Here is a 47,891-nt window from a genome sequence, read left to right as displayed (position 1 = left end):
CCGGGACGGGCGCCGCGGCGCCCGACGCCGCGCAAACGTCCGGAGCCGCCGGAGCGGTGAGGCTGATCCCGAACCGGAAGTCCGAGGCGTATTTCTACGGGGCGCAGACGGGGCGCGTGCCGGCGGGCTGGTCGTGCCGGCGTCATCTGCATCACATGATGTTCGAGCTCAACCTGGTGCTCGAAGGCACGCAGCTGGCCGAGGTCGGCGGCGTCTCCTACCGCCAGGGCAAGGACGAGCTCATCCTGGTGCCGCCGATGACGCTGCACGCGTACCGGGCGGCGGAGCCGTTCGCCTTCTTCGTCATGCACGTGCAGGTCGACGATCCGGCGTTCCTGAACCTGCTGAACCGCGCCAAGCTGCCGCTGCTGAAGCCGGAGCACGAGCTGAGCCGGCTGCTGCTTCCGGAAGCGAAGCGGATTTTGCGGCTGGTCACGGAGGACGGCGAGGCGCCGAAGACGAAGCTGTTCCGCGCCGTCTACACGATCATGGACCTGCTCGAGACGCACATCGCCGGGCTGGAGGGCCCGGGGGCGCGCGCCGACGTGCTGCCGATCCGCATCGCGAAGGCGATCGAGTCGCTCGTCGCCGACCGCCATGCCGAGGAGGCGATCGCGGCGGGATGGATGGAGGCGCTGGCCGAACGGCTCGGCTTCAGCCGCCGCCACTGCTATCGCGTCTTTCGCGAAGCGTACAGCCTGTCGCCGCGGGAATACCTCGCCGTGCTGCGCCGGCAGGAGGCGATGCACCTGCTGACCGGCGGCGGGCACGCCGTCGAGGAAGTCGCGCGGCGCATCGGCTACGACAACGTGCAGAGCTTCATCCGGCAGTTCGTGAAGTGGACGGGGACGACGCCCGGCGCCTTCCGCAAGGAGCGCGCGGGCGAGACGGTCTACTTGACGCCGCTCGAGCTGGAGTGAGCAAGCGCGGGCAGCGCCGCCGCACGCGGCGGAATTTCGCGGCCGACCGGCATCCGCGCGCCGGACGCCCGCGCGGCGTTGTGACGGCCGCCGCGATCGCGTATAGTGGAGAGGCGAGCGGCGGTGCCGGCGGTACAGACAAGCGCGCGGGCGCCGACGCGACGGGACGGACCAAGCATCATGAATGAAGCGCGGGAGTGACGGCAGGATGAGACTTGACGAGGCTAAGAGGGCCGTGTTTTTCGATGTGGACGATACGCTGTACGATCATTTGATTCCGTTTCGCAAGACGGTGGAGCAGGTCGCGGGACCGCGGATTCCGCTCGCGGCGTTTCCGTACGAAGCGGCGTATCACCGGCTGCGCTACCACAGCGACATGCTGTCGCTCGAGCTCGGCGGCGCGGGCGCCATGGAGGCGGGGGCGGCGACGGATTACATGCGGATGCGCCGGTTCCAGCTGACGATGGCCGAATTCGGCCTCGGGCTGACGGACGCGCAGGCGGAAGCGATGCAGGCGGCCTACATCGGCTGCCAATACGACATCGCGATGTTCGACGGCGCGCGGGAGCTGCTGGAGGCGCTGATCCGCCGCGGCGACGCGGTCGGCCTGATCACGAACGGGGCGCCGGGGCATCAGCGCCGCAAAATCGAGGCGATGCGGCTGGACGGGCTTATTCCGCGCGAGCTGCAGTTCGTCTCGGGCGCGCTCGGCTGGGACAAGCCGGACGCGCGGCTGTTCCGGCACGCGAACGCGCGGACGGGCACGCGGCCGGAGAACAGCGTCTACGTCGGCGACTCGTGGCGCAACGACGTGATCGGCGCGCTCGAGGCCGGCTGGCGGGTCGTCTGGTTCAACCATCGCCGGGCGGCGCGCGAGAGCGGGCACGAGCCGACGCGCGAGGCGTCGAGCTACGCGGAGCTGCGCGCGCTGCTGCTGGAAGGCTGATACGGAAGGGGCACGGAGGCCGCGGCCTGGCGGGCCTCTTTTTTGCGTTCGGCGAGCCGCCGGAACGCAGCATCGCCGCGTTCAAGAGATTCATAGACAGACCGGCCGGCCGTCAGAGGCGGGCGCTGCCCGAAGCCGCTAACGGCGGCGATTGGCGGTAGTTTCGTCTAGACGCCGCGCCGTCGATCCGACCGCGCCGCGATTTTCGTCAAAATGTGCAGGCAATGTTGTCGAATTCGGGTAATAATCTTTTACAAACCCGGTACGCTTCTCTATAATAGACAATACTTGAATCTAGTTCTAAAAGACTACTTACCCTAACAAGATTTGGCATACTTCCGACGTCATATGACAACGGAACGTTCGGAAGGAGACGTCATGAACGCTACGAAACTCATTCCCGTTCTGCTCGCGGCCGCGCTGCTGTCCGGCTGTTCCCTGTTCGGGCGCGGCGGCGGGACGGCGCCGGCCGCGACGAAAGCGTCCGGCGCGCCCGGCGTCGCGCGCTACGACGGGCCGGAGAGCAAAACCGTGTCGCTCGTCTACACGACCAAGCGCGAGCTCTCGCTCACCTTCGACGGCATGGCCGACAAGGACGCGATGGAGCGGCTGCTGAACGAGCTGGACGCGTACGGAATCAAGGCTACGTTCTTCCTTCCGGGCATGCGGGTAGCGGAGGAGCCGGACATCGCCAAGGACATCCTGGCGCGCGGCCACGAGATCGAGAACAACACGCTGAGCCGGCTGGACGCCGCCAAGCTGACGTACGCCGAGACGTACCGGGAAATCAAGCTGGGCGGCGACGTCATCGCGCGCAAGACCGGCGCCGCGCCGCGCTACGTCCGGACGATGTCGGGCGCGATCACGGACGACGTGCGCCTGGCCGCCGCCCAGAGCGGGCTGCGGGCCGTCGTCGGCAGCAGCCTGTTCCTCCACAATTGGAAGGACGAGACGCCGCTGCAGAAGCGGAATTACATCCGCAAGTACATCAACCGCGGCGGCGTCCTCGAGCTGGATACGGAGGAGAACCGGACGATGGAAGAAGACGTGAAGCTGATCGCGGAAGGCGCGAAGCGCGCCGGCTACGGCTTCGTCACGCTGGACCGGCTCGTCCGGGACGGCGGCGAACGCAAGCCGCTGGAGCAAATTCCGGGCTGGGACGCCGCGAAGATCAATTCGGATTACGCCGAAGCCGATTATAACGTCATGTCCAACAAAGCCGGCGACGCCAAGAAGGAGGTCGTGCTCTCCTTCGACGATTGGGGCACCGACGAGACGGTCACGCCGATTCTCGACACGCTCGCCAAGTACGGAGTGAAGGCGTCCTTCTTCCTGCGCGCCGACGGCGTGGAGCGGAATCCGAACCTGGCCCGGGCGATCGCCGAAGGCGGCCACGATGTAGGCAATCATACCTATTCGCATCCCGTCATCACGTCCGTCACGCCGGAACAGCTGCAGGAGGAAATCGTGAAGGCGCACCGGATCATCACGGAAGCGATCCAAGCGAAGCCGGCGATGATCTTCCGGCCGCCGACCGGGGAGTTCGACGCCGAGACGTTGAAGGCGGTCGGGGCGACGGGCTACCGCGACGTCGCGATCTTCGACGTCACGCCGGACGACTTCGTCAAGACGCGGACCGCGGCGCAGATCGCGCAGGCGGTGAAGGCGCAGACGAAGAGCGGCAGCGTCGTGCTGCTGCACATGCTCGACGATATTCAGACGGTCCATGCGCTGCCGGCCATCATCGGGGAGCTTCGCGCCGAAGGCTTCGCGTTCGTGCGGATGTCGGAGCTGATGGGAGCGGGCGCGCCGAAGCGAACGGCGTCCTAAGCGGGCATCTTACTTTAAACGAATCGGGCGAAGAACCGGAAACGACCGAATCGACCCAAATCGGAGGGGTTTTACGACTTGCAACAGGGGATGAACGAATGGAAACCGCCGCATGGCAAGGCGGCGCGTCCCGGCAAACGGTTCGCCGCGGGCGCGGCGCTGCTGCTGGCCGCCGGCCTGCTCGCGGGCTGCGGCTTGTTCGGCGGCGGCGGAGACGCGGACGGCGGAAGCGAGCCCGCGAAGCCGGCGGCGGAGATCGTCCGCTACGACGGCCCGATGAGCCGGGCGGTGGATTTCGTCTATACGGCGCGCAAAGAGCTGTCGCTGACGTTCAACGGCATGGCGGACCCCGCGACGATGGACCGGCTGCTGGACGAGCTGGACAAATACGGCATCCGGGCGACCTTCTTCCTGCCCGGCATGCGTGTGGCGGAGGAGCCGGACATCGCCAAGGCGATCGCCGCGAGAGGCCACGAGATCGAGAACAATACGCTGAACCGGCTCGACATGAGCAAGCTGCCCTACGAGCAGGTGTACAGCGAGATCAAGCTGAGCAACGACGTCATTCGGAAGCGGACGGGCGCCGTCCCGCGTTACGTGCGGACCAAGTCCGGCGACTACACGGACGACGTCCGGCTGGCGGCCGCGCAGCTCGGCATGGAAGCCGTCGTCAGCTACAACATCAACCCGAAGGACCGGGAGATGCAGAGCGCGGCCGAGATCGGCAAGTACGTCGAACGGTTCATGACGCGGGGCGGGATCATTAATCTGGATACGGACGTGAACCCCGAGGTCATCGGCGCCATCGCGTACATCGCCGATGCGGCGGACGATATCGGCTACAAGCTCGTTCCGCTGCGCGACCTGATGAAGAACGGCGGCGAGCGCAAGCCGCTGGAGCGGATTCCCGGCTGGGACGCGGCGAAAATCAATCCGGACTACAAGCGCGCGCAGTACAAGCTCGTTTACCGGAAGGACGGACTGAAGGACAAACGAATCGCCCTGACGTTCGACGATTGGGGCAGCGACAAGACGATTACGAAGATCCTGGATATTCTGGCCGCCGAGGACGTCAAGGCGACGTTCTTCCTTCGGGCCAAAGGGACGGAGAGCAATCCGAACCTCGCCCGGGCCATGATCGAGGGCGGCCATGACGTGGCCAACCACTCGTACAGCCATCCCGTCGTGACGACGCTGTCGCCGGAGGCGCTGCAGGCGGATATCGTGAAGGCGCACCGGGTCATCACGGAAGCGATCCAGCAGCAGCCGACGATGCTGTTCCGGCCGCCGACCGGGGTCATCGACGACGCGACGGGCAAGGTCGTCGCCGCGACGGGCTATCCCGTCATCGCGATGTACGAGGTGACGACGCTCGACTGGGACGCGAAGAACCGCGCGGCCGACATCGTCCAAGGCATCCTGAAGCAGACGACGGGCGGCAGCGTGATCCTGCTCCACATGCTCGACGACATCCATACCATCGAGGCGCTCCCGACCGCCATCGAGCAGCTCAAGAAGAAGGGCTTTACCTTTGTCAAAATGGCGGATCTGATCGGACTTCAACCTCAAGGGAGCGGATAGCATGATTACGAGCATGAGCACGAGCACGGATACGGATTTGGAGCTGTACGCGCGCATCGCCGGCCGCCATGAGCCGCTGGCCGTCATCGGCCTCGGCTACGTCGGGCTGCCGATCGCCGTCGCTTTCGCCCGGAAGGCGAACGTCGTCGGCTTCGACGTGAACGAGCGGAAGGTCGACGAGTACCGCAAGGGCTTCGACGCGACGGGCGACGTGGGCGGCGAGGCGATCGCGGGCAGCGGCGTCGACTTCACCTCGGACCCGGACAAGCTGGACGGCGCCCGGTTCTTCATCGTCGCGGTGCCGACGCCCGTCAAGAGCGGCAACGTGCCGGACCTGCATTACGTCCGGGAGGCCAGCCGGCTCGTGGGCAAGCGGCTGAAGCCCGGCGCGATCGTCGTCTACGAATCGACGGTTTATCCCGGCGTGACGGAGGACGTGTGCGTGCCGATTCTCGAGGCCGCGTCCGGCCTGCGCTGCGGCGTCGATTTCAAGGTCGGCTATTCGCCGGAGCGCATTAATCCGGGAGACAAGGTGCACCGGCTGGAGAACATCGTCAAGATCGTCTCCGGCATGGACGCGCAGTCGCTCGAGACGATCGCCCGGCTGTACGAGCTGGTCATCGAGGCCGGCGTCTTCCGCGCGGAGAGCATCAAGGTGGCCGAGGCGGCCAAGGTCATCGAGAACGCGCAGCGCGACATCAACATCGCGTTCATGAACGAGCTGTCCATGCTGTTCAACGGGATGGGGATCGACACGAAGGCGGTGCTCCGGGCGGCGGGGACCAAGTGGAATTTCCTGCCGTTCACGCCCGGCCTCGTCGGGGGCCACTGCATCGGCATCGACCCTTATTATTTGACGTACAAGGCGGAGGACACGGGCTATCGCTCCCGGATCATTTTGGCGGGCCGGCACATCAACGACGGCATGGGCAAGTACGTCGCCCAGCAGATCGTCAAGCTGCTCGTGAAGCTGAAGCAGAACCTGGCGGACGCGCGGATCGGCTTCCTCGGGCTCTCTTACAAGGAGGACAGCCCGGACATTCGCAACACGAAGGTGACGGACATTATCAAGGAACTGAAGGAGTACGGAATCACGCCGCTCGTCGCGGACCCGTACGTGGACAAGGACGCCGCTTACCGCGAGTACGGCATCGAGCTGTCCGGCATGGACGAGCTTCGCGGCTTGAACGCCGTGGTCGTCGCCGTGCCGCACGCGCCGTTCAAGCGGATGGGCGCGGCGGACTTCGAGCCGTTGTATGATCCGCGGACGGCGAAGATCATGGTCGACATCAAAGGCATCTACGACAAAGGCGACTACGAGCGCGGCGGGTTCCACTACTGGAGCCTCTAAGGAAGCGGGGAGCGGCGTTCGGCCGCGGAGGCTCCGGGAAGGATGAAACGAGTCATGCTGTTTAAACGAAACAAAAAACGCGCCGTCGAGGTGCTGACCGTGCCGCGCGGCGACCGCCGGACGCTCTCGAACGTGCCGGATCCCGAGCGGATCCGGACGCAGGCGGACCGCCGGGGCGGCAAGGCCGAGGGGACGGACGACGACGGTTCGCGGGACGCGAAGCGGCTGGAGCGGCTGCGGCTGCTGAGCCTGCGCTACATGGCGGATTTCGAGGTCGTCCTGACCGGCCCGCGGCAGACGAAGAGGTCGGCGTACCGGGGCAAGGCGGCGGACGTCTCCTCGACGGGCATCCTCGTGGCGCTGCCGCCGTCCGACGACCGGTACGTCGTCGGCCAGACCGTGAACCTGCGCTTCCAGATCCCGCCCGGCACGATGCCGGAAGGGTTCGAATCCGCCGTCCGGCTGGACGCGAGGCTCGTGCGGACGTTCGCCGGCGAGCAGGACGGAGAGGAACGGCTTATGCTCGCGTTCGAGTTCGCGAAGCCGCTCACGAGCTATTTTCAGCGCAAGCGGTGGGGGTATTCGGTCTATACCGCGAGCGGCGCGCTGTTCCTGGCGGTCTGCCTGATCATGCTCATGCGCGCGGAGAGCATCATCTATTTCAAATACAACCTGATCCTGTACCTGTACAGTCTCGTCGCCGCGGCGTTCCTGCTGACGCGCTACCTGTTCGGCGCCCTGTACCGGGAAGTGCCGATCAACCGGCATTACACGCCCGGCGTCTCCATCATCATCCCGTGCTTCAACGAGGAAGAGTGGATCCACCGGACGATTCTGAGCTGCGTCAACCAGGATTACCCGACCGACAAGCTGGAAATCATCGTCGTCGACGACAAGTCGCTCGACAACTCGGCGCGGCGGATCGAAGAGGTCATCGCCCTCATCCATAAAGAGGCGGAGCGCTACTCGACCAAGGACCGCGTGAAGTTCCACGTGCTCGAGGAGAACGGCGGCAAGCGCGTCGCGCTCGTCAAGGGCGTCGAGATGGCGAAGCACAACCTCGTCGTCTTCGTCGATTCCGACAGCTTCCTGGAGCCCACGGCGATCCGGCATTTGGTGCAGCCGTTCCAGGATCCGCGCATGGGCGGGGTCGCGGGCCGCACGGACGTCGAGAACAAGTACACGAACACGATCACGAAGCTGCAGACCGTCCGGTACTACATCGCGTTCCGGATCATGAAGGCGGCGGAATCGTATTTCGACAGCGTCACCTGCTTGTCCGGTCCCTTGTCGTGCTACCGCAAGGACTTGATCCTGCAGCACCGCGACGCGTGGCTGAACCAGACGTTCCTGGGCCAGCCGGCGACGTTCGGGGACGACCGCAGCATGACGAACTTCATTCTCCGCACGCACCGCACGGGCTACCAGGATTCGGCGATCTGCTCGACGATCGTGCCGTCGGACACCGGCGTGTTCCTGCGCCAGCAGATGCGCTGGAAGCGCTCCTGGCTGCGCGAATCGCTGCGCGCCGGCGCGTTCATCTGGCGCAAGGAGCCGTTCATGGCGCTGTTCTTCTACATCGGCCTGATCGTGCCGATCGCCGCGCCGGTCATCGTGCTGTACAACCTCGGCTACGTGCCGCTCGCGCATCACGTGTTTCCGAGCACGTTCCTGATGGGGCTCTTGATGATGGCGCTCCTCATGAGCCTCGCGCATCTGTTGTTCCGCAAGAGCAGGCTGTGGCTGTTCGGGCTCGTGTTCTGCATTTTCTACGAACTGGTGCTGCTGTGGCAGATGCCGGTCGCCTGGGTGACGTTCTGGAAGTCGACCTGGGGCACGCGCGAGACGCCGCAGGACATCGAAGCCCGCGAGCGCAAGGAAGCGCGGAAGAACAAATCTAAAAAGCGAATCGGATTGGGGCAGTAACGCAAGGGGCGCCGGATGATTCAGGGTGAGGGATGGCAGCAATGGCGATTTGGAAGAAACGCGACACCGTCCTGGACTACCGCAGGAAAAACCGCCTGAAGGCCGCGAAAACGGCCGTGCAGGCGATCGTGCTCGTCGTCGTGGCGGCGCTGGTCTACCGGGCGGTCTGGGGCGCGGCGGCTTACCGGGAACCGGACAAGAGCGCCTGGAGCAGCGACAAGGGGTTCATCGCCCTGTCGTACTTCGGCGTGGGGCGCTCGGGGACGCCGAAGCTCATCGCGAAGGACGAGCTGGACCGGCAGCTGAAGGCGCTGCAAGGCCAAGGCTACCGGACGATCTCGCAGCAGGACATTCTCGATTATTACAAGGCGGGCAAGCCGCTGCCGGACAAGGCGCTGTTCCTGGCCTTCGAGGACGGGCGCAACGACTCCGCGCTGTTCGCCGACCCGCTGCTCGAGAAGTACAACGACAAGGCGACGTTCCTGTCGTACGCGGGCAAGCTGGGGAACGGGGACAACAAGTTCCTGCAGGCGAAGGACATGCTGAAGATGCGCAGGACCGGCTTCTGGGAGCTCGGCAGCAACGGCTACCGGCTGTCGTACATCAACGTGTTCGACAACGGCGGCGCTTTCCTCGGCCAGAAGACCGAGAGCGAGATGAAGAACAAGAGCGAGGTCGCGTACTACAACCACTACCTGATGGATTTCATCCGCGACGAGAACATGATTCCGGCGGAAGACCGGCAGCAGATGGAGGCACGCATCGCCAAGGATTACGCGCTGATGAAGGACGCGTACGCGAAGAAGCTCGGCTTCGTGCCCGGGCTGTACATGATCATGCACGCCAATTCGCTCGGCAGCGGCATGAACCGGCTCGTGACGGACGCGAACGAGCAGGACATCCGGGCGCTGTTCCGGCTGCACTTCGCCCGGGAGGGCAGCGCGTTCAACGGCAAGGGCGGCGACGTCTACGATCTGACGCGGGTGCAGCCGCAGCCGTATTGGTCGACGAATCACCTGCTGATGAAGATCGGCAAGGACACGGGCCGAACGATGACGTTCGCGCGGGGCGAGAAGGCGCGGGCCGCGCATTGGGAGACGGCGTCCGGCGCGGCGGAATTCCGGGAGAACGATCTCGTGCTGACCTCGCCGCCCGGCGCGGCCGGGCTGGCGTACCTGAAGGGGAGCGACGGCGACGCCGACGTCGCGGTCGCGGCCAAGCTCGCGGGCAACGTCGTCGGCAAGCAGAGCCTCTATCTGCGCTATGACCGGGCGGCGGATTCGTTCGTCCGCGCGGTGCTCGCCGACAACGAGATCGCCGTGGAACAGAAGAAGCCGGGCCAGGCGGTCGAGCGGCTGTACGGCGCGAAGCTGAGCGACGTGTCGTGGAACGAGGCGGATCTCGCGCTCAGCAAGGCCGCCGTCTACACGAAGGCGCAGACGGCGGCGGGACTGGCGCCGGACGCGGGCATTCCCGCCAACATCAAGAAGACGCGGAACGTGGACCTGCAGGTCCTCGGCGGCAAGCTGACCCTGCGCGTGGACGGCAAGACGCTGCTCGCTGACCGCGCGATCGACGCGTCCATCGCGAAGGGCGGCGTCGCGCTCGCGGCGGAAGCGAGCAAGCGGAACGCCAAGGACGACATCTACGACGGGCACTTCGTCGACGTGACGGTGAGCGGCGCCGGCGCCGGCGGCGAGCGGACGCGGATCTACCGCAACGCGAACGAAGGGCTGCAGGGCGCCGCGACCGAAGCGAAGCACGGCTTCGACCGGGTCGTGGACTGGTTTATCGAGACGTTTTAACAGGATTTCGCGCCCGCGCGGCGGACGGGAGGAACGGGCATGCCCGGCATACGGAAGAGCGGACGGCCCGGCAGACGGACGGCGGGTCTCCTGGGACTGGCGGCCGCGGCGCTGGCGGCGGCCATCGTGGCGATCTACGCGGCGTCGGACCGGCACGGCCGGGACGATGCGGGACGGCCCTCCGGGGAAGGGGCGGTGCCGGCGGCGCCGCCGCTCGCCTTGTCGGCCTGGATCGTGGATTGGCAGTGGGAAGCGGGGCTGGCGGATTTCGCCGACGTCGCGCCCGGGCTGGACGGCGTGCAGGCGTTCGCGGCGTACTTCGACGACAAGGACGGCTTGTACTTGACGGAGGAGGATCGCAAGGCGCTGCCGGAGGTGCTGGCCGCGGCGAAGAAGGCCGGGCTGCGGCAGGCGGCGCTGACGGTCGTGAACGACCGGTACGCGGCGGACGGCACGCCGGCGGCGGAGAAGGATCCCGCGCTCGTCAGCCGGCTCCTGGCCACCGAGGCGAGCCGCGGCAAGCACTTGAGCGACCTGATGGCCGCGGTCGATACGTACGGCTTCGGCGGGCTGGAGCTCGATTACGAGCGGGTGCCGGACGGCGACTGGGCGAATTTCGCCGTGTTCATCGGCGACCTGTACGGGCGGCTGCAGGCGGAAGGCAAAACGCTGCGCGTCGTGCTGGAGCCGCGCGCGCCGCTCGCGGACGTCGAGCTGCCGGCCGGGCCGGCGTACGTCATGATGGCGTACAACCTGTACGGCGGCTTCAGCGGTCCCGGGCCGAAGGCCGACGACGCCTTCATCGCGCAGGTCGCGGCGCGCATGGAAGGGCTCCCGGGCGACAAGGCGATCGCGCTGTCGCTCGGCGGGTTCGACTGGACCGCGGACAAGCAGGCGACCGCGGTCACGGAGGCGCAGGCGGCGGAGCTGGCCCGCGGCCCGGGCGCCGAGCCGGCCGCGCGCGACGCCGCCAGCGGCAGCCTGCATTTCCGCTATGCGGACGGGAAGGGCAAGGTCCATACCGTCTGGTACGCGGACGCCGAGACGGTGAAGCGCTGGATCGGCGCGGCCCGGGACGCCGGCGTGCACGAGATCGCGCTGTGGCGGCTCGGCGGCCTGACGGCGGAGATGCGGGACTTCGTGCGCGGCGCGAAGGCGGCGTACGACCCGTCGCCGGCCGGCGGCGGGAGGGCCGGCGGGGAATCGGCCCCGGCAAGCAAAAGCAGCTCAGGCGACGCGCCGTGAGCTGCTTTTTTTTGGGTGAATCTGCGTTGAGCCTGCGTTGAGCCTACGTCGTGCCCGCCGCGGCGGTGCCGTTGAACACGGCGGGGCCGGACAGGACCAAATCGATGAAGCCGTCCGTCGCGATGAACAGCGTGTAGCGGATTTCGCCCGCCAGGACGTCCGCGGCCGGCGGGAAGTCGGCGGCGGTGACGCTGATCGGAAACAGCGGGCCGAGCGCCGAAATTTCGAACTGCTGGTTCAGAATCGTCACGCCCGTTCCGGCCGATCCGTCTCCGCCGCGTTCCACCGTAAGCGATACGACGGTCGGCTCCGCCGGCGGCTCGACGACCGTCACGAAATCGATCACGGCCGTCCCCGTCAGCGCCACGCGGACGCTCGACGTATTCGCGGGAACCGCGGCGCCGACTTGCAGGCCGATATCCCCGATCAAGAGCGGCAGATCGGATAACGGCTCCGCGCCGCCGAAGTTATCGCTGTGGATCGAGATGCGCGTGTCCAAAAATTGAATCGCCATCTTCATCACCTCTTTCTATCGTTTCTAGTATTCTATGAAACGCATGGCAAAGCGGGACTAGCCGTTGGCGAATTGGGTGCGCCTGCAGGGACGGAAGCCGTCGCGGGTTCCCGGATTTCGTTATCGGCGGCCGAAGGACCGGGGTTGCTCGATAAGGCGAGGTGCGCGCGAGGAGCGGATTTGCTCGGCGGCATGCATCAAATCCGTCCGGAGCGGGTAAAGAATAACAAGCATGCGGATGCAAACTGCGGGAGGTGGAGCGCGATGAACGAAGGAAACGACGTGCGTCCGGAGACGGTGCCGGCGGAAGACATTATCGCGGAGAAGCACGGCAACGGCTATATTTTGAAAGGCGTCGGCGGGCCGATCGGAGAGATCACGTACAAGCTGGTGGACGTGGATACTTGGGTGCTGGACCATACGTACGTGGATCCGAAATACCGCGGAGGCACGCTCGCGAAGCAGCTGCTGAACCTCGTCGTGGACGAGGCGCGGGAGAAGGGACGCAAGATCATCCCCGCCTGCTCGTACGCCCTGGCGCAGTTCAAGCGCCATCCGGAATACGCGGACGTATGGGACAAGTCCGACAAGGAAACGGATTACTCGGACCGTTACAGCTCGGGCGGCAACGGGATCTAAGCGGGACGCGCCATTCGGGCGCCGGAAGGGACGGCGGCAAGCCGGGTTTTCCGGCGCTTTTCGCGTTCGCCTTCCCTGCCGCGGCGCATGACGACCCGTGTCGGCGCGCTCCCTGTCCGGCTTGTCCCGGCGTGGGGGAAAGCGGGTTGTGCCGTTCGTGAAAGCGTTATATAATGGGCGTATTCGTAGGAATGGAGGGGTTGTGCATGATGATGATGGCCGTGTTCTTGACGGTTGCGGATCGTTAACGCAATCGAATAAGCCGAAGAGCAGCCAGGCAAGCGATTCGATACCGTCAGGGTCGGGTTCTGTTTCGCCATGGCATCGCGCTGCTTTGCGGCATCAAGAAACGGAACCGCCGTCATGTACAGCCGCGGGCTTCTCCCTCTCGGGGAGGGTCCGACTGGTGCGCGCCGAAGCGCGAATGGCCGTTTGGTCCATTCGCGCTTTTTTGCGTTGCGCCGCCTATTCCATGCGAAGGAGCGGGACGCGATGACGCCTTATTTTGCGACCGTATTGCCGGGGCTCGAGCCCTTGTTGGAACAAGAAATCCGATTCAAACTGCCGGGAGCGGCAGCGCTGGGGAGCGAGCGGGGCAAAGTGTTCTTTGCGTCCGGCTTGCCCCTCGAGGCGTTGACGGCGCTGCGGACGGCGGATAATCTATACCGGCCGCTTCTCCGCTTCCGCGTCGGACCGCACAAGAAGCATTTGGCCGATCTGGAGGAGGCCGTATTCCGCACCGGGCTGGAGGGGCTCCCGGCGGAATTCCGGCCGGGCCGCGGACCGGTCCGGTTCAAGGTCAACGCCGGCCGGACGGGGAAGCACGCGTACTCCCGATTCGACGCGGCGGAAGCGGCCGCGCGGGGCATCGCAAGGCAGGACGGGCGGTGGCGGGCCGAGGCGCTCGGCGGGCATGAGGTGGAATTCCGCCTCGATCTCTGCCAGGACGAGGCGCTCTTCGCGGTGCGGCTGACGGATGCCGCTTACCGCTATCGCGGCGGGGAGCGGGCATTCACCGCGGCGGCGCTGCGTCCCTCGGTCGCGCACGCGCTCGTCTGGGCTTCGCGCCCGGAGCCCGCGGACCGGTTCCTCGACCCGTGCTGCGGCTCGGGCACGATTCTGACCGAACGGCTCGGCTACCCGTACGCCCGCCTCGACGGCGGCGATCTGTCGCCGGAGGCGGTGGCCGCTGCGCGCGGCAACGCGGGGGAACGGGAGCGGCTGGCGGTCCGGCAGTGGGATGCCCGCCGCCTGCCGATCGATGCGGGGGCCGTGGACAAGACGGTCACCAACTTGCCGTTCGGCCGCCAAATCTCGGCCGGCGAGGCGATGCCCGCGTTGTACGCGGACCTGCTGCGCGAGCTAAAGCGCGTCGTCGCGCGGGAAGGCAGCATCCTGTGTCTCACCGATGCGGACGGCGCCCTGCGGGAGGCCGCCGAGCGGCTGCAGCTGGGCTGCGACGCGGTGGCGACGCTGAGCTTGAAGGGGCTGCATCCGACGCTCTACAGGCTTCGGCACGCGTAAACGGCGGCGGCTTGCCCGGCCGGCCGGTTAGGCCTCGCGTGTGGAATTGCGAATGCCCGACGAACGACGACAAGCCGCCGAGGAACTCGGCGGCTTGTTTGGGAGCGGAACGGCGCTCGCGTCTAGTGCGCGGCTGGCAGCGGCGTCGGCGCTTGGCCGGTCAGGGCCTGCTCGAACAGGTCGATGATCGCGAGGAAATGAACCGCTTCCCGGTACACGTGGTCGGCGAGCAGCGGATGGATGATGCTTTTGATCCGGCACGCTTCGATGAGGTCGCGGGCGGTCTTCTTGAAATCGCGCAGGCTCGCGACGGATACGCGGTTCTGGTCGAGGAACTGCGACAGCAGCGGCTTGGTCTGCGATTGCGGCCGCATCGAGCTCAAGTCTTGGGCCTGCCAGAGCAGCTGGTCGAAATCGTTGCTGAACTCCCGGGCTTGGTCCACCAGCTTCCGTTCCGACGGATCGAGCAGATGCCCGATGAATTTCGCATGGTCGGCCATGATCTTCAAGAAAAACACGTTCTCGTCGATGATCGCGTCCGGCAGCGGCTCGAGCCGGCCGTTGTTGAGCTCCGCGAGGCGATTGCGGAAGTAATTGGCTTCCCGGCTCACGTGGTCGACGAGCAGCGGGAAGTTGTTGGCCCCGGGCAGCTGGCAGGTCAAGATCAGCCCCAATACTTTGCGCTTGAACACCCAGATGTGAGAAACGGCGTTATGCACCTCCGCGTTGAACGCGCGGATTTGCTGCGGGTCGGTCGCCGCCGTGAAGGCATGCGCCCTTGCCTCGATACCCTCGAACACGGCGTAGAAGCCGTTGGCTTCCTGGATCAGCTGCGTGTCTTCGCAGCGGAACCCCAACCTCAGGAATAAGGAATGCTCCTTCATGATCCTCGCCCAAAAACGGATTTCCTCCAGCGAACGCGCCACGAAAGCGTCCATGCTCCGCCTCCTCCTTTTCGAATCGCACACGGTTATGAATCGCACACGGTAAGGATATGTGAGAGCGGCGCTATTCATGAAACCTGACATGCCCTCCCTCTTTTCGGCCTTGTCGTTCAGGGGCGGTTTAAGATGGCGGCCAGGTCCGAATTGTCGCGCAGAATCAGCGTTTTCGCGCGGTACGGCTCAAGGAGTTCGAGGATGACCGCCTTGTCCCGCCGCGCATGGCCGAAGCTTCATCGGTACATGTTGACGAGCATCGCGAGCGTCTGCTTGTAATTGCCGTGCTCGAGGCCCGGCTTCTGCCGCGCGAACCGTTTCAGAACTCGAACGTTCCTCCGCCAGACCGGCGTGTCCAAATAGACGATCAGATCGGCTTCCTCGAAACTTCGGCGCGTCCGCTTATCGTGCGCGCCTTCGGCGATCCAGCCGTTCGCGCCGATGGCCGCGTCCAGCAGGGCGTCGCGCGTCTTAACGTCGTTGCGGACATCCGGCCCGCCAGGGCTTCTCCGCCAGACGAGATGATCCGTCTCGCAGTACGGCACGCCCAGCCGGGCGGACAGCTCCCGCGTCAGCGCGGACTTGCCGCTGCCGACCGAGCCCATGATGCGGATTTTGCGAGGGGCACGATTTCGTCTCCTTTTCGGCGTGAACGGCTGGCCCTTTGGGCATGTGGATCGAATATAATTTTGCTTGTTTTTAATGAATATCGCGAGCGGCAGATATGTCGGAATAATTGCAAATAGTAAAGGAATAGAACCAAGCGACGGGGTAGTTCGTTTCGGTATTTTTTGCATAATTTCACACAACCTGTGTGGAGGCGGATCTGCGCAGGCAAGCGCCGGGTCCGCTTCTTACGCTCTTCCGCAAGGGAGGGGGGATGTCCCGCCGTACGCCGGCCGCGGACGACAAAAAAGCCGGGACTCGTCCCGGCCGTCATGGCGCCTGCTATTTCTATTCCTATTTCTATTCTATTCCTATTTCTATTTCTATAACTGTTCTTATAACTTTTCCGCTTCCGCGTTCCGTTCCAGCTGGCGCCGAATGCCCTCGCGGTCGATCTGGATCCAATACTCGACGATCTTCCCGTCCGCCACGCGGTAGACGGCGCTCGCCAGCTCGACGATCGGCTTGCCCGTAGGCGCGAAGCCGTCGACCTCGCCGATATGCGCGCCGGTCTGCCGCCAGCGGGCATAAACGCGGTCGCCTTGGGCGATCAGCTCCTCGACGGCGAGGTCGAATTCGCCATAGGCATCCCGCATCTCGCGCACATGCGCGGCGTAGTCCGCGGGCGACCGCTCGACGGTCGTCTCCCGCTCGGCCGTCACTTGGCGGGCCAGCACCCGTTCGGCCATGAAGGCCGCCGCCGCATCGGGGTTCCGCCCCGAACGTACCTGCTCGAAAAATCCCCGTACCACGCCGATCGGGTTCATGCCGCCGCCTCCTTAACGCTCAAGCTTACGACCGTCCGGTAATGCCATCCGGCAGCTCGCCGCCGTTCCTGGCGTATTTCTCCGTGAGCGTCGTCAGCAGCTCGATGCCGATCTGGTTTTCGCCGCCTTCGGGGATGATGATGTCCGCGTATTTCTTGGAGGGCTCGATGAACGCCTCGTGCATCGGTTTCACCGAGGTCAAATATTGATGGTGAATGGATTGGATCGTCCGGCCGCGCTCCTCGATGTCCCGCAGCACCCGGCGGAGAATGCGCACGTCCGGATCCGTGTCCACGAACACCTTGATGTCCAGCAGCTCGCGCAGGCGCTCGTCGGACAGCACGTGCAGCCCTTCGAGGATGACGATCGGATTCGGGCGCAGCCCGACCGATTCCGTCTTGGAGCGGGCATGGACGGTGAAATCGTAGACCGGCGCCTGCACGGATTGGCCGTTCCGCAGCTGCTTCAGATCCGCGATCAGCAGCTCGTTGTCGAAGACGAGCGGGTGGTCGTAGTTGAGCGATTCCCGTTCGGCCATGGAGAGATGGGGATGATCTTTATAGTAATTGTCCTGGGAAATGAACGTGACGTCGTTCGTGCCGAGCCGTTCGATGACGGAGCGCGCGACCGTCGTTTTGCCGGAGCCGGTGCCCCCGGCGATTCCGATGATGAGCATTGTGCAAAGCAGCCTCCTTGGCGGTGTTCAATCCTCGTATTGTAGCATAACCGAGCCCCCGATTTCATCCCGGCGGGGGGATGTACATTTTGCTAAGGCGAGCGAGGGAGGAACGGCTCCGGCGGATCATGGCCGACTCGGCGGAAGGCGCTTCGAGATGGCGGCGACGCTCGGCGCGGGGTCGTCGGGCAGATGGGCCGCGGATGGTGCTCCAGTAACCTACGTGGGGGCGAACCGGCCGTAACCGAGCCAAGGAAGGTGCTCCAGTAACCTACATTACCGGCGAACCGGCCCAAACCGAGGCAAGAAGGTGACGCAGTTACCTTCATGGGGGCGAACCGGCTCAAACCGAGCCAAGAAGGTGACGCAGTAACCTACATGGAGGCGAACCGGCGGAAACCGAGGCAAGAAGGTGACGCAGTAACCTACATGGGGGCCGAACCGGCCGAAACCGGGCCAAGAAGGTGACCCAGTAACCTACATGGTTGGCGAACCGGCGGAAACCGAGGCAAGAAGGTGACGCAGTAACCTACATGGGGGCGAACCGGCCGTAACCGAGGCCAGAAGGTGACGCAGTAACCTACATGGGGGCGAACCGGCCGTAACCGGGCCAAGAGGGTGACCCAGCGGCATATATGGCCGGCGGAAGAGCACGGGCCAAACAAATTCGGCGCCGCCCGCGGCTTGGAAACGCATTTTCTTCAAGTTCGGACTTGAGCCGGGCCCTCCAACTATGCTATAAAAGGAAGTAGCGTTAGCACTCCGATGGCTTGAGTGCTAACATCATTCATTCCATTTTGGGGAGGGCATTCCGTAACATGGTGAAGCAAGAGTTCAAAGCCGAGTCCAAGCGGCTGCTTGAAATGATGATCAACTCCATCTACACGCAGCGGGAAATTTTCCTGCGGGAGCTGATCTCCAACGCCAGCGACGCTATCGATAAAATCTACTACAAGGCGCTGACCGACGACAACATCGCGTTCAACGCCGCCGACTATTTCGTCAAAATCACGGCGAACAAGGAAGCCCGCAAGCTCACGATCGCCGACACCGGCATCGGCATGACCGAGGAAGAGCTCGAGAACAACCTCGGCGTCATCGCGAAGAGCGGCTCGCTCGCGTTCAAGAAGGAGAACGAGAGCAAGGACGGCCACAACATCATCGGCCAGTTCGGCGTCGGGTTCTACGCGGCGTTCATGGTTGCTGACCGCGTGACGGTCACGAGCCGCGCGCTCGGCAGCGGCCAGGCGTTCAAGTGGGAATCCGAGGGCGCCGACGGCTACACGATCGAGCCGGCGGAGAAGGCGGCGGTCGGCACGGAAATCGTGCTGCATATCAAGCCGAACGCGGAAGAGGACAACTACGACGAGTTTCTGGAAGAATACCGCCTGCGCGCCATCGTGAAGAAATATTCCGACTTCATCCGCTATCCGATCAAGATGGACGTCTCGGGCCAGCGGCCGAAGGAAGGCGCCGCCGAGGGCGAAACGCCGGAATTCGAAGCGTACACGGAAGAGCAGACGATCAACAGCATGGTGCCGATCTGGCGCAAAAACAAAAGCGAGCTGACCGACGGGGACTACGAGGCGTTCTACCACGAGAAGCGCTACGGCTTCGACAAGCCGCTCAAGCATATTCACATCAGCGCGGACGGCGCGGTCGTTTACCGGGCGATCCTGTACGTGCCGGAGAGCACGCCGTTCGACTACTACACGAAGGAGTACGAGAAGGGGCTCGAGCTCTACTCCAACGGCGTCCTCATCATGGACAAATGCGCCGACCTGCTGCCGGACTACTTCAGCTTCGTGAAAGGGATGGTGGACTCCGAGGACCTGTCCCTCAACATCTCCCGGGAAATGCTGCAGCATGACCGCCAGCTGACGCTGATCGCGAAGAACATCAAGAACAAAATCAAGAGCACGCTCCTCGGCCTGTTGAAGGACGAGCGCGAGCGCTACGAGACGTTCTATAAAGCGTTCGGACGCCAGCTGAAGTTCGGCGTGTACAACGATTTCGGCGTGAACAAGGACGTGCTGCAGGACCTGCTCCTGTTCCACTCCTCCAAGGAGAACAAGCTCGTCTCGCTGGACGAATACGTCGCGCGCATGCCGGAAGACCAGAAGTTCATCTACTACGCGACGGGCGGCTCGATCGAACGCATCGAGAAGCTGCCGCAGACGGAGCTCGTGGCGGACAAAGGTTACGAAATCCTGTACTTCACCGACGACATCGACGAGTTCGCGATCAAGGCGATCATGACGTACAAGGAGAAGCAATTCAAGTCGGTCTCGAGCGGCGACCTCGGCATCGAGCCGGACGCGGACGAGAAGCAGGAAGCGGAGGAGCCGTCCAGCAAGGCGCTGTTCGAGCAAATGCAGACGCTGCTGAGCGGCAAGGTGACGAAGGTCAAGGCGTCCAAGCGGCTGAAGAGCCATCCGGTCTGCCTCACGAGCGAGGGCGAGCTGTCCATCGAGATGGAGAAGATCCTGAGCGCGATGCCGAACAACGAAGGCATCCAAGCCGAGAAGGTGCTGGAAATCAACGTGAACCATCCCGTGTTCCAATCGCTGAAGGAAGCCGCGGAGAAGGATAGCGAGAAGCTGGGCCTGTACACGCAGCTGCTGTACAACCAGGCGCTGCTCATCGAAGGGCTGCCGATCCAGGATCCGGTGGCATTCACGAACGATATCTGCAAAGTGATGGTGTAAACGGAAGAAGCGACAGGCAAGGCAGCAAAAGGAAAACGAAAATCTCCGCCGCGCGGGCCGATAAGGACCGCGCGGCGGAGATTTTTTTGGTTGCGGGCGGTACGCGGACGCCAGACTGCTAGCCCGGAAAGGCGAATGCCGGACAGGCAAATGCCGCCCGGATCCGCCCGGCTAGCGGGGCCGAGCGTCCGTGCGGGACGGCTGCCCTTCTTCCCCTTCGAGCGCCGCGACTAGCTTCGCTTTCGTGGCCGCGAGCCGTTCTTCGGCTCCGTGCGGACGAAGCGGCTCGCTCCAGGAGAACCCATCGCCCTCGTAACGGGGAATGAGGTGCAGGTGGTAGTGGCCGAGGTCGTTGAACCGGCCGCCGTTCTGGCACATCGTGATGCCGTGCGGGCGAAACGTCCGCTTGAGCAGCGCGGACAGCAGCCGCGCGGCGTCCATGATCGCATAAGCGGCGGCGGAATCCAGCTCCTCGACGTCGAGAATATGGCGCTTGGGCAGAAGGAGCAGATGGCCTTCGTTGAACGGGGCGATATCGAGCACGCAGGCAAGCGTCTCGTTCTCGTAGACGACGTTCGCGTCCGGCTCCAGGCCGTTCGCGATGCGGCAGCCGAGGCAGTCCATGGCGGCGCACCTTCTTTCGTGTATTATGGGATCGCATGGTCGCGTCCGCAGCGCGAACCCGCGCGGCCGGCCGTTATTCCGGCTCCGGCTCCGGTGCGCGCGGGGCCGCGTCGCGCCGCTCCGCGGCGAGCCGGCGGAAGGCCGTCGGGCTCGCGCCGAAGGCGGCCGTGAACCGGCGCGTGAAATAATAGGCCGACTCGAAGCCGACGTAGGCCGCGATCTCGCCGACGGGGCGGCTCGTCAGCTCCAGCAGCTTGGCAGCCTGATGCAGCCGCGTCTCCGTCACCCAGGCCGCGGCGGACTTCCCGGTCTCGGCCTTGAAGAGATGTCGGAAACGCGATTCCGACAGCCCGGCGCGGCGGGCGAGCAGCGCGGGCGCCAGCGGCTCGTGCGCATGGTCCGCGATGTAGAGGAGCGCCTCCGCGATGCGTTCGTCCTGGCCGACCGGCGCGTCGTCGCGGCGCCATTCCCGCTCGGCGCTTTCGTGCAGGAGGATGAGGATCTCCGCCAGCGCCAGCAGGGCCAGCGCCTGCCCCGAGCGGCTGCCGCGGCGGGCGTCGGCGATCAGGCGGCGGAACGCGTCCTCGAGGCGCGGCCGGCCCGGTCCGTCCGCGACGGCGACCGCGTGCAGCCCTTCCTCCGTCCGGGGCAGCCGGAGGTACGGCCGCCATTCCGGGAGCGGGAGGAAATGCGTCCACAGCAGCTCCCAGCCGCCGTCCTCGCCCGCCGCGTAATGATGCGGCACGCCGGGCGGCAGCAGCACGGCGTCGCCGGGCCCGGCGGTCAGCACCGCGTCGCCGACGCGGAAGGCGCCGCTTCCGGCGACCGTGTAGATCAGCAGCCAGTCGAACGTGCCCCGCGGCCGATGGCCGTAGAAGCCGTAGGACCGGCGGAAATGATCCGCCATGAGCACGCCGGACGTCGGCGCGGTTTCCTGCTCGTATTCGTACAGATATTTGTTCGGCATCCGCGGGCCTCCCCGGGCCGCGCGTTCCCGCGCAGCCGTTTTGTGCAACACGACAGCCGGCGCCTTCATTTCCGGGCGCGCCTGATGCCGCTTACAATAAACGTATCACAAAACGGGAGCGGTGAGCGATGGCGATCGGGACGATCTTGACGGAAGCGCAGCGGAGGCAGTTCGAAGAAGAGGGCTATGTGATCGCAAGGGGGCTGTTCGGGGCGGCGCAGGTGGAGGAGATTCGCGCGTGCTTCGCGCAGGTCGTGAAGCAAGGCGGCATCCCGGGGTATTTCGAGCCGAAGACGTTCGAGGCGGCGGGCGGGGAGCCGCTGCTGATGTATCCGCGCATTCTGTATCCGCACCGGATTTTGGCGACGGCTCGGGCGTACATGCTGGACCCGCGGGTCATGGCCGCGCTCGCGGAGCTGTTCGGCGAGGAACCGCTGGCGGCGCAGAGCATGTTCTACTTCAAGCCGCCGGGGGCGCGGGGGCAGGCGCTGCACCAGGACAATTATTATTTGCAGGCGGAGCCGGGGACGTGCATCGCCGCCTGGACGGCGATCGACGACGCCGATCAGGAGAACGGCGGCCTCGTGCTCGTGCCGAAGACGCAGCGCGAGGCCATCCAGTGCCCGCACGAGGCGGATGCGTCGCTGTCGTACTTCCCCGACGAAGTCGACCTGCCCGAAGGGGCGGTCGTCGTGCCGGCCGATATGCGGGCGGGGGACGTGCTGTTCTTCAACGGCAGCACGATTCACGGCTCGTACCCGAACCGCTCGGCGGACCGGTTCCGCCGGTCGTTCATCTGCCATTACGTCGGCGCGTCGACGCTGCGGCTCGGGCATCACATTCACGACGACCTGCACGCGGCGGACGGGCGCGTCGTCACGGTCGCCCGCGGCGAGGGCGGCGGACCGTGCGGTACGCCGTACGCCGCCGAGCCGCACTGAGCGGCCGAACGCGGAAGCGAAGCCGAGCGGCCGAGAGACCGCACCCTTCGCGAGCGTCCGCGGCCGATCGGACGCGGTTACGAAACGCAGCAGCGAGAGAAGGCCGTCCGGCCTTCTTTTTCGTTATTCGTCCGTACGGTCCTCGCTCGGAAATTCCGAGCCGGCCGGGACTGGCAAGTCCGCGAAGGGACTGCCATAATAAGGGGATGATTGAATCGCGCCGAATTGGCGTACATATAGAGGATGAAAGGAGGCGGGGACCGTGGAGTACGAAATGCTGCTTCGCATCGTCGTCGCGGGCGCATGCGGGCTGCTGATCGGCTACGAGCGGAAGAACCGGATGAAGGAAGCGGGCATCCGCACGCATTTCGTCGTGGCGGTCGGCTCCGCGCTCATGATGGTGCTGTCCAAATACGCGTTCGGGGACATGCTGGGCGACGACGGCGTCGGGCTCGATCCGTCGCGGATCGCGGCGCAGGTCGTCAGCGGCGTCGGCTTCCTCGGCGCGGGGATGATCTTCACGCAGCGGCAGACGGTCAAAGGGCTGACGACCGCCGCGGGCATCTGGGCCACGGCCGGCATCGGCATGGCGGTCGGCGCGGGCCTCTACGTGCTCGGCATCGGCGTGACCGTGCTCCTCTTGGCCGCGCAGAAGCTGCTGCACAGCGGCTTCGGCTGGATCGCGGCGCCGAAGAACGAGCAGCTGTCCGTGCGGCTGGCCGACGAGGATGGCGCGGTGGAGGCGCTGCAGGACGCGCTGAAGACGGCCGGCATCGCCGTGCTGCAGTTCCATGCCGAGAAGCGGCGGGAGGGCGATGCGCCGGAGCTGCGCTTGGACATGGCCGTCAAGGTGGCCGGCGCCGAAGACGCGGAACGGCTGCTGCGTCTCATTCAGCGGCTGCCGCAGGTGCTGCAGGTCGACCTGCAGTAGCCGCGGCGGATGCGGCCGCGCGGCCGCGGTCGTCCCTCGCGGCCCGAGGCGCGGCGCGGCTTCGCGCGTTTCCGCGGGGCTTCCATCATTTGCACGGCGGATTTTCAGCTTCTCTTAAGCTAGCGGGCGTATAGTGGGTGAAGACAGCGGACGGCGGACGTCCGTTTTGTTTTGACGCGGCATATCGCCAACTACGCGCTAGCAAAGGAGAATCGTATGGACACGCAGACGCAGGCTCCGTTCGAGCCTCATTATAAAAGCAAACGGTACAAAAAATTAGGCAAGCCCAAGCGGTGGCGAAAACGGTTGTCGCTCTTGTTCGCCGGCCTGCTGGTCGCGATGCTCGGCGGAGCGGGCTGGTTTTACCTGACGCCTTCGGGCTCGGACATGCGCTACATGATGGCGGACACGCTCATCACGAGCCAGCACCGGTACCTGGCCAAGTACCTGATCGGCCAGAGCGAGCTCGACCGCCGGGTGGCGGAGTATGCCAAGAAATTCGACGAGATGGGTCAGATCAAGGACGAGCATAACGTCGACCTGGCCGCGCATCCCGACAGCGACGTGCAGCTGGAGCGGATCTCGACCGCGAAGTACAAAGGGTACATCATGTACGTGCACGATCCGAAAATGATCCGCGTCGCCACGACGAGCATCGTCGGCTCCGGCGAAACGGTGCTCAGCATGGTGAAGCGCACGGGCGCGATCGCGGGCGTCAACGGCGGGGCGTTCGACGATCCGAACTGGGACGGCAACGGCTTCAAGCCGGCCGGCATCGTCATGTCCGGCGGCAAGGTGCTCTACAAGGGCGACGGCATGCAGGCTTCGGTCAACGTCGTCGGCATCGACCGCGACGGCTTGATGGTGGCCGGCCGCTACAAGCCTTCGCAGCTGCTCGAGATGGGCGTTCGGGACGCCGTCACGTTCCAGCCGAAGTTCATCGTCAACGGCAAAGGCTTGATCAAGAACGAAGCCGACGGCTGGGGCATCGCGCCCCGGACGGTCATGGCGCAGCAGAAGGACGGCACGATTATGTTCGTCGTCATCGACGGCCGCCAGCCGGGGTATTCCGTCGGCGCGACGCTCTACGACATCCAGAAGCTGCTGCTGGCGCGGGGCGCGGTCACGGCCGCGAACCTGGACGGCGGCTCCTCGACCGTGCTCGTGAAGGACGACGCGGTCGTCAACAAGCCGTCGAGCCAATACGGCATGCGCTACCTGCCTTCCGCGTTCCTCGTGTTCGACCATCCGGAGGCGTTCGACGCGGGCAATATCTGGAGCGGCATCGACATGGAGCATTTCGACTCCTCGAAGCCGCGGACGCAATCGGCGTCGTAGGCATTGCAGGTTATCGATGGTTCGATTGACGGCGCGTATCGTTCATGGCATGAAGCACTTATAGGGTTTAGGATCGGGGAACGCCTGCGGGCGTTCTCTTTTTTTCGCGTCGCGGGGACGAAGGGGGAAGTTTCGAACGCGAGGCGGGCCGCGACTTTGCCGCGCTCGGCATAAAATACCGGTTTCCGTGCCATAGTAAACGTTGATTGCAGTCGGGTTCTCCGACTGGGCAAGGGGGTAGCAGTATGCGCCATGCGGGATTACGGTTGCTGGCCGTCGCGCTTTGTTTGACCGTGCTGTGCGGCTTCGGGATTCCCCGGAAAGACCGTTATTTCTACGAAAGCAGGGGGGACATCATCTGGGAGCTGCCGCTCGAGCGCAAGGAGCTCGCCCTGACGTTCGACGACGGTCCCGAACCGCGGACGACGAACCAGATTCTCGATCTGCTCAAGCAGTACCACGCCAAAGCGACCTTCTTCGTCATCGGCTACCGGGTGGAGAAATATCCGGATATCGTCAAGCGGGAAATCGCGGAGGGGCATGAAGTGGCCAATCATACGTTCAATCATGTGTTCTTCACCAAAGGGGTCGCGTCCGAGACGATCCAGCGGGAAATCGCGCGCACCGACCGTTCGCTCAAGCAGCTGACCGGCAAGAAGCCGTTCCTGTTCCGTCCGCCCGGCGGGTATTATAACGACAAGTCGATCGACATCGCGCGGAAGCTCGGGTATACGACCGTGCTCTGGTCCTGGCACCAGGATACCGAGGACTGGCGCAGCCCCGGGGTGCGGCATATCGCGAACAAGGTGCTGAAGAACGCGCGCAACGGCGACATCGTGCTGCTGCACGACTATGTGTCGGGGGCCTCCATACATACGGTCAAGGCGCTGCAGGTGATCCTGCCGGAGCTGGAGCGCAGAGGCTTCAAGCTCGTGACCGTATCCGAGCTGATCCGCGATAAAACAGGAGAATTGCTGCCGGTCTCGAAATCATCTGGTGTAACAGGATCTTCGAAGAGAGCGGAGTGAACGCATGCAACCGAAATTCATCCGCGAGACGCGCTGCTTCAAGGTGTCCCGCGTGTTTCCGACCGACGTCAACAACCACAATACGCTGTTCGGCGGCAAGCTGATGGCCTACATCGACGACATCGCGTCGATCTCCGTCTCCAAGCTGTGCCGGGCCACGGCCGTGACGGCGTCCACGGACTCCGTCGACTTCCTGCAGCCGATCCGGCCGAGCGATTCCGTGTCGCTGGAATCGTTCATCACGCACACGGGCACCAGCTCCATGGAGGTGTTCGTCAAAGTGATCCGCGAGGACATGCGCACCGGCGACCGCACGATCGCGGCCACGGCGTTCCTCACCTTCGTCGCCTTGGACGACGATAACCGTCCCATCCCCGTGCCGGGCGTCGTCCCGGAGACGGACGAGGAGAAGAAGCTGTTCGAGACGGCGGAGTACCGCACGCAGCTGCGGAAGCACCGGCGGGAAGAGAGCAAGAAGTTCGCGGATTATTTGCTGACGAAGTATCCGTGGGAGTGAGGCAAGGACGGATTTCTACGTCAGCCCCGGACATCCGATGATGCCCGGGGCTGACGTAACCGGAAGACCTATAGAAGACGCCTCGGAAGCGGGGCGTCTTTTTTGCTGCCGGCCCGATCGGCGCCGCGCGCCCGCTTTCAGCAAACTATCAGGCACGGCTAAGTTTTGCTTCAGGTTCGGTGCTTAGAATGAAAGGCATGAACATCGACTGAAAGCGGAACGAGGTGGAGGGCATGGGTTACATGCGAAAATACGGCATTCGGACCGCGGCGGTCCTACTGCTCGCGCTGTCGCTGGCCGTGTGCGTTTATTCGCTTGCGCACGTGGACGGGAGCAGCTCCGGTGCCGCGCAAACGTTCGGAAGAGGCGGCGGGGACGGCGGCCTAAGCTTTAACGGTAACGGTGGCGGGGACGGCGCGCAGCCGGGGTTTGGTGACGGCATCGACGGCTCGGCGCCGGGTGCAACGGGGAGCGCGGACGGCACGCCGGGCGGGGGGGATGCCGGTTCGGCGCCGGGCGCCGCGGGCAGCGGCAGCGGCTCGGCGGCAGGCGCTTCGGGCGGGGACGCCGGCTCGGCGCCGGGCTCAACGGGCGCGGACGGTGCTTCGGGCAACAGCGATACCGGCTCGGAGCAAAGCGAAGTTGGCTCGGCGCAGGGCGCCCCGGGCGGGAGCTCCTCGGCCGTCGGCCCCGACGGGGTGGGCGGCTTTGCCGGCGGCGGCACACAGGGCGGCGGCGCTCCGGGTTTCGGCCGCGGCGGCGGGTTCGGCGCCTCGTCTTCCGGCGCGGGCAAGAGCGGGCTCGTCGCGTACGCGTTCGTCTTCGCGGCGCTCGCGGCCGCCGGGGCGTACGCCGTGTTCCGGCGGAAGGCCGACGTGCCCGCCGATCGCCGCAAAGGGCTGCTCTGGCCGCTGCTCGGCGCGGGCGTGCTGCTGCGGATCGCGGTCGCGCCGTGGGCGGCGTCGCATCAAGGGGACTTGAACTTTTTCCGCGCTTGGGCGTCCCAGGCCGCGGAGAACCTAAGCGGCTTCTACGTCAACGGCAATGCCGACTATCCGCCGCTTTACATTTACGCGCTGTACGTCATCGGGCGCCTGCTGCGCGCCGCGTCGCTCGCGCCGTACGCGACCGTGCTGTACAAGCTGCCGTCCATGCTCGCGGACGCCGGGACGGCGTGGGTGCTGTTTCTCGCTTCGCGGCGCTATGCCGGCTATGCGGCCGGCCTTCTGGTCGCGCTGCTGTACCTGCTGAATCCCGCCGTCATCGTCAACTCGACCTATTGGGGGCAGGTCGATTCGCTGTTCACGCTGCTCGTCGTCGGGGCCGTTTACTTGCTGACGCGGGGGCGAATCGGCTGGGCGTCGGCGCTGTTCGCGGCGGCGATTCTGATGAAGCCGCAGGGGATCATTTTCGCGCCGGTGCTGTTCTTCGGCCTCGTCTCCGCGCGCAATCTTCGGGCTTGGCTTACGGCGATCGCCGCCTCCGCCGCGACGCTCCTCGCCGTGGCGCTGCCGTTCTCGACGGGCCAAAGCCCGTTATGGCTGTACCGGCTCTACGCCGGCACCGTGCAGGAGTATCCATACGCCACCGTCAACGCGTACAACCTGTTCGCGCTGCTGGGGGACAACTACAAGGCCGACGCGACCCGATTCCTCGGCTTGACCTTCCATGCGTGGGGGCTGGCCGGCATCGTCCTTACGACGCTGTTCGCCTGGCGGGCGTACGCGCGCAGCCGGCAGGCGGCGTTCGCGCCGGCCGCGGCGATGCTGCTGATCTCGGGCGTGTTCACGCTCTCGACGGGGATGCACGAGCGCTACCTCTTTCCCGCCGCGGCGCTCGCCGCGCTCGCGTACCTGCAGCTGCGGGACCGGGTGCTGCTGTGGCTGGCCGCGGGCTTCAGCTTGACGATCTTCGTCAACACGTTCGCCATCCTGTTCCAGTCCGGCGGCAACGAGACGTATTCCTTCACGATGTGGGCGGCGTCGACGATGAACGTGGCGTTGTTCGGCAGCGCCGTCCTGTGGGCGATCGGCTATGTGCGGCTGCCGGGACTCCGGTACGAACAAGCGGAGCGAACGCTGGCGGCGGAAGTGCTGAAATAACGAAGGCCGCCGGCCTCGCCGGCCCGGACAGATCGCCATTCCCGAGTTGGGAAGACGCAGTCCGGACGGGCGGGCCGTCGGCCTTTTGTCCGTCGGCTTAACGATTTACCTCATAAATGCTTCGCCAAAGCCTGCACCGCTTGCGCGACGCGGATATCTTCGCCCATCGCGCTCCGTGAGCTCGCATAATCGTACACGGCCAGCGCGTTCGCCGCCGCGTATCTGCCGTGGGCAATCACGTCCGCCGCCGCGGTTTTCTCCGCAAAATCTTCTTCCGCTCGCGTAACGCCCTTCGCGGACGCGCAGAGATAGACGGCGATGCGCTGACCGTCATGGATGGCGAACAGGACGGGAGCGACGCCGTTCAACGGCATCGACAGGACGCTGGCGGTCCTTGCTTCGCCGGAAGTCTCCGGCTGCAGCGGAATGCCCTGGGCGGCGAAAGCCTCCTCGATCAGCGCGATGGTCAGAACCGTTTCAGGCTGGCCGGTCCAGGCGGGCGGGTTTACAGCCTGCCAGCAGCGCCAGACACAGACAGAGCATCGTTACCCGTAGTATCGCGGTTCGCATGCTTCATCCCCCTCTACTCCAAGACGTCTTGCCGCGCCGTCTGGTTGCAGTCTGCCGTACGTTCGGCGAATCGCAAGGGCGTGCGTCCGGCGGGGCTGGATTTCGCAAGCTGAGACGGACAAGCAGCGGCAAAAAGGCAGTCCGCGAAAACGGCACAACGCACACGCGACAGCCCTGTCGGCGCGCGGGGAGGCTAGCGCCCCGTAACCGCCGTCCCTCTCGCGGACATCTTGGTTTTCCCGCCCGGCTTCCACACGGAGAGGACGAACATGAGGAGCAGGGAGATCGTTTGCAGCAGGATCCCGATCCACAGCCACGCATGGTTGACCGTGAAGCCGGGCTCCGCCCAGGCGTTCGCGACCGGCGCTTCGGACAGGCGGACGCCGCGCAGCGTCCATTCATAGAGGCCGACGAAGCCGATGCCGATCGTGACGAGCGTCAGGATTTCTTTGGCGATCAGCCAATAGTAGCGGAAGAGGCCCCACGAGGTGAGCACCGATAGCAGAATGCCGGTCGCGGTCGTGCCGATCGTCGAGGCGCGCACGCTCGAGTCGGCGAGCAGGTGCATGACCGCGTAGCACGTGCGAAGCGTGTCCGCGCTGTCCGTCGCCGAGGCCGTCAGCGCGAGAATGATGAAGGTCGCCTGGCCGCCCAGCATGATGGATGCGAAAACAAGGTGGAGCAGCAGCAGAACGCGCCGCTGCGTCATCGTGAGTTTGGCCACGGGTAGCAGCCCTCCCTTTCGGATGCGATGGTGTTACAGGTTGAAACGGTAGCCGACGCCCCAGATCGTCTCTATGTAAGCCGGCTTGGACGGATCGCGTTCGATCTTGTCCCGCAGCTTGCCGATATGGACCGTGACGGTGGCGTAGTCGCCGAGGGCGTCCATGCCCCAGATGCGCTCGAACAGCTCTTCCTTCCGGAACACCCGGTTCGGATTGGACGCGAGGAAGAGGAGCAGCTCGTACTCCTTGGCCGTAAACGCGACTTCCGCTTCGTTCACGTGCACCCGGCGGGCTTGGCGGTCGATGCGGATGCCCGGCAGCCGCAGCTCGTCGTGCCGCCATTCGCCGCTGCCGACGAGCCGATCGTAGCGGGCCAGGTGCGCTTTGACCCGGGCGACCAGCTCGCCGAGGCCGAACGGCTTCAGGATATAATCGTCGGCGCCGAGGCCGAATCCGCGGATCTTGTCCACTTCCTCCTTCTTCGCGGACACGATGAGAATCGGCACGTTGCTCGCCTCGCGGACCCGGCGGCAAATCTCGTAGCCGTCCAGCCCGGGCAGCATCAGATCGAGCAAAATCAAATCGTACCGGTCCCGCAGCGCCAGCTCCAGCCCGGTCTCGCCGCGGTCCGCCACGTCGGCCTTGAAGCCGCTTGCCTCCAGGTAGTCGTGCTGCACCTCGGCGATGACGGGATCGTCTTCGATGATCAAAATCCGTTTCATGTCGGCTCCCTCCTCATGTCGGTTGTTTTCCCGGCGAGTCCGTAATCCGGGAGCTTCGATCGGCCGGCAGCGCGATGACGATGGACGTGCCCTCGCCGGGACGGCTGAAGGCGCGCACCCGGCCGCCGTGCTCCTCCACGATGCCTTTCACGATGGCGAGGCCGAGGCCGCTGCTTCCGGATTCCGTCCGCCGGGACGGCTCCGCGCGGAAGAAGCGGTCGAAGACATGCGGCAGCGCGTCCTCCGGGATGCCGGTGCCGTTATCCGCGATCCGGATGGCGACGGCCTCGTCCGGGGCGCCGGGCGCCAGGCGTTCCAGCGCGAAACGCAGGATGCGGGGCTCGCGCTCCATATGCTTCAGACTGTTTTCGACGACGTTCAGGATCGCCCGGCGCAGCTTCTCCCGGTCGGCCTGCACGCAGAGCGGCCATGGATCGGCGGAGGCGGGGTCATGCCGCGGCACATCCAGCTCCAGCCGGACGCCGGCGAGGCGCGGGTCGAGCCGCAGCTCCTCGACCGTCCGCCGGACGTACTCGCCGAGCTCCAGCCGCTCGAACCGAAACGGCAGCCGGCCGACGTCCAGCGTGGAATAGAGCGACAGCTCTTCGATCATCCGGTTCATGTCGGCGGCCTTGCCCGCGATCATCGCGACGTACTTCCGCCGTTTCTCCTCCGTGTCCGCGACCCCGCCCTGCAGGCAGTCGACGCAGCCTTGAATGGCGGTGATCGGCGTCTTCAGGTCATGGGAGATGGAGGCGAGCAGCTCCTTGCGGCTCTGCTCCAGCTGCAGCCCGTCGCCGATGGAGTCCCGCAGACGGACGCGCATCTCCTCGAACGCCGCGCCCAGCTGGCCGATCTCGTCCTGCCGCCGCAGATTCACGGGCCGGTCCAGCTCGCCTTCGCGGATATGGCCGGCCGCGGTCCGAAGCGCCTGCAGCGGCCGGATGATGCTGCGCGAGACGAAGTAGGTCAGGACGCCGTTCGTGAGCGCCAGCGCGCCGACGAGCGCGAGCAGCACGGTCGGGACGAAGCGGCGGAAGAAGCGGGCGACCGGCTCCATGTCCGAGGCGATGACGAGGGTGGCGCTTTGGCCGTCCGCGGCGGTGTAGGCGATGCGGTCGAAGCCGTAGCCCCCGGGCTTGCGCGGCGGCCAGGCGTTCGCCGCCTCGGAGCCGCCGGCCTGCAGCTGCCGCGTGATCGCGTCCGCGTCCAAGCCGGGCGACGCGTACGCCGTCCGCTCGCCGCGCAGCACGAGCAGGCCGGCGTCGACCTTCGCCAGCTCCGCTTCCGCGTCCGCGAGAAACGCCGGATCGTCCAGCAGGCGCGGATCGTGCGCGGCGACGAACCGCAGCCCGCCCGCGAGCTCGCTTCGCCCGCCGAACAGGTCGCGGAACGCTTCGAAGGGCAGGGCGGCGCGATGCTGCCGCGCGGCAGCATGGCCGGATCCGGGCGCCATGTCCCGCAGGTACAGGCCGGCCGCGGTCATGACGACCGCCCCGAAGAGCACGACGGGCACCGCGATCATGGCGATATAAGAAAGCAGCAATTTCGTTCGGATAGACATCGGCTTCACCTCTCTTCCAATTGTAGTATCCAACCGTAAAAGGTTCATAAACCAATTCGAAAAAAAGGCTAAAATGTCGGCCGCGGCAAGACAGTTGCTTCCTCGGCTACCGGGAGGGGGGCTGCGGTGGGCTCGATATTTTCGCTGCTGCCTGCATGTCCGGCGTTCGGGGATCCGGCACCATGCCGTTTCCCGATTTCCGCTGACGCTGGGCGCCCCGCGGGGGGCTTCGACATTTCGCCGTCGCCGTAAGGCCCAGTTCAGATGCACGAGGTGACGATTTCATGCTGCTCCCCGATTTCTGCTGAGCCCAGACTCTGAGCGGACAGGAGATCCGTTATATTCGCTGTAGAGCCCAATTTCCCCGTTTCGCGGCCACAGGAGCGCTTATTTGCTCGTTGGAGTCCTCATTGGGTCGCTAGGAGGATGAATAGCGGAACGTGTGTCCGATCGGAGCGCAGAAAACGGGTTTTTGCGCAAATAACGGATCTGGTGTCCGCCAAAGTCGCGCTATCGGGTAGCCGCGTGCGCAAATAGTCGCAAAAGTCGCGTCATCGTGGGGCCGCGTGCGCGAATAGTCGCCAGAGTCGCGCCATCGAGGAGAAGCGTGCGTGCCAAAAAGACCCGCAATCCCATGGGGGATCGCGGGTCTCGCACTACCTAAATGCTCGCCGGCATCGCTACGACGATCTACCGGCTTCGCTTCGCATGCCGAGGCGGCAACTTCGCCCCGTCATGCTTCTCGCCCCGTCATGCTTCTCGTCTCGTCGAGCTCTTCGCCCCGTCAAGCTTTTGCGTCTCGTCAAGCTCTGCGCCCGTCCGTCCCTCAATCAAACTGCCAGCAGCTCAAGCTCAAGCTGCCCAGCTGGTAGCTGCGATGCAGCAGGGTGGCCGTGCGATTCCGGCTGCCGGCGCCCATCGCGATGAGCAGCGGAATGAAATGCTCGTTCGTCGGTACGGCGTCGAGGGCGTACGGCGCCTGGCTCCGGTAATCGAAGAGCGCCGCGGTGTCCCACGCTTCGAGCTTCTCCTGCAGCCAGGCGTCGAACGCCAGCGCCCAGTCGTCCGCGATCTCGGCGCCCCAGCTCAGCCGCCGCAGGTTATGGACGGTGCCGCCGCTGCCGATAATAAGCACGTCCTGCTCCCGGAGTTCCGCCAGCGCGCTGCCGATGCGGTACTGCTCCCCGTTGGTCAGGTGACGGTTCACGGACAGCGCCACGACCGGGATGCCGCCGGCGTCGGGGAAGAGCAGCTTCAGGACGGCCCACGCTCCGTGATCCAGGCCGCGCTCGCCGTCGAAGCGGCTCGGGATGCCGTGCTTGTCGAACAACGCGCGGATGTCTTCGCTAAGCTTACGGTCTCCTTTGGCCGGGTAGGTGATGCGATAGAGCGCGTCCGGAAAACCCGAGAAATCGTAGATCGTCTCGTACGTGTCGGCGGTGCTGACCGTCTGCGTCGTGTGCTCCCAGTGGGCGGAAAACAGGACGATCGCCTTCGGCTTCGGCAGGCCGGCCGCGAAATCCCCGAGAAAATCGGTGTAGGCATGCCGCTCCAGCACAAGGGACGGCGCGCCGTGCGCGAAGAAATAAGCGGGCATCATCGTACATCAGCTCCTTCAGTGGTAGTGGTCCGTTCGGCGTCCGCGCGAAGCCATGCCGCGAAATCCCGCTGGTTCTCCGGCGTGACGCCATGATCGGCCGGGTACGTCTTGAACGTCAGACGTTCGGTCAAGCCGCCGAAATAGTCGGCGTTCTCGCGGCCGATGGCGACCGGGAACACGCCGTCGAACTCGCCGTGCGAGATGAACGCGGACACGTTCGCCACGCTGCGCAACGGGTACTCCGTCTTCACGAAGCCCGGCACGTAGCCGTTCAGCGCGACGATGCCCTTCAGTTCGTCGCCCATCGTCAAGGCGAGGGACATCGCCAGAATGGCGCCTTGGCTAAAGCCGAGCACGTACCGCCGCTTCGGATCGACCGGATACGTCTCCGTCGCGTACCGGATGAAAGCCGTCAGCTCCGCCATCGCTTGGTCGAATTGCTCCCGGATCGGGTTGCCGAGGCTCTTCAGGTCGTAATATTGAAATCCGTTGCCGAGGAGGCGGTTGCCGCGGATGCCGATCACGATGAAAGCGTCGGTCAGGGGCTCGACGAGACCGAACAGGTTGCGTTCGTTGGACCCTTTGCCGTGCAGGGTGAAAATCACGGGATACCGCTGGCCCTCGAGGCGGCCCGGCGGCAGGTGAACGTCGTAATGAAAAGCCGTCTTCATAAAGATACGCTCCTTCCGTGTATAAAATATTAGCGATAGCGAAATAAAATTTATATCCCTAATTTACTGCCGAACAGGGTGGCGTGTCAACAAGAAAATTGATAAAATAAATACAACATACGTATCACTAATATTTCAGGAGGGGGTCCGCGCATGGACATCGGCACGAACATTCGGGCGATCCGGAAGCGCAAGAACATCACGATCGCGCAAATTTGCGAAGATACCGGCCTGTCCCAAGGCTTCATGAGCCAGGTCGAGACGAATAAGACGTCCCCGTCCATCGCGACGCTCGAGAACATCGCCGGCGCGCTGGGCGTGCCGCTCGCGTATTTGCTGCTGAAGAAGGAGGAACGCATGCAGATCGTCCGCAAGGGGGACCGTAAGATCACGACGAGCGGACCGGAGCGGCTGAAGGTCGAGCACCTGGGCGCCGCGAAGAGCATGCGGATGATGCTCGTCGAGCTGCCGCCGGGCGGATCGACGGGAGAGGAACCGCGGGCGCATGAGGGCGAGGAAGTGCATCTCGTCGTCCGGGGACGGATTTACGCCGGGCAGGGGGAGGACGCGGCCGAGTTCGGCGAAGGCGACTCCTTCAGCTGGAACGCCTGCATCCCGCATCTCGTGCGCAACATCGGCGAGGACACGGCGGTCGTGCTCATCGCGGTCTATACGGAGACGGAGCAAGCGGAACCGTATTACGATCGTCCTTAAACGAAGGAGCCGCGACGACGGTACCGACCCGGCGACGCCGCGAGCGCCTCTTGCGCCGTCAGCACGGAGGGAGACTCAGGCGGAAAACGCGGCCCGCGCCAAGTATAGCCGACGACAACGATGCCATCCATGAGACGCGACCCGCGCCAAGAAAGGCCGACGGCTTCCAAGCACTGCGCAAGATGAGGCCAGCGGCAAGAAAGGCCGGCGGCGCCAATGCCGTCCGCGAGACGCGACCCGCGGCAAGGACGCCAGATGCGCTTGTCCCGTCGACGTCCGGCGCGCGACAACGGCCCGGAGTCGCCTGATGAGGCGAATCCGGGCCGTTAGGGTCCCAGCTTATTTCAAGTCGATCTCAGGCTTGGGCTTCGCCCGCCGCGGCTTCCCTTCGGGCCGGCGCGGCGCTTCCTCGAGCTTGTTGAACATGGCGTTGTAGATGACGGCCGACAGCACGGCGAGCAGCGCCAGCGCGGCGAACGTCCACTTGAAGCCGAGCATGCCCGTGAGCGGGATGGACATCGGCGCGATGGTGCGGCCGAGGGTGAAGCGCAGGCTCGCCGCCGCGAAATACTGTCCCCGCATCTCCTCGGGCGCGAGGCGCGCGACGAACGCTTGCTGCGGGCCGGCCGACATGAGCTCCGCCAGCGTGAACACCGCGATCGCGGCCGTGAAGCCCCAGAACGTCGACATGTTGCAGAACATGATCATGCCGAGGGCGTAGAAGAGCGCGCCGCCGATGAACACGATCCGGTCGCGATACTTCGTCATCCACTTCGTCACGATGACCGTGAAGAGGGCGACGAACAGGCCGTTCTCGGAGACGATGAGGCCGAACAGCTGCTGGCCGGTCAGCGTCAGGTCCCAGCCGCGGTACGAGAAGAGCGTCGACAGCGGCACGGTTTCCTTCAGGAAGACCGGGAACAGCAGGTCGAGCTGCATGAACGTCTGCGCGAGCAGCACGCCCGCGATGCTGAACAGCAGGAACACGCGGTCCGCGGCGATGACCCGGTAATCCCGCAGCTGGGCGGTCACCGCGGCGTACCAAGGCGCGCCGGACGCGGTCTTGTACCGGTCCGCCACGTGCGCGGGCCGCGTCTCGCTCAGCCGGCCGCGCATGACGAGCGCGATCGCCGCGCAGATGACCGCGGCCGCGGCGAGCACGGCGTACGGGTTGTCCTTGTACAGGAACGACCCGAGCAGCGGACCGACGACCACGGCCATGTTCGAGGCGGTATAGAAGATCGCGAAGACGCTCGACTGATGCTTCTCGTCGACGACGTCCGCGACCATCGCCTGGCTCGCCGGCCAGTACAGGGCGCCGAAGAAGCTCGCCAGCGTGAAGCCGGCGAACGCCGGCGCGTGCAGATTCACCCAGGGCGAAGCCGCGCAGGCGAACAGCGCGTAGCCGAAGGCCTGTCCGCTCGCGGCGAACACCATCATCCGCTTGCGGCCGAACCGGTCGGCGCAGTAGCCGCCGATCAGATTGGCCAAAACCGACAGCAGCTGGGAGAGCACGAGCAGCATGCCCGTCCAGCCTTTGCCGAACGCATTCGTGAAATAAATGGACAGGAACGGAAAGAACGTCCAAAAGATGACGTTAAACGCGGTTTCTCCGCCGAGGCGGAGCTTCAAATTCGTATCCCAATCGCGGATTCGCATGTACAACTTCCTCTGGTTGCCGGATTTTCGTGGGTTGGGCATCCCCATTATACACGGTCGTCCGCGGCGAAGGGAACATGCTTTCGCCCCTTTACCGCGTCGCAGCAGCCCCTCCGGAAGCCGCGCCCGGATCAGGAATGAAGTTGCAGTGGTCCGTTCGCGGCGCCTGTCGTATGATAGAAGGACGCAAAAGGCACAGACAGCGGGGGAGTTGGCTATGAAGAAACGAAAAGTCGCGGCGATGACCGCCTTGCTGGCGTTCATGGCCGTTTCGCTGGCCGTTACGGCCGATCAGCTGCTGCAGTTCAAGCGGACGGTCGCGTTCGCGTCGGCCGAGGCGTCCGGGGCGGGCATTCCGGTGCTGTGCTACCATTCGATCGCAGATAACGGGGGAAGCAACGAATACGTCGTCTCGCCGGAGCGGTTCCGCGAGGAGATGGCGTGGCTGAGCGGCCAAGGCTACCATAGCATCGATCTGAAGGAATTCGGGGCGCTCCTGTCGGGCAAGGAGAAGGCGAGCGGCAAGGAAGTCCTGATCACGTTCGACGACGGCTATAAGAACAATTACGCCGAGGCGCTGCCGGTGCTCGAGGAATACGGGTTTCGGGCGACGGAGTTTCTCGTGACGAATTGGGTCGGCGGCTCCGGGTATGTGAGCTGGGACGAGGTCAAGGCGCTGCGCAGCGCGGGCTGGGACATCATGGCGCACACGCGCACGCATCCGTTCCTGCCGCTGCATACGGCGAGCGTGCAGCGCGACGAAATCGCCGGCTCCAAGGCGGCCATCGAGCGCGAGCTCGGCACCGAGGTGACCGCCATCGCGTATCCGTACGGGCTGCGCAGCGAAGAGACGATGCGGCTCGTGAAGCAGAGCGGCTACGCGTACGCCTTTACGTTCGACGACGGCTGGACCGATCCGGGCCAGAACCCGTACCTGCTCAAGCGGCTGTTCATCTCGGGCGGGATGGGGCTGGAAGATTTCGAACGCAAGCTCGCGCACGCATAAAAGCATTCGCATGAAGGCATCCCGGTGAGAATGCGATGCCCCAAAATCAAAAGACATTGCCGGCGTCTCCAAGACAGCCGCATGACGAAAAGCCGCTCGGGCAACCCGGGCGGCTTTTTCGCTTCCGCATGGTTTCAAGCCTGACGGCTGTCAACCGCATGCGGCAATCATGGCGCGTCAAGCATGGCGACGGAAGCATCCGCCAGCCGATGCAGCTTCTTTCGATCCGTGGACGTACGGGCCAATACCCGAATTCCGATCATGGTGGCCTGCAGGCTTGCCGCAAGCTGATCGGCATCCTTGCCAAGCGGGATTTCGCCCGATTGTTGACCTTTTCGAATGAGATCGGCAAGGAATCGCTCTTCGTTCTTGAACCCTTCGTTGGTGAGCTCGCCTACCTCCGGATCCCTTAGAGCCAGCTCGGTCGCCGAATTCACGTATAAGCAGCCTAACGGCCGGCCGTCGTTCACCTCGATCAGGTAGTCGAAGAAGAAGCGAATGGCTTCTTGCGACGTGCGGCCGCGGGTGACTTCCGCCTTGATCGCCGCGCTCGTCTGTTTGTCGTATTGTTCCATCGCCTTCACAAAGAGGCTGTGCTTGTCGCCGAACGTATCGTACAGGCTTCTGCGATGGATCCCCATATGCGTAACAAGGTCCTGAAGCGAGGTTTTTTCGTACCCCTGTTCCCAGAATAAGCGCATAGCTTTCAGCAGGACGTCGTGTTCGTCGAATTCTTTGCTTCTTGCCATCGTGTTCACCCTCTTTGACATGATTTTAGCATATGAGAACAATCGGTAAAAGATAAAAATCAAAGCGGTTCATCGAGTCGTTAACCGAATCTCAATATATATGGGAAATTTTTGCTCGGTCCTGCGTTCGGGGAAAGCCGTTTATTTTAGGCCTAATTATTGAAGCGATTAATCCTTAACCGAGTGAAGGAAAAGATTATGAAATATGAAGGTTGTGTTAGGTAAGTTGACAAAAAGGGCGAATGGGTTTTAAATATGGGAATGATCGATCTAAATACTGCGCAGGTAAAAAAACGACAGCTTAGAGGAGACGGAGCAACCATGAACCATCCAAAAGCAGGTGCAATGCGCCGGAAGCCGGACAACGACAATACGTATTTATTCCTGACCGACATTAATTCCATTTTGGTCAGCGGGGAAGACACGAACGGGGAATTTTGCGTGGTGCATTGCTCGGTACGCGAGAATGACGGCCCGCCGCTTCACGTCCACGGAAGCGAAGACGAATCGTTCTACGTGTTGGACGGAGAAATCGAGATGACGCTTGGGGACGACACGTTTTCGGTGCGAAGCGGAGAGTATGTCTTCGCCCCCCGCGGCATTCCGCATACGTTCAAGGTGAGGTCCGAGCAGGCTCGTTTCCTGGTGACGGCCTACCCGGCGGGCTTCGATTCCTTCGTCAAAGAACTGGGCGTTCCTTACGAGGAGGGCATGGAAGCGAATATGGAGCCTCCAACGCCCGAACTGCTTCAAAAACTCATCGAAGTATCCAAAAAATACAACATCACCTATCCGGGCCTCTAAAAATCCCTGAACGCTAGAACGGCTATTCCGCACTTCATGACAAGAACGGAGGAACACCTGATGACGAACATTCTCTCCTCGTCCGAGCCCGATTTTCGCGATGGCCTGGAGCCTCTGCAGCACAAAATCACGATCGACGGCGTCGTCCACAGCTTCCGCGTCGCCGGCCAAGGGCCGGTTTGCCTGGTTCACCCGGGCGGCCCCGGTTTCGATTGGAATTACATGCGCATGCCGCTGCTCGAACAAACCATGACCGTCGTCTATATCGAGCCCGCAGGGACGGGGGATTCCGGGCTGCTGCCGGACGAAGAATACACGATGCCGCGGTATGCCTATCACGCGCATGAGATCGCCAAGCGCGTCGGAGCCCGGAAGCCCTACTTCCTGGGCCATTCGCACGGCGGTTTTGTCGGACTTCAATATGCGCTCGATTACCCGGATGAGCTCGAAGGTCTCATTCTCTATAGCAGCGCGCCTTGCATGGTACAGGAACTCGCAGAGGAGCAGGCACGGCAAATCGAGCTCTACGCCCGGCGCTGGCCGGATCGTCCCGAGGCGCAAGACGCATGGCAGGCGTGGAAGGACATGGGGGCGGGCGCGGCGCGAGACAATGAATCGTTCCTCCACCTGTTGGGACGGCTGCTGCCCGCGTTCTTCGGCGATTATCGGAACCTCCCGTCAGCCTTCGCGACGTGGCGGGACAACTTGAATTTTTACCTCGTTCCCCGAAAGCCGCATACGTGGGACGTGAGAGAGGTTTTAACCGGGATACGCGTACCGGCGCTCATCCTGGTCGGCGAACACGATTTCAACTGCGGCCCGCGCTGGGCTGCGGAAATGGACGAGAAGCTGCCGGATTCGCAGCTTTATACGTTCGTGGCGGGCGGCCACATGAGCCATGTCGAGCGCCCGCGGGAATTCGCGGAAGCCGTGCGCGATTTCGTCGCTCACGGTGCGCGTACCGAAGCCTAAGCCGATGAACGCGGAATTTAAAGGAGGACATCATCGATCATGAAACGCATGAAGAAGCTGGCCGCATCGCTGCTGCTGGCAGCCGCGGTCGGCGCAGCCGTGCCGGCTGCCGTCTCCGCGAACGGAGCGAACCTAGCGGTAACGGTCAACGGAACGGTGCTGGTTTCGTCCGCCAACCATATGACGGACGGCAGGGTTTACGTGGATCTCGAGCGCTTCTCCGGCATGACGGGGATCAACTACGTCTACGACGGCAAGAAACATACGGCAATCCTGAACGGGAGCACGCTTAACGTGATCGAAACGAACCGCGTTCCGACGGTGTATATTCGGAATCTGGCGAATGCGGCCGGAGCGAAAAGCTTGACCTGGAACGAAAAAACGCGCACGGCGCAGATGAACTTTACTGCCGGGCTGGTCGTCTTCGGCGACGTCGTTTCCCAAAACGCGGGCTGCGTGCCGCAAAACCGTTTTACCGTCGGGGACGGGATCGTCTTCCGGATGAAAGCCCAGAATCCGATCACGGGCTTGTTGGCGGAAGACGCGAAGCTGCAGGTGCATCTCGGCACGGGCGAAGTGCTGGATATGCAGCTGGGGCAGCACCCGCCCGATGCGCCGGACGGCGAGCGGTTTTGGAGCGCGAATTACAAAGTGACGGACGCGACTCCGAAAGGCACGCTACATTATTACGTCACCGCCGAAACGCCCATCATGAAAGGCGAATACAAGCCGTTTCAAGTCGCTCCTTCGCTCATCACGATCGTCGCGCCGGAATCCGCGGCCTCGGGGGGAACGGCGAACTAAGCGCGCCATGGAAGCGAGGTCAAGCCAATGAAACCCATCACGCATCCGTTCACCTTCCTGAGCTCGCTTTTGGTCCTGGTAACGTCGTTCTTGGGAATAGCCGGCCCTGCGTCGGCGAGCGGACAATCCGTCGCGCCGACCGTACAAACCGCGGAAAGCAAAGGTACCGTAGGATCGATCCTTCATTTCTCGGCCGCGGGCCTGAAACCGAACGCGCCCGTTAACCTGCATTGGGAAACCGAGCAAGGCAGCTACGCGATCGAAGGCTTGTACCGTTTCATCGGGCCGGCGTACAAACCCGAAGTGAAGACGCTGCTGTCCGGCATGTCCGACGAACAAGGAAACTGGCAGGGGAGCTTCGCCGTTCCGAGAGGTTTCGGCGGCGACCATACGATCTACGTAAGCCAAGACAATAAGCATGCCGCCCAAAACAACGTCTTCGTCGCGCCGACGTTCCGGCTCTCGCCGGAGTCCGGCCCGGTCGGAACGGAAATCACGGTCCAGGCCGAGGGAATCGGCTATTCGACCATGGAAAGCAACTGGCAATTGTCTTACGACAACAAGATGACGGGCCTGATCTCCGCCGTCTCCACGAATGGCAGCGCGACCGCGAAGATTCGGGCCTCCGGCCCGGCCGGCAAGCATACGATCACGATATGGCATGGTTATTTGGGCATGCCGTACGTGAATTATACGGAAGCGCCGAATGCGTATTTGCCCGTTCCGAGCTTTACGTTCGACGTGACCGGCGGACCGCCGGCCGCCGAGCCCGAAGCGGAAGCTTCGCCCAAGGCGGCCGGCGGCGGCGTGCGCCTGCCCGCCCTGTCGAATAAGCCCGGCGTATCCGCTTCGCTTAGCCAATCGTCCGGGCACGTGGGGGATCGCGTAATGCTGAAGGCGAGCGGGATGCCGGCGGCGCAATCGGCTAAGCTTGTCTGGCATACAATGGAAGGAAGCCGGATCTCGGGCAAGAATTTCGAAGAGAAAACGAAGGTCATCGGCACGGCCCGGACGGATGCCAACGGCAGTTTGAGCTACGGCTTCCCGATCCCCGACGATCTTGGCGGTGTGCCGCATCGGATGGAATTGAAAGTTGCCGGCGTTACTTATGGCGAGGTCTACTTGTCGATCCTGCCGTCGGTCGTCAAAATGACGCCAACGTCCGGACCTGCGGGTACCGAAATTGCCATACAGATCAAAGGAGTCGGCTGGACGGAATACGATAACGCCTATTACCTGGATTATGACAATGCCTACCTGGGTTACATGTGCGGCTTCAACAGCCAAGGAACGGCAACCTTCACGATCGTCGCTTCAGGCGAACCGGGTTACCACCTCATCGATCTGTATCCGGGGATCTATCGGGGAGAGCAGCGGAACCCCGACGTCTATCTCGCGCCTCAGTTGACCTATGGCGAGGACCATCCCGGCTCCGCCATTCCGGCGATCCGCTTGGGATTCGCGATTACCGAATAAGCAGCTCGGCAAGATGACGGAAAACAAGACGGCGGCCGGAAGAACGGCCGCAGGATAAACGAAAGGCCGCCCGGGCGATCCCGGGCGGCCTTTCGTGATGCGCATGCGCGGCTGCGCCTTGCGGCGCGGGCGCGATTATCGGTTGACCATCTTCGTCAGCGTCAAGGACCAGTCGAGCGCGCTGTAGTCGAGCTCCCAGCCGAGCTGCTCCGCGATGAAGCGCAGCGGCACCATGACGCGGCCGTCGTCGTTCAGCACGACCTTCGAGCCGATGGAGACTTTCGCGTCGTTGATCTCCATCGCTTCCCGGCCTACCCAGAATTTCATGACGTCCGGTCCGGCCCAGACGACCGTCGCTCCGGTCGTCGCGTCCCACGCGACCTTCGCGCCGACCCCTTCGGCGAGCGCGCGCACCGGCACGTACACCATGCCCTTCCAGAACATCGGGCTCGTATCCATCGTCACCATGCGGCCGTTATTGTTCAGCATCGGACTGTTCACCTTCAGCTTCACCGTGTATACGCTCATCGGAGCGGCCGGCATATCCGCCGCGCTGGTCGCCGGCGCCGTCGGTTCGTTCGGCATCGCGTCGGCGTTCGCCAGCGCAGGCATCATCAGGGTCAATCCGAGCAGGGGAAGGATCAGCTTTTTCGTCTTCAATTACGTCACGCTCCTTAATGAATGGGTAGGGTGGGCAAACCGTTCCTGCTGGTGCGTCGTGCCAAGCGGAGCGCATTTGAGATCATCTGAGAAGATAGTAATGGCCGATGCTGCGGATTGATCCAAATCGCCTATGGGCATGGCGAAAAGTGGGTACGGAGGACTTGTCTGCCATGTAGTTTGATGTTACCCGGCGTAGCGGGACATGAATCAATGGAGGGGGTACTCCGCGAAAAACGCAAAAAAAGGATGGCGCGGGGCCATCCTGATGCCGCTATGCAGATGGAGCTGCGCTGCTCCGTTACTCCGACCAGTCGCGCCGCAGCGTGAACAGATCGCGCAGCGCGTCCGTCGACAGCTCCGTGATCCAGCCCTCCGAGCTCGTGATGACGTCGTCGCTCAACTGCTGCTTGCTCTCGAGCATCTCGTCGATCCGTTCCTCCAGCGTGCCGAGCGAGATGAACTTGTGCACCTGCACGTCGCGCGTCTGGCCCATCCGGTAGGCGCGGTCCGTGGCCTGATTCTCCACGGCGGGGTTCCACCAGCGGTCGAAATGGAACACGTGGTTCGCCGCGGTCAGGTTGAGCCCGACGCCGCCGGCCTTGATCGATAGAATGAACACGTTCGGCTGTTCCGCGTCCGGCAGCTCCCGGGATTGGAACCGCTCGATCATCCGGTCGCGCGCCGTCTTGGACGAGCCGCCGTGCAGGTACAGGACGGGCTCGCCGAGCTCCCGGCCGAGCACGCGCTGCAGCATCTCGCCCATCCCGATGTACTGCGTGAAGATGAGGCAGCGCTCGCCCTCCTCGCGCAGCTCCTTCACGAGGTCGAGCAGCCGTTCGAGCTTGGCGGAGCGGCCGATGAGCATCGCCGATTCGGCGGCTTCCTCGCGCTCGTCCTCCGGCACCGGCACGGCCTCCTTCGTCAGCAGCACGGGGTGGTCGCACAGCTGCTTCAGCCGCGTCAGCGCGGAGAGGATCGCGCCTTTGCGCTGAATGCCCTCCAGCTTCTTGACCTCGTCCATCAGCTCCTTGACCGTCTGCTCGTAGAGCGCGCTCTGCTCGCCGGTGAGGTGGATGTACGTCTTCATCTCGTTCTTCTCCGGCAGGTCCAGCATGATGTTCGGATCCTTCTTCTTGCGCCGGAGCATGAACGGCTTCACGAGCCGCTGCAGCTCCTGCGTCCGCTTCTCGTCGCGCTCGCGCTCGATCGCCTGGCCGAACCGCTCGGCGAACGTACGGGCGCTTCCGAGATAGCCCGGATTGGTAAAATCGTAGATCGACCACAGCTCCGCGAGCCGGTTCTCGATCGGCGTGCCCGTCAGCGCGATGCGGTGCCGCGCGGGGAAGCTCTTGACCGCCATGGCCTGCTTCGTGCCGGCGTTCTTGATGTTCTGCGCCTCGTCGAGGCAGATCGCCGTCCAGGTGTAACCGCCGAGCAGCTCCTGGTCCAGCGTCGACGTCGCGTACGAGGTCAGCACGAGATCGGCCTCCGCCGCTTCCTCGTAGAACGCGCCGCCGCTCAGCCGCTTGCTGCCGTAATGGAGCAGGATGCGCAGCGACGGCGCGAAGCGGCGCACCTCCTTCTGCCAGTTGCCGAGCACCGAGGTGGGGCAGATCAGCAGCGCGGGACGGCGTCCTCCGTTCGCGGCCGGTTCCTCCGCGACGTGCAGCAGGTACGCGATGAACTGAATCGTCTTGCCGAGGCCCATGTCGTCGGCCAGGACGGCGCCGAGCCCGAACCGGCGCAGAAAAGCGAGCCACGAGAAGCCGGCCTGCTGGTAGCTGCGCAGCTCCGCATGCAGCGTCGGCGGCACGGGGACCGACGGCCAGTCCGTCTGCTGCGTCAGCTGCGCCATGACGGTCGTCAGGTGGGCGTTCAGCTCGACGTCCACCTCCAGCCCGCCTTCGTGCTCGCCGTCTTCTTCGCCGCCGCGCTCGCCGGCCTTGTCCGCGCCCGCCGGCAGGAAGAAAGCGCGGTTGCGCCGCAAATGCAGCTGCAGCACGTCCTGGAAGGACAGCCCCCGCCGCGGATCGACGCCCGCCATCGCCTTGCGGATCTGCGCGAGCAGGGCGGGATCGAGCGGCACCCATTGACCGCGGAACCGCACGAGCCGCTCGCCGCGGGCGACCAGCTCCCGAAACTCTTCCTCGCTGAGGTCGGCATCGCCGATGGAGACGCGCCAGTCGAAATCGATCAGCGCGTCGAGGCCGAAGAAGGACCGGCCGCCGTCCTTGCGCGCGCCCTCGCCTTCGCCGGGGCGGACTTTCGCGCGCAGGCGCGGCTTCTTGCGGCTCGCCTCTTCCCACCAGGCGGGCAGCAGCACCTGCCAGCCGGCGGCCAGGAGGCGCTGGCTGTCCGCGGTCAGGAACCGCCACGCGTCGTCGTCGGGCAGCGGGGCGTTCAGCACGTCCGCGGGGCTGCCGGCCAGCCGGTCGGCCGGCAGGCTCGCGCGCAGATGCGCGAGCCACGCCGCGGAGCGCTCGCGCACGTGCGGCGTCCAGCCGGAGGGCCACGTCCCGGAGGCTTCGCCGTCCGCGGCCAGCCGGACCGGCGCGAGCTTCGCCGGTTCGAGCTTGTCCTGCAGCAGGAGCGCGAGGCGCCAGCCGCCGGCTTCGGCGTCCTCCGGCTCCAGCAGCTGCAGGAGCGGCCGGAACGGCAGCGTGTCGGCCTTCCAGCCGGCGGCGACGAGCCAGCCGCGCTCGTCGAGGCCCGCGGCCGCCGCGGCGCGGTCGCGCGCGAACAGCAGCGGGAAGTCGCGGCGCAGGTCGCCGGCGGCTTCCTCCGTGCCGTAATGGCGCTGGAACACCGCCGCGGAGAAGGCGGCGCCGAGGCCGGCCAGGAAGGCGGCGTCCGCCGCCTCCGACTCCGGGGCTTCCGCGTCCGGGGCATCGCCATCCCATACGCCGTGCTCGTCCCAATCGCCGTCCTCGTCCGGTCCGCCGTACAGGCTGCCGCCGCGCGCCCGGCCGGCGCCGTCCGCGAGCGCGCGCAGCGCCCGGCGTGACTTCGCGTCCAGCGCCTCCGCGTCCCACGTCCACCGCAGCTTGCCGGCCTTGTAGGCCTCGAAGCTCGGGACGAATTTGCGCTCCGCGACGCCGCGCGCAAGCGCCGGCGCGAGCGCGGCGAGCCGCGCGGCGCCGCCTTCGAGCCGCCAGGTCACGTGCACCGGCAGCCATTCGGGGTCGGCGAAGAACGGCAGCACCATCTCCGCCGGCAGCACGACGAGCTCCAGCTCGTCCCGGAGCTTCTCGATCTCGAGCTCCGTGCCGTAGAACGACGGCTCGTGCCGCGCGAACAGCCGCTGCTTGACGAGCAGCCCCGGCGCGTAGCCGGACGCGTCCGCGCCGAAGATCAGCGCGTCGCCCTGTTCGGTCAGGCTCGCTTGAATCGTAAGCGTATCGGCGTACGCGTTCATGACAGCAGTCCTCCTTTGCGCAGTTCTTCCTGCAGCGCCCGCAGCCGGCTGTTCCGGCTCGCGAACGCGGCGATGAACTGCTCCCACCGCTCGCCCCGCTTCAGCCGGGCGTACAGCTTGGCGAGCCGTTTCAGCAGCTTCGCCGCGGCCTTGTAGCCGTCGCGGTTCTTCTGCAGCACGTACCGTTCCACCGCCTGATGGTAGAAGGGCAGCAGCAGCTCCGGCGCGTCCTTCTCGACCGGCTTCAGCGCGGTCACGCGGAACGACAGCGGATCTTGGCCCATGCACATCTGCAGGTCGATCCACAGGTCCCAGCAGCCGTGCGCCGCCAGCGCGTCCTCGTAGACGGACCGCGAGAACGGCAGCATCGCCTTGAGCGTGCGCCACATCGCCGGCTCCGCCTCGGGCAGATGCGCCACGACCGCCTCCCAATAGTCGCCGTAGGACGCCAGGTCCTCGCCGCGGAAGCCGACGAGCAGCGGGCCGGTCTCCGCGAGCCAATCGCGCAGCCGGGCCCATTGCCCGCCGCGTTCCAGGATGCCGAGCAGCGGCGCGAGATGCTCCGGCTTCAGCATCAGCGCGCTCCCGCCGCGGGCGAGCAGCGCCCGCGCTTCCGCGTCGCGCGCCAGGCAGAGCAGCGGCAGGCATTGCGCGAGCGTCCACGGCAGGCGCGATAGGGACGGCCCGAGCTCCGCCTCCGCCGCCCGCAGCTTGCGCAGCTCCTCCTCGTATAGCGTCGGGCTTCCGGCCGAGCCGGGACCGAGCCAGTGCAGCCACAGCGACGCGTAGAGCGACGCGAAGCAGCCGAGCGTCTTGTCCTCGGTCAGCATGCGCTCCCGGAGGAAGTCCGCCGTCTCCATCAGCCGGTCCCAGTACGCCGAGTCGTCGCCCGCCAGCGCGAGCTTGTCCTCGAGCAGGCTCCGCGCCTGGCCGCGCAGCCCGTCCAGCGCGAGCTGCGTATGGTAGCCCATGAACAGGCCCGATTGGCGCCAGTCCGCTTGGGCCGGCTTGACCATCCGCTCCAGCACGAACAGCAGGGCGTGGAGCGTGAACAGCTGCTCCAGCGCCCAGGGCAGCTCGGGCCGCATGGCCTGGAGGTCGGCGAGCAGCTCGCCGGCCTCCTGCGCCGTGCGGACGTGCAGGTGCATCGGCCCGCGGCGCGCCTGGAACCGTTCGTGCCACTTGGCCACGGGGAGCCCTGTCAGCTCCGCCTCCGTCAAGGTCGGCCGGACGGGCCGGGGGGCCGACGGCGCGGAGCCGCGGTTCGCGCCCTCGCCGTCGCCCGGCCGGGAC

At 64.7% G+C, this 47,891-nt stretch carries 41 protein-coding genes; 23 read left to right on the top strand and 18 right to left on the bottom strand.

What is annotated here, in order from left to right; genetic code table 11:
- The 8 genes from I8J29_RS27835 to I8J29_RS27800 form a co-directional block, all read left to right on the top strand.
- On the top strand, positions 1-920 hold a 920-nt coding region (locus I8J29_RS27835; protein WP_208850619.1), incomplete at its 5' end, for a helix-turn-helix transcriptional regulator.
- A 235-nt stretch (positions 921-1,155) separates the two neighbouring features.
- A complete protein-coding gene (locus tag I8J29_RS27830) occupies positions 1,156-1,866 on the top strand; it encodes an HAD family hydrolase (RefSeq protein ID WP_420831168.1) in 711 nt (236 codons plus the stop codon).
- Between the two features lie 378 nt (positions 1,867-2,244).
- Positions 2,245-3,696 (top strand): polysaccharide deacetylase family protein, encoded by a 1,452-nt coding sequence (locus I8J29_RS27825; protein WP_240546538.1) that lies wholly within the window; start codon positions 2,245-2,247, stop codon positions 3,694-3,696.
- A 90-nt stretch (positions 3,697-3,786) separates the two neighbouring features.
- Complete coding sequence (locus I8J29_RS27820; protein WP_208850622.1) at positions 3,787-5,277, top strand: polysaccharide deacetylase family protein; 1,491 nt, start codon at positions 3,787-3,789, stop codon at positions 5,275-5,277.
- A 37-nt stretch (positions 5,278-5,314) separates the two neighbouring features.
- Positions 5,315-6,628, top strand: a complete 1,314-nt coding sequence (locus tag I8J29_RS27815) for a nucleotide sugar dehydrogenase (RefSeq protein WP_420831169.1) — start codon at positions 5,315-5,317, stop codon at positions 6,626-6,628.
- 54 nt (positions 6,629-6,682) lie between these two features.
- A complete protein-coding gene (locus I8J29_RS27810; RefSeq protein ID WP_420831167.1) occupies positions 6,683-8,554 on the top strand; it encodes a glycosyltransferase family 2 protein in 1,872 nt (623 codons plus the stop codon).
- Between the two features lie 41 nt (positions 8,555-8,595).
- Complete coding sequence (locus I8J29_RS27805) at positions 8,596-10,359, top strand: polysaccharide deacetylase family protein (RefSeq protein ID WP_208850615.1); 1,764 nt, start codon at positions 8,596-8,598, stop codon at positions 10,357-10,359.
- 39 nt (positions 10,360-10,398) lie between these two features.
- Positions 10,399-11,604, top strand: a complete 1,206-nt coding sequence (locus I8J29_RS27800) for a glycoside hydrolase family 18 protein (RefSeq protein ID WP_208850614.1) — start codon at positions 10,399-10,401, stop codon at positions 11,602-11,604.
- A 43-nt stretch (positions 11,605-11,647) separates the two neighbouring features.
- Here I8J29_RS27800 and I8J29_RS27795 read toward each other — a convergent pair whose 3' ends face one another.
- A complete protein-coding gene (locus tag I8J29_RS27795) occupies positions 11,648-12,118 on the bottom strand; it encodes a hypothetical protein (RefSeq protein ID WP_208850613.1) in 471 nt (156 codons plus the stop codon).
- A gap of 264 nt (positions 12,119-12,382) precedes the next feature.
- Here I8J29_RS27795 and I8J29_RS27790 point away from each other — a divergent pair, with 264 nt between their 5' ends.
- Together I8J29_RS27790 and I8J29_RS27785 are read left to right on the top strand one after the other, a co-directional pair.
- Complete coding sequence (locus I8J29_RS27790) at positions 12,383-12,757, top strand: GNAT family N-acetyltransferase (protein ID WP_208850612.1); 375 nt, start codon at positions 12,383-12,385, stop codon at positions 12,755-12,757.
- Positions 12,758-13,249: 492 nt separating this feature from the next.
- Positions 13,250-14,281, top strand: a complete 1,032-nt coding sequence (locus I8J29_RS27785) for a methyltransferase domain-containing protein (protein ID WP_208850611.1) — start codon at positions 13,250-13,252, stop codon at positions 14,279-14,281.
- A gap of 122 nt (positions 14,282-14,403) precedes the next feature.
- Here the strand turns inward: I8J29_RS27785 and I8J29_RS27780 are convergent, their stop codons facing one another.
- The 4 genes from I8J29_RS27780 to udk form a co-directional block, all read right to left on the bottom strand.
- Positions 14,404-15,219, bottom strand: a complete 816-nt coding sequence (locus I8J29_RS27780) for a DUF2935 domain-containing protein (protein ID WP_208850610.1) — start codon at positions 15,217-15,219, stop codon at positions 14,404-14,406.
- Between the two features lie 236 nt (positions 15,220-15,455).
- Positions 15,456-15,824, bottom strand: coding sequence for a P-loop NTPase family protein (locus I8J29_RS27775; protein ID WP_208850609.1), 369 nt, complete (start codon positions 15,822-15,824; stop codon positions 15,456-15,458).
- A gap of 396 nt (positions 15,825-16,220) precedes the next feature.
- Entirely contained in the window at positions 16,221-16,652 is a 432-nt protein-coding gene (locus I8J29_RS27770) for an ester cyclase (protein ID WP_208850608.1), read from the bottom strand.
- Between the two features lie 25 nt (positions 16,653-16,677).
- On the bottom strand, positions 16,678-17,328 hold the full coding sequence (gene udk / locus I8J29_RS27765) for a uridine kinase (protein ID WP_208850607.1): 651 nt from the start codon (positions 17,326-17,328) through the stop codon (positions 16,678-16,680).
- 818 nt (positions 17,329-18,146) lie between these two features.
- Between udk and htpG the strand changes: the two genes are divergently transcribed.
- A complete protein-coding gene (gene htpG / locus I8J29_RS27760) occupies positions 18,147-20,036 on the top strand; it encodes a molecular chaperone HtpG (RefSeq protein ID WP_208850606.1) in 1,890 nt (629 codons plus the stop codon).
- Positions 20,037-20,207: 171 nt separating this feature from the next.
- Here htpG and I8J29_RS27755 read toward each other — a convergent pair whose 3' ends face one another.
- Together I8J29_RS27755 and I8J29_RS27750 are read right to left on the bottom strand one after the other, a co-directional pair.
- Positions 20,208-20,660: an HIT family protein gene (locus I8J29_RS27755; RefSeq protein WP_208850605.1), complete on the bottom strand. Its 453-nt coding sequence runs from the start codon at positions 20,658-20,660 to the stop codon at positions 20,208-20,210.
- Positions 20,661-20,733: 73 nt separating this feature from the next.
- Positions 20,734-21,627 carry a helix-turn-helix domain-containing protein gene (locus tag I8J29_RS27750; RefSeq protein ID WP_208850604.1) on the bottom strand — a complete coding sequence of 298 codons (894 nt, stop codon included), beginning with the start codon at positions 21,625-21,627 and terminating at the stop codon, positions 20,734-20,736.
- Between the two features lie 128 nt (positions 21,628-21,755).
- Between I8J29_RS27750 and I8J29_RS27745 the strand changes: the two genes are divergently transcribed.
- The 6 genes from I8J29_RS27745 to I8J29_RS27720 all read left to right on the top strand — a co-directional run bounded on the left by I8J29_RS27745 (position 21,756) and on the right by I8J29_RS27720 (position 28,484).
- Positions 21,756-22,568 (top strand): phytanoyl-CoA dioxygenase family protein, encoded by an 813-nt coding sequence (locus I8J29_RS27745; protein ID WP_208850603.1) that lies wholly within the window; start codon positions 21,756-21,758, stop codon positions 22,566-22,568.
- Between the two features lie 262 nt (positions 22,569-22,830).
- Positions 22,831-23,499, top strand: coding sequence for an MgtC/SapB family protein (locus I8J29_RS27740; protein WP_338113303.1), 669 nt, complete (start codon positions 22,831-22,833; stop codon positions 23,497-23,499).
- A gap of 216 nt (positions 23,500-23,715) precedes the next feature.
- Positions 23,716-24,837: a phosphodiester glycosidase family protein gene (locus I8J29_RS27735; RefSeq protein ID WP_208850602.1), complete on the top strand. Its 1,122-nt coding sequence runs from the start codon at positions 23,716-23,718 to the stop codon at positions 24,835-24,837.
- 245 nt (positions 24,838-25,082) lie between these two features.
- The gene (locus tag I8J29_RS27730) at positions 25,083-25,865 is read left to right on the top strand and encodes a polysaccharide deacetylase family protein (protein WP_208850601.1); all 783 of its coding nucleotides are present in this window, start codon (positions 25,083-25,085) and stop codon (positions 25,863-25,865) included.
- A gap of 4 nt (positions 25,866-25,869) precedes the next feature.
- Complete coding sequence (locus tag I8J29_RS27725) at positions 25,870-26,382, top strand: acyl-CoA thioesterase (protein WP_208850600.1); 513 nt, start codon at positions 25,870-25,872, stop codon at positions 26,380-26,382.
- A 233-nt stretch (positions 26,383-26,615) separates the two neighbouring features.
- A complete protein-coding gene (locus I8J29_RS27720; RefSeq protein ID WP_208850599.1) occupies positions 26,616-28,484 on the top strand; it encodes a glycosyltransferase 87 family protein in 1,869 nt (622 codons plus the stop codon).
- A 110-nt stretch (positions 28,485-28,594) separates the two neighbouring features.
- On the opposite strand, the gene I8J29_RS27715 is transcribed toward I8J29_RS27720, so the two are convergent.
- From I8J29_RS27715 to I8J29_RS27690, 6 genes are all read right to left on the bottom strand, one after another.
- On the bottom strand, positions 28,595-28,858 hold the full coding sequence (locus I8J29_RS27715) for a hypothetical protein (protein ID WP_208850598.1): 264 nt from the start codon (positions 28,856-28,858) through the stop codon (positions 28,595-28,597).
- Positions 28,859-29,247: 389 nt separating this feature from the next.
- Entirely contained in the window at positions 29,248-29,778 is a 531-nt protein-coding gene (locus tag I8J29_RS27710) for a hypothetical protein (RefSeq protein WP_208850597.1), read from the bottom strand.
- 33 nt (positions 29,779-29,811) lie between these two features.
- Entirely contained in the window at positions 29,812-30,501 is a 690-nt protein-coding gene (locus I8J29_RS27705; protein WP_208850596.1) for a response regulator transcription factor, read from the bottom strand.
- A 13-nt stretch (positions 30,502-30,514) separates the two neighbouring features.
- A complete protein-coding gene (locus tag I8J29_RS27700; RefSeq protein WP_208850595.1) occupies positions 30,515-32,065 on the bottom strand; it encodes a sensor histidine kinase in 1,551 nt (516 codons plus the stop codon).
- Between the two features lie 826 nt (positions 32,066-32,891).
- Positions 32,892-33,665, bottom strand: coding sequence for a DODA-type extradiol aromatic ring-opening family dioxygenase (locus I8J29_RS27695; RefSeq protein WP_208850594.1), 774 nt, complete (start codon positions 33,663-33,665; stop codon positions 32,892-32,894).
- On the bottom strand, positions 33,662-34,336 hold the full coding sequence (locus I8J29_RS27690; protein WP_208850593.1) for an alpha/beta hydrolase: 675 nt from the start codon (positions 34,334-34,336) through the stop codon (positions 33,662-33,664). Before I8J29_RS27690 ends, I8J29_RS27695 begins: the two co-directional genes overlap by 4 nt.
- A gap of 153 nt (positions 34,337-34,489) precedes the next feature.
- Between I8J29_RS27690 and I8J29_RS27685 the strand changes: the two genes are divergently transcribed.
- On the top strand, positions 34,490-35,050 hold the full coding sequence (locus tag I8J29_RS27685; protein ID WP_208850592.1) for a helix-turn-helix domain-containing protein: 561 nt from the start codon (positions 34,490-34,492) through the stop codon (positions 35,048-35,050).
- 339 nt (positions 35,051-35,389) lie between these two features.
- Here I8J29_RS27685 and I8J29_RS27680 read toward each other — a convergent pair whose 3' ends face one another.
- Positions 35,390-36,709, bottom strand: a complete 1,320-nt coding sequence (locus tag I8J29_RS27680; protein WP_208850591.1) for an MDR family MFS transporter — start codon at positions 36,707-36,709, stop codon at positions 35,390-35,392.
- A 217-nt stretch (positions 36,710-36,926) separates the two neighbouring features.
- On the opposite strand from I8J29_RS27680, the gene I8J29_RS27675 reads away from it, so the two are divergent.
- Complete coding sequence (locus tag I8J29_RS27675; RefSeq protein WP_208850590.1) at positions 36,927-37,715, top strand: polysaccharide deacetylase family protein; 789 nt, start codon at positions 36,927-36,929, stop codon at positions 37,713-37,715.
- Between the two features lie 167 nt (positions 37,716-37,882).
- Here the strand turns inward: I8J29_RS27675 and I8J29_RS27670 are convergent, their stop codons facing one another.
- Positions 37,883-38,464, bottom strand: coding sequence for a TetR/AcrR family transcriptional regulator (locus I8J29_RS27670; protein WP_208850589.1), 582 nt, complete (start codon positions 38,462-38,464; stop codon positions 37,883-37,885).
- A gap of 321 nt (positions 38,465-38,785) precedes the next feature.
- On the opposite strand from I8J29_RS27670, the gene I8J29_RS27665 reads away from it, so the two are divergent.
- From I8J29_RS27665 to I8J29_RS27650, 4 genes are read left to right on the top strand one after another with little or no spacing between them, the layout of a single operon-like run.
- The gene (locus I8J29_RS27665) at positions 38,786-39,268 is read left to right on the top strand and encodes a quercetin 2,3-dioxygenase (protein WP_208850588.1); all 483 of its coding nucleotides are present in this window, start codon (positions 38,786-38,788) and stop codon (positions 39,266-39,268) included.
- Between the two features lie 60 nt (positions 39,269-39,328).
- Entirely contained in the window at positions 39,329-40,240 is a 912-nt protein-coding gene (locus I8J29_RS27660; protein ID WP_208850587.1) for an alpha/beta fold hydrolase, read from the top strand.
- A 39-nt stretch (positions 40,241-40,279) separates the two neighbouring features.
- A complete protein-coding gene (locus I8J29_RS27655) occupies positions 40,280-41,044 on the top strand; it encodes a hypothetical protein (RefSeq protein WP_208850586.1) in 765 nt (254 codons plus the stop codon).
- Between the two features lie 27 nt (positions 41,045-41,071).
- Complete coding sequence (locus I8J29_RS27650; protein WP_208850585.1) at positions 41,072-42,520, top strand: hypothetical protein; 1,449 nt, start codon at positions 41,072-41,074, stop codon at positions 42,518-42,520.
- A gap of 135 nt (positions 42,521-42,655) precedes the next feature.
- Here the strand turns inward: I8J29_RS27650 and I8J29_RS27645 are convergent, their stop codons facing one another.
- The 3 genes from I8J29_RS27645 to I8J29_RS27635 form a co-directional block, all read right to left on the bottom strand.
- Positions 42,656-43,180, bottom strand: a complete 525-nt coding sequence (locus I8J29_RS27645; RefSeq protein WP_208850584.1) for a copper amine oxidase N-terminal domain-containing protein — start codon at positions 43,178-43,180, stop codon at positions 42,656-42,658.
- 301 nt (positions 43,181-43,481) lie between these two features.
- A complete protein-coding gene (locus I8J29_RS27640; RefSeq protein ID WP_208850583.1) occupies positions 43,482-46,598 on the bottom strand; it encodes a DEAD/DEAH box helicase in 3,117 nt (1,038 codons plus the stop codon).
- Positions 46,595-47,891, bottom strand: a 1,297-nt coding sequence (locus I8J29_RS27635) for a hypothetical protein (protein WP_208850582.1), incomplete at its 5' end; no start/stop codon positions are given. The genes I8J29_RS27635 and I8J29_RS27640, both read right to left, overlap by 4 nt.

It is taken from the genome of Paenibacillus artemisiicola (genome assembly GCF_017652985.1).
Taxonomy (GTDB): Bacteria; Bacillota; Bacilli; order Paenibacillales; family Paenibacillaceae; genus Paenibacillus_Z; species Paenibacillus_Z artemisiicola.
Note: the sequence above shows the minus strand (reverse complement) of the source record. Positions and strands in the feature narration are given on the sequence as shown.

Bases quoted from the DNA above. Each gene is read 5' to 3' on its own strand.
- I8J29_RS27640 (WP_208850583.1), bottom strand. From the start codon at position 46,598: ATGAACGCGTACGCCGATACGCTTACGATTCAAGCGAGCCTGACCGAA.
- I8J29_RS27705 (WP_208850596.1), bottom strand. From the start codon at position 30,501: ATGAAACGGATTTTGATCATCGAAGACGATCCCGTCATCGCCGAGGTG.
- I8J29_RS27770 (WP_208850608.1), bottom strand. From the start codon at position 16,652: ATGAACCCGATCGGCGTGGTACGGGGATTTTTCGAGCAGGTACGTTCG.
- I8J29_RS27825 (WP_240546538.1), top strand. From the start codon at position 2,245: ATGAACGCTACGAAACTCATTCCCGTTCTGCTCGCGGCCGCGCTGCTG.
- I8J29_RS27735 (WP_208850602.1), top strand. From the start codon at position 23,716: ATGGACACGCAGACGCAGGCTCCGTTCGAGCCTCATTATAAAAGCAAA.
- I8J29_RS27715 (WP_208850598.1), bottom strand. From the start codon at position 28,858: ATGCCGTTGAACGGCGTCGCTCCCGTCCTGTTCGCCATCCATGACGGT.
- I8J29_RS27745 (WP_208850603.1), top strand. From the start codon at position 21,756: ATGGCGATCGGGACGATCTTGACGGAAGCGCAGCGGAGGCAGTTCGAA.
- I8J29_RS27680 (WP_208850591.1), bottom strand. From the start codon at position 36,709: ATGCGAATCCGCGATTGGGATACGAATTTGAAGCTCCGCCTCGGCGGA.
- I8J29_RS27795 (WP_208850613.1), bottom strand. From the start codon at position 12,118: ATGGCGATTCAATTTTTGGACACGCGCATCTCGATCCACAGCGATAAC.
- I8J29_RS27675 (WP_208850590.1), top strand. From the start codon at position 36,927: ATGAAGAAACGAAAAGTCGCGGCGATGACCGCCTTGCTGGCGTTCATG.
- htpG (WP_208850606.1), top strand. From the start codon at position 18,147: ATGGTGAAGCAAGAGTTCAAAGCCGAGTCCAAGCGGCTGCTTGAAATG.
- I8J29_RS27775 (WP_208850609.1), bottom strand. From the start codon at position 15,824: ATGGGCTCGGTCGGCAGCGGCAAGTCCGCGCTGACGCGGGAGCTGTCC.
- I8J29_RS27780 (WP_208850610.1), bottom strand. From the start codon at position 15,219: ATGGACGCTTTCGTGGCGCGTTCGCTGGAGGAAATCCGTTTTTGGGCG.
- I8J29_RS27750 (WP_208850604.1), bottom strand. From the start codon at position 21,627: ATGCCGAACAAATATCTGTACGAATACGAGCAGGAAACCGCGCCGACG.
- I8J29_RS27655 (WP_208850586.1), top strand. From the start codon at position 40,280: ATGAAACGCATGAAGAAGCTGGCCGCATCGCTGCTGCTGGCAGCCGCG.
- I8J29_RS27670 (WP_208850589.1), bottom strand. From the start codon at position 38,464: ATGGCAAGAAGCAAAGAATTCGACGAACACGACGTCCTGCTGAAAGCT.
- I8J29_RS27725 (WP_208850600.1), top strand. From the start codon at position 25,870: ATGCAACCGAAATTCATCCGCGAGACGCGCTGCTTCAAGGTGTCCCGC.
- I8J29_RS27730 (WP_208850601.1), top strand. From the start codon at position 25,083: ATGCGCCATGCGGGATTACGGTTGCTGGCCGTCGCGCTTTGTTTGACC.
- I8J29_RS27695 (WP_208850594.1), bottom strand. From the start codon at position 33,665: ATGATGCCCGCTTATTTCTTCGCGCACGGCGCGCCGTCCCTTGTGCTG.
- I8J29_RS27665 (WP_208850588.1), top strand. From the start codon at position 38,786: ATGAACCATCCAAAAGCAGGTGCAATGCGCCGGAAGCCGGACAACGAC.
- I8J29_RS27690 (WP_208850593.1), bottom strand. From the start codon at position 34,336: ATGAAGACGGCTTTTCATTACGACGTTCACCTGCCGCCGGGCCGCCTC.
- udk (WP_208850607.1), bottom strand. From the start codon at position 17,328: ATGCTCATCATCGGAATCGCCGGGGGCACCGGCTCCGGCAAAACGACG.
- I8J29_RS27720 (WP_208850599.1), top strand. From the start codon at position 26,616: ATGGGTTACATGCGAAAATACGGCATTCGGACCGCGGCGGTCCTACTG.
- I8J29_RS27820 (WP_208850622.1), top strand. From the start codon at position 3,787: ATGAACGAATGGAAACCGCCGCATGGCAAGGCGGCGCGTCCCGGCAAA.
- I8J29_RS27785 (WP_208850611.1), top strand. From the start codon at position 13,250: ATGACGCCTTATTTTGCGACCGTATTGCCGGGGCTCGAGCCCTTGTTG.
- I8J29_RS27660 (WP_208850587.1), top strand. From the start codon at position 39,329: ATGACGAACATTCTCTCCTCGTCCGAGCCCGATTTTCGCGATGGCCTG.
- I8J29_RS27800 (WP_208850614.1), top strand. From the start codon at position 10,399: ATGCCCGGCATACGGAAGAGCGGACGGCCCGGCAGACGGACGGCGGGT.
- I8J29_RS27700 (WP_208850595.1), bottom strand. From the start codon at position 32,065: ATGTCTATCCGAACGAAATTGCTGCTTTCTTATATCGCCATGATCGCG.
- I8J29_RS27755 (WP_208850605.1), bottom strand. From the start codon at position 20,660: ATGGACTGCCTCGGCTGCCGCATCGCGAACGGCCTGGAGCCGGACGCG.
- I8J29_RS27790 (WP_208850612.1), top strand. From the start codon at position 12,383: ATGAACGAAGGAAACGACGTGCGTCCGGAGACGGTGCCGGCGGAAGAC.
- I8J29_RS27685 (WP_208850592.1), top strand. From the start codon at position 34,490: ATGGACATCGGCACGAACATTCGGGCGATCCGGAAGCGCAAGAACATC.
- I8J29_RS27810 (WP_420831167.1), top strand. From the start codon at position 6,683: ATGCTGTTTAAACGAAACAAAAAACGCGCCGTCGAGGTGCTGACCGTG.
- I8J29_RS27805 (WP_208850615.1), top strand. From the start codon at position 8,596: ATGGCGATTTGGAAGAAACGCGACACCGTCCTGGACTACCGCAGGAAA.
- I8J29_RS27650 (WP_208850585.1), top strand. From the start codon at position 41,072: ATGAAACCCATCACGCATCCGTTCACCTTCCTGAGCTCGCTTTTGGTC.